A 54885-nucleotide genomic window follows, 5' to 3' on the forward strand; every position below is an offset into this window, starting at 1 on the left:
ATGGCCTCCGCCATGACGTTATCGGAATCCTTCACCGCTTCCTGGGCGCGCAAAGCCAACGGCTCAGATTCTGTAGCTGCGATGACCTCGGTGTTCTCGGGCGCTGAGCTCGTGTCCGCCTTGTCGGTTCCCAGGCGGGAGGCCAACGCGCGGGCGACGTCGAGGGCCGGCTCGTGGGAGCGCGGAACGTCGCCGGTCTTCTCCCCAATGCGCCCACCGTAGAGCATGGCCGGCTGGATGGGGGCGACGAAACCGCCGTCAATATTGTCATCATCCCAGCCCGGTGCCTGGTCGGGCCCGGCCCAGATGGACGTGTCGATGGAGACCCGCGTGACGGTATCCATCTTCTGCTGAATCTGTTCCGCCAGCTCATCGAGGCGCTCGTCCGTCAGCCAGACATCGCCGGCGGCCTTGATAACGATCTCGCCCTCGTGCTCACCTGCGACCACTTCGGTGGTCAGGCGCTCTTCTTCGTCGAGCTTGAGCGTAGCCGCGGCGAGGGTGAGGACCTTGGTGGCGGAGGCCGGGGTCAGCGGCTTTGCGGGCTCGCGCTCCCACAGCACGTCCTGGGTGGTGGTGTCGATGATCTGCCCGCCGAAAGTGGCTAGAGCCTTGTCCTTGCCTAGCTCATCCAACCTGGCTTTGAGCGCGGCGGCGTCGATATCACCGGGCTCGACGGGCTGGACCAGTGTTGTGGGTTCTTCCTGTTTATAGGGCTGGCCGTGGTCCAGGTGATCGTAGGTGCGCTGGATTTCTACGCCCAAGGCGGCCGTCGCCGCCACGGCTCCCGCCGTGACGAGGGCCGCAGTACTCCACCAGACATGCTTAGCTTTCATCGCCCTTTAGACTAGCGCGGTAGACTAAGCGGAGCACATGCCAACCTATTAGTTATGGAGGATTCAGCCGTGAGCGTTGAAGTAACCATCGAGATCCCAAAGGGCTCCCGCAACAAGTACGAGATCGATCACGAGACCGGCAAGGTCCACCTCGACCGCTACCTGTTCACCCCGATGGCCTACCCGGCTGACTACGGCTTCATCGACCACACCCTGGGTGAGGACGGTGACCCGTTGGACGCGCTGGTCATCCTCCCGGAGCCGGTCTTCCCGGGCGTTGTCGTTGAGGCTCGCGTCCTCGGCGTGTTCAAGATGACCGACGAGGCCGGTGGCGACGACAAGCTGCTCGCCGTCGTCGATGACCCGCGCTGGGAGCGCTACCAGGACATCAACGATGTAGAGCAGCACATCAAGGACGAGATCGAGCACTTCTTCACCCGCTACAAGGACCTGGAGCCGAACAAGGAAGTTACCGGCTCCGGCTGGGGAGACAAGGCTGAGGCAGAGAAGATCCTCGAAGAGGCTAAGGCTCGCTTCAAGTAAGCCGCCACGGTCCGCACGTTGAGGGACGTTTCGATCAAATAGGGGCCCAAAACCAAGGGTTTGAGAGGCCTTAGTTGATCGAAACGTCCTTTTTCTTTGTCACCGCGACAACTCCTCATTCGTGACGTACGATTCGATCAAATAGGGGGCCGAAAACAGCGGTTTCTGGGGGCTTAATTGTTAGAACCGTACTCATCGGGGGCACATGGAGATTTTCGAGGGACGCGCGGGGACTCGCCGCGCTGCTAACGGCCGAGCAATCAAGATTTGTCGCGGTCTGTACTTATCTGCGGTGCCAACGCCGCGCGAGCTCGCTGAAGTCGTCTCACGGCGTTGGCCGGACTCAGCCTTGGACGGCTATTCCGCAGCTCAGCAATATCTTGGCCAAGAGCTGACCTACCCACTTTATTTTCTGCGCGCAGGAACGATGGCATCGAGCACGTATTTTCGCAGCCGGCGGGCACGGCCTAAGGCGCTGGGCAGCATGAACGGGGTGAACGTCTGCAGCCCGCTGCAATGTATTGAGGCGATGGCGCAGGAGGATGCCGTGGCCTTCATCGAGGCCTTCTTCGCCGGGCCGCACGGGCGCTCGCGCATCGAGACCGAACAGCTGGACTTTCGCCGCCTGCCCAAGCACACGCGTGAGGTGTTGGAAAAGGCCATCGTCGGGGCGGATAGCAAGCCGGAGCGCGACCTCACCCGGGGCCTTGAGCCCCACGCCAAAGTCCGCAACAACGTGCGGATTGGGCCCTACCGCTGGGACTTGGTGCTCGAGGAGCACAAGGTGGCCATCGAGGTGGACGGCTACGCCTATCACAAAGGCGAGAACCGACAACGTTTCGAAATCGACCGCCAAAAGCTGAACGACGCCGTCCAGCGCGGCTATCGGCCCCTCCACTTCACCGCCGCCACGATTGAGCACCACCTTGACGTCGCTGTTCACCAGGTCCTCGCAGTTATCAAAGGGCGGGGCGAGTTCGTCGCCCCGCCCTGGAAGTGGCACCACTACTGGCGGTGGGAGCGCGAGCGTTGGGCAGGCTAGCGTTGCGGCTGAACAGCAGCAACGTGCCGACAACGAACCGGGCTGGCTAACGCTGCGGCTTACTAACACTGCAGCTAACTAACTGCAGCGGGAAGCAAGCCATCCGTCGAGCTCGGATTCGGGTGCATCGGGAGCGATGGGATCCTCGGCGAACTCCTCGCCCGTGCGCGCCTTGTCCTTGGCCGTGGTGAGCATGAGCGAGCGGCCGTCCGGATAGTCCAGGACCACGTTGGCGGAGGCGTAGCCGGCGGTCGGCTTGCCAAAGGTCCGTGTGTTGTCCAGCCCGCGGAAGGCCAGGAGGGTGGCTTCGGCGGAGGAGGCGGTCTCGTCGTCGGTGAGCACGGCGACGGGAATGTTCAGCTTGCCGCCCGACGTGGTGGTGGGCGTGCCACCGCCGGTAACGGAATTACCGTCGATGACCACGTCAGAAGTAGTCATTCGGCTGACGAAGGAGAGGGCGGTGCCATCCGGCAGAAGGGGGCTTAAGCCCGCGTACATCGGGCCCATGTCCCCGCCGTCATTGCCGCGCAGATCCACCACGGCAGCACAGGCCTCCGGGTGAGAGGTCAGACCGTGGGCCAAAGTGTCGGCGTAGGCTTGGCCGTCATCGTGGCGGCCGATGGAGGGCACGGTAGCGCGCAAGACGCCATCGTTGAAGTCAACCGAAGGCTCAGCGCTTTCGGCGGCCTTTTCCTTTTCGGTGCTAAAGACTTTGGAGTGCTTGCCACCGGCAGCGTTGATGGCGGCATCGAGGAGCTCAGCGTTCGTGGGGTCCGCTTTGAAGGCCTCGCGGGCGCGCTGGAATTCTTCGCTCTCGCCATAGATTCCGGAGATCGCGGCAGTATCCACCATCGCAGTGTTGATGCGCTTCTCGCTGGCATTGAAGAGGAAGTAGGGCTTGCCCAGCAGCGCCCCGCCATAGGAGGGGCCGAAGAAATACACGGCCGCGGCCACAGCAACAAGAGCAACGAGAAAGAGTCCGCCGAAGATTTTCAGTACCGTTTTCATTCTTTTCGACCTCCAGTCCGCAGCACGTAGCCGCGCAGGGGTTCAACAAGGACAATGGCAAGCAGCGTGACCAGCCAGCCTATGGCCAAGAAACCGAAGGCCATGAGCAGACGGCCAAGAACGTCGACATCGCTTTGCTCGACACTGGAGAAGAACATCAGTGAGGCGATCCCACCGCCGAAAAGGAAGCCGAAGAAGCTCAATCCCACCACAGGCCCCATGATGGTCAGGGCACCGGAGCGGAACTGGAAACCGCGCGGCACACCCATGAGATCCAGAGAGCGGATGAGTTCCTTGTCTTCGAAGATGCCGGAGACCTGCCCCAGAATGATGGACATGGTGGTCAGCGTGAAGCCGAAGATGAGGGTTAATAAGACGCCGGTGGAGATGTCCTTAAACACCACGTTCATCCCCGGGTCCTCTTTGAGAACCATGGCCAAGGCATCAGAGCCTAGGGGCGCCGCAACGAGGAAGCCCGCCAAGTAGCCGAAGAACGCGATGGCCGCACTCCGCTTCCACGCCGGGCGCGCATTGCCCGCCACTCGCTGGCAGGCCACGAAGTGCGCGGTGCCAGGAAAGAGAGACATGATGTGTGCGCCGAGCTGCAGGATGAAGGGAGCGATGAGGTTGATGCTCATCAGCATGCCGAACATAACCACGATGACCATAGCGGTGGGCGGGCCCGCCTTGCCGAAGAGGAAAGCCCCGCCGACCGCCACGATGACAAGGAAGACGATGGCGCGCCACCAGCGGTAAGCCGCGGGCATCTGACGCTTAGCCACGCCCAGCGGGCTCACCCGCACCCGACGCATGCCGACGAGTGCTGCGCCGATGGCCAGCAGGAAAAGTACGCCGGCCACGGCCAGATAACCCCACCAGGGCAGCAGAATCTCAGGCAAAGAAATGGAGCGCATCTGGAAGTCCAGCTGGGTGAAGACCGGCGCGATGAGCTGGCTGATCAGCCCGCCGAGCACGATGCCAATGATGGCTTGCAGGCCCGTCTCCACGATGGCCATGCGCTCCACCTGGCGGGAGCTCAATCCCAACAGGCGCAGGGTGGCCAGGCGCTGCTCCCTGCCTGAGGCGCCGAGGACAGCGGCTTGGGCTGTGAGGTTAAACAACGCCGGAAGAATGAAGGCGCAGGCCAGCAGGGCCAGGGCGAACCAGGGATAGAGGAAGGCCTCCATCTCGTTGCCGAAGGCCTCCTGCAGAGCGGGCGCGGCATCCTCAACGTGCTGAGCGCGCTCCCAGAACATCCAGGTACCGCCCGCAACCAGGAAGGCGATGGCGGAACCAATGGTCAGGCTCACAATGGCCAGAAGCGAGACGATTCCTGTTCCGGAGCGCGCGCGAATCGATTCGCGCTGCAGGTCAAAGACTAAAGTCGCGGTGTTCATCGGATCACCTCGAGGCGGCGGTCGTCGTGGATGATGCCATCGCGAATCTCCACGCGGCGCTGCATCCAGTCGGCCACCTTCGGGTCGTGCGTGACCATGACCAGGCTGGCACCGGACTGGCGCACGATGGTGGTCAGCATCTGCATGACCTCGTGGCCCGTGGACTGGTCCAGTGCACCGGTGGGCTCGTCGGCGAAAACCACGCCCGGAGAAGCCACCAGCGCACGCGCGATAGTCACGCGCTGCGCCTGTCCACCGGAGACCTGCGCCGGGCGACGCTCCGCCAAACCGCCCAATCCCAGCTGGTCCAGCAGCTGCATCGCGCGCTTGCGCGCAGCACCGCGCGAGACCCCGTTGAGCATCGCGGGAAGCGCTACGTTGTCCACGTTGCTCAGCTCCGGCAGCAACTGGCCGTCCTGGAAGACGAAGCCGAAGTTGCGCAGGCGGAGGCGGGAGCGGGGGCCGTCGCCAAGCGCGGAGAGCTCGTCATCCCCGTAGCGCACGCTGCCGTGCGTGGGGGTCAGCACGCCGGACATGCAGTGCAACAGCGTGGACTTGCCGGAACCAGACGGCCCCATGACCGCCACGAGCTCACCCGGTTCAATGTCGAGGGAGATTCCGGCGAGCACCGGGCCGCCGCCGAAATCCTTGGTGATGTCTGTCAGGGAAAGTGTCTGTGCCATGTCTCTCATTTCACCGTCTCGGGCCCTCATAAAGAACAGTCCTAGCGTTGCTCTTTAAGGTAGTGCCAGCACTACCCCTGCCGCAGGGGCGGGCCACTATGCTGGGCCTGTGTTCCGAAGAAAACCCCAGCCCACCAACCATGAGCAACAGCAGGCGCAGAAAATTGCGCAACTCACGGCCTCGCGCCGCGCCATCGCGGATGCCTATGAGGTGGAGCGCGCCCGCATCGAGCGCGACTTGCACGACGGCGCGCAGCAATACCTCGTGGCCGCGAGCATGAAGTTGGGGGAGGCTCTTCTCGACGCCCCCTCTGACCTCGCCGAGCTTCTCACCGCTGCCAAGCAGGACGTGGACCGCGGCCTGCACTCCCTGCGCGCCACGGTGCACGGCATCCACCCGCAAGTCCTGCAGGATCACGGTTTGGTCGCCGCGCTTGCCGACGTCTCCTCCTCCCACGGCCCCCACGTCAGCGTCTTCGCCCCGCATCCTTTGCCCAAGCTTTCCGCCTCCGTGCTGGCCTGCGGCTACTTCTTCGGCACGGAGGCTTTGACCAACGCGGCCAAGCACGCGCCCGGCGCGCCGGTGTCTGTTTTAGTGATCGCGGATGATTCGCTGCGCATCACCGTGGTGGATGAGGGCCCGGGTGGCGCGCAGGTTGTACAAGGTCACGGCTTGGCGGGGATGGCCGAGCGCCTCGCCGCCTTTGGCGGGGAGATGACGCTGAGCTCTCCCCCGGGCGGGCCCACGAGGCTGGCATGCTCGATTCCACTTCTTCTCGATCGCGGACAGTCAGGAGTTTAAGAAATGAGTTTGAGAATCGTGGTGGCGGATGACTCCGCCATTCTGCGCGAGGGCCTCGCCGGCCTTCTGGAGCGCCGCGGGCATTCAATTGTGGGCCAGGCGGATTCTGCTCCAGCTTTGGAGGCCGTGGTGGATAAGCTGCGCGATGAGCTTCCGGACATCGTCATCACGGACGTGCGCATGCCGCCAGGTATGGGCGATGACGGCTTGAAAGCCGCCGTAAACTTGAGAAATGCATACCCGGGTCTGCCCGTCATGGTGCTCTCCCAGTATGTGGCCCCCGCATATGCGGTGGAACTCTTCGACTCCCCCGATGCCGGCACCGGCTACCTGTTGAAGGACCGCGTCTCCGAGGTACGGGACTTCCTCTCGAGCCTGGACGTGGTGGCCCAGGGCGGCACCGTCATCGACCCCACCGTGGCGCAGGCTCTCATGAGCTCTGGGCGCAGCGGCCTGGGCGAGCTCACCCCGCGCGAGCGCGAGGTCCTCGAGTTGATGTCCCGCGGAAAGTCCAACAAGGACATCGCCGCCGAGCTCGTTTTGTCTTCCGCCGCGGTGGCCAAGCACGTTTCCAACATCTTCACCAAGCTGCGCTTGGACCCCAGCGAAGACAACCGCCGCGTGAAAGCCATTCTGGAGTACCTCTCAGCGCACCGCTAAAGCCCAAGGCAAGCATCAAATGCTGTTGTGAGGCAGCGAAACAGAGCAGACTGCTGTTCATTTGACGCGCGCAATCGTAGCGCGCATGCCGTCTAGCACGCTTCGCCAGTGCTCGAGGCGTGAGTCTTCGGGTGCCGGCCGTGGCTTTCCGTCGAGTTCCACCACCGGGGTAATCCCGTGCAAGGCGTTGAGGGTCCACAACTCCAGCCCCGCAAGATCGGACAGTCCGAGCGTTCTCTTTTCGACGCTCACTTCCTTTCTCACCGCGGCAACCAGCAGAGACTCAGTGACTGACCGCAACCGAGGTGCGTCCATCGTGAGCATCGTGTCTCCATCCCAAGCGATGAGCGCGGCCGTGGTGGTTTCGCAGACGACGCCCTCGTCGGAGATGAGCAAGGTATCGTCCGGCTCACGAAGCTCTGAGAACAGCGCCAGATTCGGCCCCTTGACATGCGGATTTTCCACTGTTGCCGTAGCGCTGTGCAAACGGGTGGTTTTCCGCTGAGTAGGAAGAGGGCGCAACCGAAGTGCGAAACCGCTGGGGCCAGCCTCCAGGCGCGGGAACCACCGGCCTCGGTTGGGCAGGTGTTCCTGGACTGCGTGGAGGAAGGATCGAGGGGAGTCCATCCCCAAGGCCTCTGCACCCGCGGTAAAGCGCTCGCAGTGTAGCTCAAAGCCGCGCACCTGGCCCTCTTCAAGGCGGAAGGAGTCGATGAGCAAGGGCTCGGGAATCGATGGGACGGGAAGAAGGCCACCGGCTTCGAAGCGGTAGCAGTGCTCCCCGGGGAAGGCCTGCCCGCAAAGTTTGAGGAGCGGGGCGGACTTATCCACGATCTCCTGCCACTCGGCATCCGGGTCCGAAAGAGCCAGCACCGCTCCACCAACGCCATAATGCAGTCTCCCGGAATGCAGGACGATGCTGCGGATAGTCATAGCGAAATCAGCGCTGCCATCGCAACCGAGATAGCCGATCGCACCGGAGTACACCCCACGCGGCGCGGCCTCGAGCTCACGGATGATCTCCATGGTGCGGACTTTCGGCGCACCGGTCATAGAGCCACCGGGAAAGGTGGAGCGGAGGACGTCGATAAGCGAGGCATCCGGGCACAACCGAGCAGAAACGGTGGAGACCAACTGGTGCACGGTGGCAAAGCTGCGAACCGCGAAGAGTTCTTCGGCATGCACGGTGCCTGGAATCCCCACACGGGTGAGATCGTTGCGCACTAGGTCAACGATCATGAGGTTTTCCGCGTGATCCTTCGGGTTACTGGCCAGGTCCGCCCGCAGCTGTTCATCGGCGGTGGGGTTGTGGCCACGTGGGCGGGTGCCTTTGATCGGCTCCGAGCAGACGACGCCGCCAGACACTTTAAGGAAGCGTTCCGGGGAGGCGCTAGCCACTGCGAGCTCAGGGAGCACCAACAACGAACGCATCGGCGCGGGCACCTGCTGCCGAAGGCGCTGGTAGAGGGCCAGCGGATCGAGATCGGCTGCCGCCTCGAGACTGGTAGTGAGGCAGACTTCGTAGGTCTCACCCGCACTGATGAGCTCTTGGGCGCGGCGGATCTTCTCCTTATAGCTGGCGGCGGTATCGCGGCAGATCAGCGGGCCAATCGCACTGGTGTCGAAACGCCTTTGCTGAACAGGGTTGCCGGCGAGTCCTTCGAGGAGCCGCCAGGTCTGTGCCAGCCAGGAGGCCGCGGATTCCTGGCAAATCAGCTGCACTCTCTGCCCACGGATGGCCACCACGCCTGGCGCGCGGAAGAGACCATGAGGGTGGTGTGTGGGCAAGCCGCCGAGGGCCTCGTAACCCAGATAGCCGAACACACCTGGAACGCCGAGGCACCCCGCGGGGCGGGAAAAGCGAGGGGGCTCCGCTAGTGCTTCCATTCCCACCATTTCTCCCAACGGTGCAATGATCGAAGTGCCCTCGAACTCTAGCAGCGCCCCTTTGCCGCCTAGGACATCGAAGACGTCGAGGGGATCGATGGCGAGTAGGCGCTCCTCCACGTGCAGTGGTGGCAGGGGCGCAACTGAGGGGGTGTCGATTTTGACGTCAGGAGATGCCACCTCGTTTGCTTTGGGACAAGCGATAGCCAGGAAGTTCTCGAAGAGCCGGAGACCGTGTTCGCTACAAATCGACTCCGGGTGGTACTGCACGCCCCACCAGCGGCGTTCTTCGCTGCGGCCAGCCATGATGAGGCCATCTGTCGTATGCGCGAGTTCCTTCATACCGGAAGGCAGCTTATCTACCGCCAATGAGTGATAGCGCACCACATCGTGACAAGTGGGAATCCCGGCATAGAGCGGATCCTCGGAGCAATGTATGGTGCTCACCCGCCCGTGCACAGGCTCTGGGGCCGGAGCGATCCGTGCGCCGAGGTGCTGGGCCATCGCCTGGAAGCCCAGGCACACCCCCAGCACCGGCACCGTGGCACGCTCTAGAACCTCGGCGCAAAAGCCGATGTCCGCCGCAAACTCTGGAGTTCCCGGCCCCGGTGAGAGAACCACCGCGTTGTAGCCGGTCAGCGGCACGGGCTGGGTATTGGGGGTGACCCCAACCTCAGCGCCTAACCGCACCAGGTAGTCCACGATGTTGAAGGTGAAGGAGTCAAAGTTTTCCACCACCAGCACTCGAGAGCCAAAGAAGCGACCCGAGGGGTCTCCGGGGATAAGCGCGACAGTGCTGGAGTTCATCACCTGAATAAGTGTGGCATAAGGGAGCGCCGGGGCCGAAAGTGCTACTCACGCTACAGTGCCCCACCAGCCTCACAACCGCACCCGCGTAAGCTGGTGCGCATGCAGAACGTACAACCCACCGAAGTACCCGAGAACGCCCAGCTTATCGACGTCCGCGAGGACCACGAGTGGAACACCGAGCACGCCCAAGGCGCCACGCACATCCCGATGGGAGACCTAGTCGAGCGTCTCGACGAGATTGACCCGGACCGCGATATCTACGTCATCTGCCATGCAGGCGGGCGCAGCATGCAGGTCTGCCAGTACTTGGAGCACACCAAGGGCTGGGACGTCATCAACGTCGAGGGCGGCACGGATGGTTGGAAAGCACAAGGCTGCCCTATGGTTTACCCAAGCCACTAGTGGTACCATTTGCGGTACCATACGGGTGTGGTTTCCAAGATAGAAAAGATCCTCACAAAGATGCGGACCTCACGGACAAACGTCCGCTTCTCAGAGCTGCAACTTGTGTGTGACTTCCATTTCTAGGAGCAGATCATGAATCTCGCAGACAAATACACCTACCAAACCGCTTGGTCAGAAGAAGATGGCGAGTTCGTTGCCACAGTCCTAGAGTTCCCTTCCCTGTCATGGCTGGACACAACCGCGGCCACCGCAGAAGCCGAGTTGCGCAGCGTCGTCGAAGAAACTCTAGAAGATATGCAACGCAACAATGAACGCATCCCGGAACCATTCGGGCAGCGAAGCTTTTCGGGGAAGTTCAACCTCCGCATACCTCAGTCACTTCACCGAGACCTAACCATCGAAGCAGAACGGGAAGGCGTTTCTCTCAACACACTCATCGTGCAGAAGCTAGCCTCAGCCTGAAACTAATGGGCCACAACCCATGATTTAAGTTTGCCACCTTAGGCGCGTAATATCGTCGGCATGCCTTCATTGAATTCTGTATCCATTCCGACCGCGCTCTTGGAGTCCCCCTCCTTCCAGCTGGAGCGCCTCCGCCGCCGCACCCGCGAAGGCGTCGAGGCCGCGCTGCAAACGCAGCAAACCACCCTGCGCGAGTACTGGGTGCTCACCTGCCTCGTTGCGGAGACCGCGTCCTCCCAGTCCGCACTGTCGGAGACCTTGGCCATCGACGCCTCCGACATGGTGCGCCTGCTCGATTCCCTGGAGTCCCGCAGCTGGGTCAAGCGCGAGCGCGATGCCAAAGATCGCCGCCGCCAAATCATTGCCTCCACCAAGAAGGGCGTGAAAGCCCACAAGGAGCTGGCCGTCCTGGTGTCGAAGGCCGAAGACGAAGCCCTCGACGAATCCACCAACAAGCAGCTCAAGCATCTGCGCAAGCTGGCCGCCGCCATCATCGCGGCGGACGCACCCGCTGATACCGAAAGCGGTGATGCTTAAATGACAGAGCCCGAAAACCTTCCTAGTACCGGGGGCCGGCACGCCCTCCGCACCGATGAGCCCGAGACCCCGGCGATTCCCGAGGTCCCCGAGCACTACCTCCTCGGCGACGAGGCCGCCCCCGCGCGCACCCTGTGGGACATCGTTAAGACCACCGCTGAGCACTTCCCCGAGGCCGCGGCCCTCGACGACGGTGAGATCCTCACCTACGCCGAGCTGCTTGCCGACGTCTCCGCATGGGCCACCGAGCTCCACGCCAGCGGCGTGCGTCGCGGAGACCGCATCGGCATCCGCATGACCTCCGGCAAGCGCGAGCTCTATCTGGCCATCCTGGCCACACTCGCCGCCGGCGCGGCCTACGTGCCGGTCGACGCCGACGACCCCGATGAGCGCGCCGAGATGGTCTTCGGCGAAGCCGACATCGACGGTGTCTTCACCGATGAGGGCTTCCGCATGCTGCGCGAGGCGCGCCCCACGTCCGACGAAAAGGACGATCGAGACGGCGCGCTTTTCGACGAGCCGCGCCCCGAAGACACCGCGTGGATCATCTTCACCTCCGGATCGACGGGCAAGCCCAAAGGCGTGGCCGTGAGCCACCGTTCCGCGGCCGCCTTCGTGGACGCGGAGGCTGCCCTCTTTTTGGCGGATAGCCCGCACGGCCCCCTCGGCCCGGACGACCGCGTCCTAGCCGGCCTGTCCGTGGCCTTCGACGCCTCCTGCGAGGAAATGTGGCTGGCCTGGGGCCACGGTGCCTGCCTGGTCCCGGCCCCGCGCTCCCTGGTGCGCTCCGGCATGGACTTGGGCCCCTGGCTCATCCGCCGCGACATCACGGTGGTCTCTACCGTGCCGACCTTGGCCGGCCTCTGGCCCGCCGAGGCCCTGGACAACATCCGCCTTCTCATCGTCGGCGGCGAGGCCTGCTCCCAGGAGCTCACGGACCGCCTGGCCACCGAGGACCGCGAGATGTGGAATACCTACGGTCCCACCGAGGCCACCGTCGTGGCCTGCGCGCAGCGCATGCTGCCGGGCAGGCCCGTATCGATTGGGTTGCCGCTGAAGGGTTGGGATCTGGTGGTCGTCGATAAGCACGGCGTCCCCGTGAACATCGGTGAGGTGGGCGAGCTCGTCATCGGTGGCGTGGGCCTGGCTGCCTACCTGGACCCGGTGAAGGACGCGGAGAAGTACGCGCCGCTGGAGTCCCTGGGTTGGGAGCGCGCCTACCGCACCGGCGACCACGTGCGCCTGGAAGAGGACGGCCTGTATTTTGTGGGCCGCGTCGATGACCAGGTCAAGATTGGTGGCCGCCGCATCGAGCTCGGTGAGGTAGAGGCCAACGTCGCCGCGCTCCCGAACGTGTACAACTCCGCCGTGGCCGTGCAGAAGACGCCGGGCGGCGAGTCCGTGCTCGTCGGCTACGTCTCCCTGGATGACCCGGATGCCGGGTTCGACCACGAAGCGGCACACGCCCGCCTAGCGGAGACCATGCCGGCAGCGCTCGTCCCGCGCATCTGCGTCATGGATGAGCTGCCGATTCGAACCTCCGGCAAGGTGGATAAGAAAGCCCTGCCGTGGCCGCTGCCGGGAGTGGGCGTGGAGGCAGACGGCCTCAACCCCACCGAGCAGTGGCTGGCGGAGCTGTGGGTGGACACCCTGGGTGTTTCCGTGGAGGACGTCAACGCAGACTTCTTCTCCCTCGGCGGCACCTCGCTGGCCGCAGCGACCTTGGTCGGCCGCATCCGCGAGCGCTTCCCCACCGTGGCCGTGCGCGATCTGTACGACCACCCGCGCCTGGGATCCCTGGCGGAGCAGCTCGCTGGTGCCGAGTCCGTCGAGGACGCCGGGCCCGCACGCGAGGTAAAACCCGTCGGCGCTGGTACACGCGTGGCCCAGACGCTCATCCAAATCCCCGTTATGACGCTGGCTGCCACGACGTGGCTGGCCTGGCTGCTACTGGGCTCCAACCTGGCGAACCTGCTGGGCGTGGAGTGGGCCATGACCACCCCGTGGTGGCTGGTCATCCTTCTCCTCGTCATCTTTGTCACCCCCATCGGCCGCATCCCCATCGGTGGCTTTGGCGCGCGGCTGATCACCGCCGGCATTAAGCCCGGCGAGTACCCGCGCGGCGGCTCCACGCACCTGCGCATTTGGGCAGCGGAGCGCTGGGCGGATGCTTCTGGTTCGCGCTCGATCGCGGGCGCTACGTGGGTCAACAACTATGCCCGCGCGCTGGGAGTGAAGATGGGCCGCGGAGTGGACCTGCACTCGCTGCCGCCTGTGACGGGTCTGCTGACCTTGGGCAAGCACGCCGCGATTGAGCCCGAGGTCGATCTCTCCGGCTACTGGCTCGACGGCGATATCCTGCACGTCGGCGCCATTGAGGTCAAGGAAGGCGCTCGCGTGGGCGCGCGCTCGACGCTGCTCCCAGGCACCGTCGTGGGCAAGGATGCCCACGTCGAGGCTGGCTCCACCGTCACTGGGCGCAAGAAGATCAAGGACGGCCAGCGTTGGTCCGGCTCTCCTGCCAAGAAGGTGGGCCGCTCCAAGCACCGCTTCCCGTCGCATGCCCCGAAGCGCCGCCCGTGGTGGGTAGCCATCTACGGCGCTACCTCTATCTTGCTGGCCTTCCAGCCCATCGTGGCGCTGGCCGTGGGCGCTGCCGTGGTCGTTGCCCTCATCGCGGTGACCGACGGTTCCCCTTACGTCGGCTCTATCTTCTTCGCTCCGCTCGGTGCCCTGGCGGCGTTTGCCACCTTCATGCTGCAAACCTGGCTGGGCGTGCGCATCCTCTCGCTGGGTATCAAGCCCGGTGTGGCACCGGTGCGCTCCGCCAAGGGCTGGCGCCTGTGGGCCATCGAGCGCCTTATGGACGAGGCCCGCACGCAGCTCTTCCCCATCTACGCCTCGCAGCTCACCCCGGCGTGGCTGCGTTCGCTGGGTGCAACGATTGGCAAGGACGTGGAGATTTCCACGGCCGTCATGGTGCCCAAGCTCACCGAGGTCAAGGACGGCGCCTTCTTGGCGGATGACACCATGATCGGCGGCTATGAGCTCGGCGGCGGTTGGATGCTCACGGGTGAGACCAAGGTGGGCAAGCGTTCCTTCGTGGGCAACTCCGGAATCACTGGCCCGGGCCGTAAGCTGTCGAAGAACTCGCTGGTGGCGGTGCTGTCCTCGACGCCGAAGAAGACCAAGTCCGGCGCCAACTGGTGGGGTTCCCCGCCGGAGCGCATGCGCCGCGTGGAGGCCCACGTGGACGGTGTGGAGGGCGAGTCCCTCACCTACAACCCGGGCTTTGGGGTCAAGGCCGCGCGTGGTGCGATTGAGACCATGCGCCTGCTGGCGCCGATGACCTCGGCCATGCTGCTGGCGGGCACGTTGGCATCACTCTACGCGCTGGCCGACGCCCTCGGCATCGCCGCCGCCTGGGCCCTCGGCGGTGTCGTCCTCATGGTGGCCGGCGCTATCGCGATGGTGATCACCGTGGCGGTCAAGTGGATCTGCGTGGGCACGCAGACAGCTGGCGACCACCCACTGTGGTCCGCCTTCGTGTGGCTCAACGAGCTGCAGGACACCTTTGTGGAGGCGGTTGCCGCCCCGTGGTTCTTCACCCACGCCTATGGCATGGGTGAAATCAACCAGGGCCTGCGCGCGCTGGGCGTGACGATTGGCCGCGGCGCGTGGATCGACTCCTACTGGTTCCCGGAAACGGACCTGTGTTTTGTGGGCGAAGGCGCTTCCGTCGGCCCCGGCACCGTGGTGCAAACGCACCTCTTCCAGGACCGCGTCATGAGCCTAGATACCGTCACCATCAAGGCCGGCGCTACCCTGGGCTCGCATTCGGTGGCGCTGCCGGCCTCGGTCATCGGCAGCGTGGCAACCGTTGGCCCCGGCTCGCTGGTCATGCGCGGCGACCAGGTTCCGAGCAACTCCGAGTGGCAGGGCAACCCGATTGAGCCCTGGAAGCACTAGATAGGCAAAGAAAGGAGGCGGCAGGATTTCCTGCCGCCTCCTTTCTTTATGCGTCGAGACTAGTCACCGATCTGGTCGCGACCACGCTTGACGATCTTGTCGTCCACCTGGTCAACGAGCTCGTGGTCCTTGTTGGTGTACTCAAACTTGGAGAGCACGTAGCGCATCGCGTTAATGCGGGCGCGCTTCTTGTCGTTGGACTTGATGGTGATCCACGGAGACTCTTCAGTATCGGTGTAACGGAACTGCTCCTCCTTGGCGCGGGTGTAATCATCCCACTTATCCAGAGAGGCCAAGTCCATGGGCGAAAGCTTCCACTGACGGACCGGGTCGATCTGGCGGATGGCGAAGCGGGTGCGCTGCTCCTTGCGGGTCACGGAGAACCACAACTTAGTCAGCGAAATGCCGGAGCCGAGAATCATGTTCTCCAGCATCGGAACCTCGCGCAGGAACTCTGCGTGCTGGGATTCCGTACAGAAGCCCATGACGCGCTCCACGCCGGAGCGGTTGTACCAGGAGCGGTCAAAGAAGACGATTTCACCACCGCACGGGAAGTGCTGAATATAGCGCTGGAAGTACCACGACGTGGATTCGCGCGGGGACGGCTTCTCCAGCGCTACGGTGCGGGCACCACGCGGGTTGAGGTGCTCGTTGAAACGCTTGATAGTGCCGCCCTTACCTGCAGCATCGCGGCCCTCAAAGAGGATAATGTGGCGCTGGCCGGTTTCCTTGGTCCAGTTCTGCCACTTCAACAGCTCGATCTGCAGGGAGCGCTTGATGGACTCGTACTCATCGCGCGTCATGCGCTCTTCGTATGGGTAGTTCTCGCGCCAAGTCTCAACCGGCGAGCCATCCGGCATGATGAGCGAGGGATCGTCTTCATCGGAGTCATCGACGACGTAGCCGTCGGTCTGCGCAAGGTCGATCTCGGGGAGTTCGTCGTCTTTAATGTCAGCCATGCCAATAATTCTATCTATGAAACAGGCATCCGGCGCGATAAAACTGGTTGCCGCCGCCCAATTTACCCCCGTAGTGGCAAACGGGCGGCAGCAGCCGCCCAGAATGTACGTTTCTCACAAATAGTGCCCCAAGAATCGAAGTTCTGGGGCCTTAAATGATCGATCCGTACCTGCCCCGCTTACGCGATGGTACGTTTTCGCGTGCAAGGTCCGGAAACCGCATGATCCCAAGGGCATGTTTGCGAAAACGTACCGCGCCACTGCGCTAGCCGGCCCAGGGTTCTGGAAATGAGAAACCCCGCTGCCCAAAGTGGGTCAGCGGGGTTAACGCTTAGTTCTGCGTGAGCAGCGTGCTGCTTAGAGCAGGCCGATCAGCTTCTTGGCGCCGGAAGCAGCGTCGCCCAGAGCGTAGAGAAGCGGCAGGATGAGGCCGAAGATGCCGGTGGAAGACAGGGTTTCCATTTTAAAATCTCCTTGGGATTGAAAGTGTGTGTATTAAGTGCGCCCTTCAGAAGGGCACAAGATTACTTCGTGGAGGACAGGGCGTCCAGCTTGGAGGTGTCCGGGGTTACCTCAACGGAGTCAGCGGTAGCAGCACCAGCGATGATGTCGAAAGCCTTAGCGAAGCCCTGGAAGAGGTTCTTGATGCCGGAAGCGAAGTCAGCGAAGTTGCCCAGCTGATCAGCAACGAAAGAAAGATCCATTATGGTCTCCTTTTGTGAAGTCCGGACTCAGAAGTGCCCGGAGGGGGTTTGCGGTTTTGCAGACACCCTCAACGGGCGTCACAGGAAACTATTTTGGCACACCTCCCCGACTTTGCAAGCGTTTAGGCTAGTTAATTTTTCGGGTGAAGATTATTGCGGATCAAGCATGCAACGAGCGTTATTTATTCACCCGACCTTAACCTAACCAGTAACAACGCCTCTAACTGCGGAAATAAACAGCATCAGGCGCGAGGCTCCAAGAAATTTTCTGCAGAACGTAACGCTAGCCGCTTCACTAGCGATTCATAGGCCTGACAAACAAAGTAAAAGCGCGAGATATTTTCCGCAAGAACACGCTCGTCTACCCCCATCCGGGGTGACATAAGGACACAAAAAGGTCTCAGAACAGAGAACGCTCCCCACGGTTGACCGTGGGGAGCGTTCGTTTTGCTACGGGCTGCGGCGACGAGACGCTTCAGCCCAGGGAGCTAGGCACTAGAAGCCCATGCCGCCCATTGCGTCAGGATCCGGCATGCCCGCGCCTGCACCGGCCGGCTCCGGCTTATCAGCCACAACTGCCTCGGTGGTCAGGAACAGGGCCGCGATGGACGCAGCGTTCTGCAGTGCGGAACGGGTGACCTTGACCGGGTCATTGATGCCAGCGGCCATGAGGTCCACGTACTCGCCAGTAGCCGCATTGAGGCCCTGGCCAGCCGGCAGGGACGCAACCTTGTCGGCAACAACGCCCGGCTCCAGGCCTGCGTTCTGAGCAATCTGCTTCAGCGGAGCAGACAGGGCTTCGCGGACGATCTTGACGCCGGTTGCCTCGTCACCGGTGAGGTCAGAGAGGGAATCCAGGACATCGGCTGCCTGCAGCAGAGCCACGCCACCACCGGCGACGATGCCCTCTTCGACAGCTGCCTTAGCGTTGCGCACGGCGTCCTCGATGCGGTGCTTGCGCTCCTTGAGCTCAACCTCGGTCGCGGCACCAACCTTGAGGACTGCCACGCCGCCGGCCAGCTTGGCTAGGCGCTCCTGCAGCTTCTCGCGGTCGTAGTCAGAATCGGAGTTCTCGATCTCGGCGCGGATCTGCTTGATGCGACCGTCGATCTGCTCCTGGGAGCCAGCGCCCTGAACGATGGTGGTCTCGTCCTTGGTCACGACAACCTTGCGTGCCTGGCCGAGGTACTCGATCTCAGCGGTCTCCAGGGACAGGCCGACCTCCTCGGAGATGACCTGGCCGCCGGTGAGGATAGCCATGTCCTGCAGGGTGGCCTTGCGGCGGTCGCCGAAGCCCGGAGCCTTCACGGCAACGGACTTGAAGGTGCCGCGGATCTTGTTGACTACGAGGGTGGACAGGGCCTCGCCCTCAACATCCTCAGCGATAATCAGCAGCGGCTTGCCGGTCTGCATGACCTTCTCCAGCAGCGGAACGAGGTCCTTGATGTTGGAGACCTTGGAGGAAACCAGCAGGATGTACGGATCCTCGAGGACAGCCTCCTGGCGCTCCATGTCGGTAGCGAAGTAGCCAGAGATGTAGCCCTTGTCGAAGCGCATGCCTTCGGTGACCTCAAGGTCAACGCCGAAGGTGTTGGACTCCTCAACGGTAATAACGGAGTCCTTGTTTACGGAGCCGTTGCCCACGGTGTACATAGCCTCGGCGATCTTCTCGCCGATTGCCGGGTCAGCGGCGGAGATGCCAGCGGTGGTGGCGATCTCTTCCTGGGTCTCTACTTCCTTCGCGGAGGAGAGCAGGGAGTCAACAACCTTCTTGGTGGCGGCCTCAATGCCACGCTTAATGCCCATCGGGTTGGAACCAGCAGCTACGTTGCGCAGGCCCTCACGCACGAGAGCCTGGGCCAGAACGGTAGCGGTGGTGGTGCCGTCACCGGCAACGTCATCAGTCTTCTTGGCTACTTCCTTGACCAGCTCTGCGCCGATCTTCTCGTACGGGTCCTCGAGCTCGATCTCGCGCGCGATGGAGACACCGTCGTTAGTAATGGTCGGGGCGCCCCAGGACTTCTCCAGGACGACGTTGCGGCCCTTGGGGCCGAGGGTGACCTTGACGGCGTCGGCAAGCGTGTTGAGACCACGCTCGAGGCCGCGACGTGCCTCTTCATCGAAGGCAATGATCTTTGCCATGTGTTTGTGCTCCTTAAGCTTTGTTGAGGACGACACTCACGTCTGGATCTATGACGGACGCCCGCGACGGCACGGCTGGCGAGTGTTCTCCAGCCCCAACCACATAGATGATTTTGATTCATTTCTGGCACTTGCCATGTGGAAGTGCTAGCGACCATTCTGGCACTCAGACCTACCGACTGCAAGATTCAACACGAACGGGCGGTGCGAAAGCACCGCCCACGAAAACGAACCGCCCGCTAGATCGAACCGCCCGTCACAACGAAGTCCCTGTCGCTCTTAAGCCGCAGCCTTCTTCGCTGTCCACTTATACGCCGCGGCAATGCCGGCAACGAAGAGGATGACGCCCACGAACTTGGCTGCCGTGCCGCCCTCGAAGATCTCCAGCGGGGAATCACCTCCCGACGCCGCGATGATGCCCGCATTGACCACGCCGAAGAGCGACTCACCCACGATGAGGCCGGTGGCCAGCAGCGTGCCCATGCGCTTAGCAAAGTCCGGCTTGGACTGGCGGGCCGCCCACCGGTTGTAGAAGTAGCCCAAGAAAGCGCCGATCGGCACCACAATGGTGATGGCTGCCGGCAGGTACATGCCCATGCCCACGGCCAGCGGGGACAGGGAGTACTTGTCGGTGAAGTGGCGCAGGCACTCGTCCACGATGATGATGACGGCACCAATAGCCGCGCCCAGACCGATGAGATCCCACGGCAGGGAGTTATCGAAAATACCGGAGGCTACCGAAGACATCAGCGCGGCCTGCGGTGCAGCCAGTGCGTCCTCACCAGCGCCTTCCATGCCCTGGAAGCCGAAGCCGGTGAGCATGACCTGCAGAATCGGCGGAATCACCAGGGAGCCGAAGAGGACACCGATAATGAGCGCTACCTGCTGCTTCCACGGCGTCGCGCCGACCAGCTGACCGGTCTTGAGGTCCTGCAGGTTGTCATTGGAAATAGTCGCGATACCGAAAACAATGGCCGCAGTAAACAGCGTGTAGGCCACCAGCGACAGCGGCTCCGCGTCCGTCCCGCGGGTCACGGCGGCAATGATCAGCGCGGCGGCGATGACCGCGATGATGCCGATGGAGGAAATCGGCGAGTTGGAGGCACCGATGAGGCCAGCCATGTAGCCACACACCGACGCGATGATCAGGCCCACGAGCAAGGTGAAGAGTACGGAGACCGTGATGAGGACGGCCATGTGGTCGTGGATATCGGTGCCGCGCACGAAGTTCCACAGCAGCAGACCAATCGGAATCATCAGGACCAGGATGGTGCCAATGACATAGGGCGCCGGAATATCGCGCTCCTCCACCGCTACCTGCTGGCCGCCCTTGCGGTCACGGGAGGAGGCGAAGGACTCAGCCATGCCCTTGGCAATCGGACCGGTGATCTTGATCAGCGTCCAGATCGCGGCGATAGCCATGGTGCCCACGCCGATGAAGCGAATCCGGCCGGAGAAGACGGAATCAACAGTGTCCATGAGCGTGGCCGGATCACCCAGCCCCTCACCACCGGTGAGGATGGGCAGCAGGATGAGGTAGGAGATGACCACGCCGACGAGCATGGCAATACCCACGGCCAAGCCCACGAGGTGGCCCACGCCGACCAGCGCCAGCGAGAGGGAGCTACCCAGCGTCGTCGCGCCAGGGCCCAGCTTGAAGTAGGTGGCCACCTCGGAGGCGGCTGCCTTCATAGCCGCCAGCAGTGCCATGACGGCAGAAAGGATGCCGCCAAAGAGGATGACGTGCAGGCCCTTCGTGTTCTCTTCGTGGGCGGCCTCGCCCTCCTCACCGGTGCTATCGCCCACCTTGAGGACCTCCGCCGCGGCCACGCCTTCCGGATAGGGCAGGTCCGAGCCCGTCACCAGCGCACGGCGCAGCGGAATGGAGTACATCACGCCGAGCACACCGCCGATGGCGCACACCGCGGCGGTATCGATGAAGGAAAAGCCCTGCCAGTAGCCCACCATGACCAAGCCCGGGAGCACGAAGATGATCGCGGACAACGTGCCGGCCGCAGAGGCGATGGTCTGCACGATGTTGTTTTCTTTGATGTTGTGCCCGGCAAAACGGCGCAGCACCGCCATGGAAATCACGGCGGCAGGAATGGACGTGGCAAACGTCAGGCCCACCTTGAGGCCCAGATACACGTTGGCGGCGGTAAAGATAAGAGTGATGAGCCCACCAATGATGATGCCGCGCAGCGTGAGCTCGCGGAGCGTGGACTGGGAACCTTCGGCGGTGGTAGACGCCATGTCAGGTCCTTTCTAAAAAGAACTTATAAACAATATGGACTAGAACCGTGCATATGTTACTACCTAGCGGCCGGTAGGCCGAGTTGAGGATCCGAGTAGGTTGGAGTGCATGACCAAGATTTCTGAGTTTGTGAACAATGACCGCGACACTATTTTCAACCAGCTCAAGGAGCTCGTCTCCTTCAATTCCGTCCACAACGAGCCGGGTCTAGAGGACCAGACCGCGAAGGCGGCGGAGTGGGTCCACGCCGCGCTTGTCGACGCCAACTTCACCCCCGAGGCCATCCCTACCGCTGATGGTTCCACGGCGATCGTCGCCAAGCGCCCCGGCAAGGAGGGCGCGAAGACGGTGCTGCTGTACTCGCACTACGACGTGGTTCCTGCCGGGAACCCCGACGCGTGGGAGTCTGATCCCTTCACCCTGACTGAGCGCGATGGCCGCTGGTACGGCCGCGGCGCCGCTGACTGCAAGGGCAACGTCGCCATGCACCTGGCGGCCCTGCGCGCGCTCGACGCCAACGGTGGAACCGACCTCAACCTCACCGTGCTTATTGAGGGCTCCGAGGAACGCGGCGGCGAGGGCCTGTCCGCACTCATCGAGGAGCGCCCTGAGCTCTTCGCGGCCGACGCCATCCTCATCGCCGATGCCGGCAACGCCAAGGTAGGTGTCCCGACGCTGACGACCTCCCTGCGCGGCGGCTCGCAGATCAACGTCAAGGTCTCCACCCTCCACTCGGCCGTGCACTCCGGCCAGTTCGGCGGCGCGGCTCCCGACGCCGTCAAGGCGCTCATGCGCACGCTAGATTCCCTGACGGATGAGTATGGCCGCACGACTATCGACGGCGTCGATTGCGAGGGCACCTGGCCGCTGGCTGAGGGGCAGGACACCGCCTACAGCGAGGAGAACTTCCGCGCTGATGCCCAGATGCTCGAGGGCACCGAGGTCATGGGCGCGCAGGACCCGGCCGGTGCCACCGCTATCGCGGATATGATTTGGGCCCGCCCGGCAGTGCCCATCACCGGCTTTACTTCCACCCCGGTGGCCGAGGCCGTCAACGCTGTGCCCGCCACCGCAGAAGCCAACATCAACCTGCGCACGCCCGCCACCATGGATCCCCGCGCCACCGCGGAGGCCGTGGCCGAGCACCTGAAGAAGCACGTCCCGTGGGGCGCACACATCGAGGTCACCATCTTGGAGGCCAACCTGGGATTCGAGACCGACCCGGCAAAGCCCGCGGTGGCTCTGCTCGGCGAGTGCCTCGGCGAGGCATTCGGTGGGGAGACCATCACCCAGGGCATGGGCGGATCCATCCCGCTGACCGTGGAGTTGCAGGAGAAGCACCCGAACGCGGAGATCGCACTCTTCGGCGTCGAGGAGCCGCAGTGCACCATCCACTCCGCTAACGAGTCGGTCGACCCGACCGAGATTGAAAAGATCGCCATCGCCGAGGCGCTCTTCCTGCAGCGCTTCGCCTAAGCGCACCGCAGCGCTGCCCACCGTGGCCCGGGCATCCCGGGCGGGCGGCGCAGTACCCCTCCAACCTGGGCCGCTGACGACGTGGAAGAACGCCAACAGGAGACGCATATATAACTGTATGAAATGAAAATGTGAAAATTGGGATTTCAGACTGTATCGTGAGCACTAGTAGACGCCCGCCAGTGCGGTGGGTTTAGCCCAGTCCCCCGACAAGGAAAGGACGCCACCGCAACCTCGTGCTCACTCTCTTTTGTGCCTTGGTTCTAACCACCATCGCCGCTCCCTTCCTGATTTTCTATCTCGGCCGCCGTGCCTTCGGCCTCTTGGCAATAGTGCCCGCGGTTGGGTTCTTCTGGGTGCTCCAACGGCTGACCGATGGCACGCTGCGCGACGGCAACCAGCTGGCCTATGACCTCAACTGGATGCCAGCAGCGCACCTCGATGTCAGCTTCCGCATGGATGCGCTTTCCGCGTTATTCAGCCTCATCATCTTGGGCGTAGGCGCGCTGGTCCTGCTCTATTGCTGGGGCTATTTCGACCACTCCCGGCGGCGCCTCGCCCTCTTCAGTAGCCAGATGGTGGGCTTTGCCACGGCCATGTATGGCTTGGTAATTTCCGATAATTTCCTGCTGCTCTACGTCTTTTGGGAAATCACTTCCCTGCTGTCTTTCCTCTTGGTGAGCTATTACGGCGAGCGAGCCTCGTCACGTCGATCAGCGCAGCAGGCGCTCATGGTCACTGTGTTGGGTGGCCTCGCCATGCTCGTAGGGATTACTCTCCTAGGCCGCCAGACCGGCGCGTGGTCTTTCAGCAGCATCGCCGCCACCGAGGACCTCGCCAACACGCCCTACCTCACCGTGGCTATCGTGCTGATTCTCTGTGGTGCGCTCTCCAAGTCCGCCATCGCCCCAGCCCACTTCTGGCTGCCCGGCGCCATGGCTGCACCGACCCCGGTCTCGGCCTACCTGCACTCCGCGGCCATGGTGAAGGCCGGCATCTACCTCGTCGCACGCCTTGCCCCTTCGGTGCATGACATCCCCACCTGGCACCTCGTGGTTCTCCCCTTGGGTGCCTTCACCATGCTGCTCGGCGGCTGGATGGCGCTCAAGCAACGTGACCTCAAACTAATCCTGGCCTACGGCACCGTTTCGCAGCTGGGTTTTATCACCACCATCATTGCCATCGGCTCCCGTGAAGCCATGCAGGCGGGACTGGCGCTGACCTTCGCGCACTCCCTCTTCAAGGCCGCGCTCTTCATGATCGTCGGCGCGATTGACCACTCGGCGGGCACCAGAGACATCGACAAGCTCGCGGGTCTGGGCAAGAAGAATCCCGCGCTGTACGTCCTGGCCATCCTCCCCGCGATGTCCATGGCCGGTATCCCGCCCCTGCTGGGTTTCGTGTCCAAGGAAGCCACGCTCGAGACCATCATGGGCGAGGAGCTGCTGGTCGGCATGCCGCGCAACATGCTGCTTGTCACCGTCGTCGTCGGCTCCGCGCTGACGATGGCCTACGCGCTGCGCTTTTTGTGGGGCGCGTTCTCCTCCAAGGGCCAGGACGAGCCCTCTGAGGCGGTAGCACACATGCACCACATCGGCCCCTTCCTGTGGATCCCACCGGCAGTGCTGACCCTGCTCACCATCTTCTTCGGACTGCTGCCGCTGCCGCTTTCCCACGGCATCACGCAGCACTTGGACAACACCTTTGGGGCGCAGGACGCCTCCGAGCTCGCTCTGTGGCATGGCTGGACCATCCCGCTGCTGCTCTCCGTGATCATTATCGCTGCGGGTTCCCTCCTCCACTGGCAGCGCCAGGCGCTCACCAAGGCCCAATTCACCTACCCAGCATTGGGCTCTGCCGACGATGCTTACGACGCCATCATCAACGCCCTGCGCCAGCTCTCCCTGCGCATTACCGCCTCCACGCAGCGCGGTTCGCTGCAATACAACCTCACGGTCATCTTCGCCACGCTCATGGTGCTGCCCATCGTCATGCTCATCAACGGTGATATCACCAACGTGCGCATGATCGTGGCCGAGAACCCTTGGCAGGCCATCGCCGCGGTGATCATCATCATCGCCGCCATTGCCTCGACGGTGTTGGATAACCGCCTCTCCGGGGTCATCCTGGTGGGTGTGACCGGCTACGCCTTGTCCTTCATCTTTGCGCTGCAGGGCGCTCCGGACCTGGCGTTGACGCAGCTCCTCGTGGAAACCATCATCATGGTGCTCTTCATGCTGGTGCTGCGCCGTATGCCGGCTAATACCGAGTGGAAGCAGGACCCCAAGACCGGGCGCCTGCGCGCCTGGCTCGCGGTAGGCGTTGGCCTCGCCGTCACCGTGGTGGGCATGTTTGCCATCAACGCTCGGCGCGAGGAGCCCATCTCGCAGTACATGCCGGATCTGGCCAAGGAGATTGGCCACGGCGCCAACACGGTCAACGTCCTGCTCGTGGACCTGCGCGCGTGGGATACCTTCGGCGAGATCACGGTGCTCGTCATTGCCGCAACGGGTATTGCCTCGCTGATTTTCCGCACGCAGAGCTTTACCCGCGCCTCCCGCCGCCCGACCTTGAAGGTCACCGGCCGCCGCTGGCTGGCCGCGGGCGTGGAATCCGAAAAGGCGCTCAACCGCTCGCTCATGGTGGACGTGAGCACCCGCATCCTCTTCCCCTCGATGATGGTGCTGTCCCTGTACTTCTTCTTCGGTGGCCACAACGCCCCTGGCGGCGGTTTTGCCGGTGGCCTCGTCGCCGCTCTCGCGCTGATTCTGCGCTACCTGGCTGGCGGCCGCGATGAGCTCGAAGAGGCGCTGCCTCTCGACGGCGGCCGCACCATGGCGGTAGGCCTGCTGCTCTCCCTCAGCGCCGTTATTACCCCGATGCTCTTGGGCTACCCGCCGCTGACCTCTGGGTACACGAAGGTAGGTATACCGCTCATCGGTGATGTGTCGCTGCCGTCCGCGCTGATTTTCGACGCCGGCGTCTACCTCATCGTCATTGGCCTGACGCTCTACGTGCTGTCCTCCTTGGGCGCGAAGCTCGATGAGGAAGAAGAGATGCGTAAGCAACGCGCCCGCGATCGCGCACGCTCCCTGGCGCGCCGCACACAAGCAAAAGAAACCGCTGCCACGGCAGAGAAAGGACACGCCTAATGGATGCCAATCTCATGCTCCTGCTCGCTGCGGGCGTGCTCTGCGGCACCGGAGTCTACCTGTTGCTCGACCGCGCGATGACCAAAATGCTGCTCGGCATCCTGCTGCTGGGCAACGGCGCGAACCTCTTCATGCTCATGGCTGGCGGCCAGGCAGGCTCGCCGCCTATCGACGGCCGGAACTCCCTCCCCTACGGCGATCAGATCGCCGATCCGCTGGCCCAGGCGATGATCCTCACGGCCATCGTCATTTCGATGGCGCTGACCGGCTTCATCCTCACCTTGGCTTACCGCCAATACCGCTACCGCTCCGCGGACGTGATTGAGGACGACACCGAGGACGCCGCTATCGCGGCGATTGCCTCGCGCCCGGGCAATGCTTCAGCCGCCCCTGACCACGACGCGTCTAATGACCCGACCACCGGCCGCACCACCAAGGAAGGCGATAAGTTTGGCCCCGAGTTCTTCGAGGCTCCCGTGAAGGAGGCGACCGATGAGTGAGACCATCTCGCCCCTAGTGGATCTGTTGCTGCCGTATATCAGCTACCTGATCCCCCTGCCGATCATCATCCCGGCCTTGGCTGCTGCGCTGGCGATGCTCTTTGCGCGCAATACCAATGCGCAGCGCCGCATCGCTTTCTTCTCGCTGCTCACGCTCGCCGTGGTGAATGCCGCTCTGATTGCCATCGCGGATACCACCGGCATTCAAACCCTTCAGGTGGGTGGCTGGGACGCGCCGGTGGGCATCACGTTGGTGGCGGACCGTTTGTCCACGGTCATGCTCTTTACCTCCTCCATCGTCCTCTTCTCCGTCATGTGGTACGCGATCGCACAGGGCGTGCGCGACGGTACGAAGGACGAGCCAGTGGCGGCTTTCCTGCCCACCTACATGCTGCTGACCATGGGCGTGAACGTGTCCTTCCTGGCCGGTGACTTGTTCAACCTCTACGTGGGCTTCGAAATCTTCCTCGTGGCCTCCTATGTGCTACTGACCCTCGGCGCCTCACCCGCGCGCGTGCGGGCCGGCGTGGGCTACGTCATGGTCTCCATGGCCTCCTCGCTCATCTTCGTGCTGGCTTTGGCCTATGTCTACGCCACGGTGGGCACGATGAACATGGCCCAGATTGGCATCCGGATGGAGGATATCCCGGCGGGCACCCGCTCCGCAGTGTTCGCCGTGCTGCTCATCGCCTTCGGAATTAAGGCGGCCGTCTTCCCGCTGGATGCCTGGCTGCCGGACTCCTACCCCACCGCCCCCTCGCTGGTCACCGCCGTCTTCGCGGGCCTGCTCACCAAGGTTGGTGTCTACGCCATCATCCGCGCGCGCACCTCGATCTTTACTGATGGCGGGCTGGACGTCCTTCTCATGTGGGTCGCACTGGCCACGATGCTCGTGGGCATTTTGGGCGCTATCGCCCAATCGGATATCAAGCGATTGCTGTCCTTCACGCTCGTCAGCCACATCGGCTATATGATCTTCGGCGTTGCCCTCGGAACCGCCCAGGGCTTGTCGGGCGCCATCTTCTACGCGGTTCACCACATTTTGGTGCAGACCGCGCTGTTCTTGGTGGTGGGCCTCATCGAGCGCCAAGCCGGCACTTCCTCGCTGCGGCGCTTGGGCTCCCTGATCTACACCGCGCCGCTCATCGCGATCTTGTACTTCATCCCGGCCATGAACCTGGGGGGTATCCCGCCCTTCTCCGGATTCCTGGGCAAGATCATGCTGCTCCAAGCCGGCGCGAATGAGGGTTCCTGGCTGTCCTGGGTCCTCATCGGCGGCGCGGTGATCACCTCCCTGCTGACCCTCTACGTCATGATCCTCGTGTGGGCCAAGGGCTTCCTGCGCGACCGCGGCGATGCGCCCGAGGGCAACCTCGCCATGGTTCGCCCTTCTCCACTGGGAGAAGTCACCGAGTACGTCGAGTTGGAGGAGCGCGATGACGTCGGCCGCGTGCCCTTCGGCATGCTGGCGTCTACCTCGCTGCTCGTCATCGCATCGGTATCGATGTCCTTCCTGGCGGGCCCCATTTCCGGTGTCACCACCCGCGCGGCCACCTCGGCGCAGGATGATTCCATCTACCGTTATGCCGTCCTGGGTGATTCCGCCGAGGACCCGACGCGCCACTTAGACCCCGCTGAGCGCTACGAGGAGGGCGCGGATTCGCGAAAGAACCGGAGCCAGCCCCTCCCGGATCCGGAACCGGTGGCACCGACCACGAGGACGTCGCCAAGCACTACGGCTACACTCCCCACGACCGTGGACGACGATGAAAAGGAGGTGTCGCGATGAGGTTCTCCGGTATTAAGCACCGCTTCCGGCCGTGGTTCATGGTGTGGATCGTCGTCATGTGGTGCATGCTCATGGGCGAAGTCACCGTAGCGAACTTGGTGGGCGGCCTGCTCGTCAGCCTGTTCATCGTCTTTGCGCTGCCCCTGCCGGCCATGCCCGTGGCGGGGATTTCGGTGAGCTGGGGCAAACTGATCGTCTTCATGGCGCAGTGGTTTGTGGAGCTGCTGGAGGCCTCCATCATGGTCGGCTGGCTGGCGGTGCGCCCACAGCCGGTGCCAAAGACGGCAATTGTGAAGCTGCCGATGCGCGTGGAGAACGAGTTCATTCTCTCGCTGGCGGTCAGCCTCTACAACCTGCAGCCCGGCGGCACGGTCTCCGACATCGACATTGCCAACCGCATGTTGACCATCCACCTGCTGAACGCCGATTCCGAGAAGGATCTGGAGCGCGAAATCGCGGCCGTACGCAAGCTCGAGGCCGATATGATTGCCATCTTTGAAAGGAGCCACCCCTGATGGATACGGACCTGTATAACATCCTGCTCACCGTGGCCGCCGGCTTCCTCGTGGTGGCATTCCTCATCACCACGTGGCGCATCGTCATCGGCCCCAACTCGCTCGACCGCCTCATCGCCATGGACGGACTCGTGGCCATGTTCCAATGCGCCCTGGCCACCTATATCTGCTGGACACTGGACACGACGGTCTCCAACGCGATGATCGTCGTGGCGCTCCTCGGGTTCATTTCGACGGTCTCTGTCACCCGCTTTAGGAAGAGGGATTCATGAGTTACGCACTGATTGCCGATGTCCTCTCCATCATCCTCATCCTCGTCGGCTCCATCCTCATCTTGGCTGCCGCAATTGGCGTGGCGCGCTTTAAGGACACGATGGCGCGCGTGCATGCCATCGCCAAACCACAGACCACAGGGCTCATCTTCACCATCGTGGGCGCGATCATCAAGGTGACGGGTTCGGAGAGCTTCAGCGTGGCTGAGCGCGGCGACTTGGGCATCTTGGTGCTGCTTGTCCTTTTCGCCATGATCACCAGCCCGGTGACCGCACAAAGAACCACGCGTATCGCTCGCCGCGAGGGCCTGTACGGTCCCCCGGAATCGATGACACGCAACGAGAGCCCGGCCGCGCGTTCGATGCGCCGAAAGTAAGGACACGGTACCTTTCTGCCGGGAAATGCTGGGACAATAATATAGGCTGCAAAAGGCACTAATAGGTGGTCAGGCGAGGAGAGTCGACGTGAAGAAGCTGCAAGGCGTACCAACGATGTGTGTTGTCCTCGCACTGGGCATCGCGGTGATGGTGTACAAGATCATCCAGTTCGATGGCCACAAGGCCTTCACCTTCATCCTCCCCTTTGACCTCGCCATCTACCGCATGGCTGGCGAGGATCTCAACGCCGGTGGCCTGCTGTACGACGCCCCCTATATCTTTGAATTCCCTTTCACTTACCCACCCTTTGCGGGCCTGCTGTTCAAGGTCCTGCCGTTCTTCAGCAAGGACGCGCTGACCATTATCTGGCCTTCGCTCATGTTCTTGGCTGTGCTGACCATCACCGTCATGGTCTTCCGCGAGCGGGGCGTGAAGATGACCCCGGCGGCCGTCCTCATCGCGGTGCTGCTGACCGCGCTGACCCCGGCGAATGAGACGATGCACGGGTCGCTGTACTACGGGCAGGTCAACGTCTTCCTCATGCTGCTCGTGGCCTTTGACTTCCTGCCCATCAAGCGCCGCCTGCCGGGCGTGGGCATCGGCCTGGCAGCCGGAATCAAGCTGACCCCGGCGTACATGGGCCTAGCACTGCTCTTTGAGAAGCGCTGGTGGGCCGCCGCGGGTGCGGTGATCACTTTCCTGGTCACGGTGGTGCTCGGATTCCTCTTCGTGCCTGATGCGATGGTGTTCTGGACCGATGCCATGTTCAACTCATCGCGTGTGGGCGAGCATGCCAACCCCGGGGCGAAGTCGCTGCGCTCACTCATGTTCCGCGAGCTCGGCATCGACGGTGGCATCTGGTGGATCCTGGCGGTCATCGTGGTCTTCGCGCTGACCTGCCTGGCGCTGCGCACTGCCTACCTGCGCGGCAATCGCTCGGCAGCCTTCGCGCTGACGGGCCTGAGCACCTGCTTGGTCTCCCCCTTCTCGTGGTACCACCACTTCGTGTGGACCATCCCCTTCATCGTCATGGTCTTCGTCTCGGTTAACCAGGCGGTGAGCTCACGTGTGTCCGGCAAGGGCGGCGAGCAGCTCGCGGGCCTCGCCTCCGTGGCGGCCTTGTTCGTGCTCTCGCTGCCCTTCATGTCGGTGCCCGTGTGGTTCACTATGTCCTCAGCCAACCTCGATGCGATCGAATCCTTCCAGCCGTGGGCAACCTCGCTGTGGACACTGTCCTGCCTAGCTTTCATCGTGGTCTACGCCGTGTGGGGCTTCATTGCGCCGCGCAAGCGCGCGGTGGCGGAGAGCTAGGGGGACGTTTCGATCAATTAAGGGCTAAAACCAAGGCGGTTTTGCGGGGCTATTTGATCGAAACGTCGCCTTTGAGCTGAGGCAGCTTCCCAGTTGGGACGTTTCGATCAATTAAGCCCCTGAAACCTCCCAATTTTCGGGCCTTAATTGATCGTTCGGTACTTACGCCAGCCGCTCCATCTCATCCGCAGTGGCCTCAACCACCTTCTGCCAGCTACCGGTCTCCTGGTACAAGCGGCGCTGGCGCTCATAGCCCGCCCCGCCATCGATGATCTCCTGCACTAGCTGCAGCTCTCGGGCGCAGCCCAGCTCTTCCGAGAGCGGAGCCAGCTCCACCAAGAGATCCGCCAGCTCATCCTTGATCCAGCGCTCATCGGTCTCGCGCGAGGTGATGACCAGCGCGTCCATGCCATAGCGCGCGCCGCGCCACTTGTTCTCCGCCACGTGCCACGGCTGCAGCGTGGGCAGCGTTTCGCCGGCGTCGATCATGCGGTCATAGTGCACCACGAGGCAGTGTGTCAGCGCCACGATGGCGGAGAGCTCGCGGAGGTTGGAGGCGGCGTCGGAAATGCGCACCTCCACCGTGCCCCACTTGGAGGCCGGTCGGACGTCGAAGTGCATCGAGCCCGTGTGGTTGATAACTCCCGAAATGGCCTGGTCCCGCATGTAGGACTGCCACTGCTCCCAGTTTTCAAACTGGTAGGGCATGCCGGCGGTGGGCAGCTGTTGGTAGAGCATCGTGCGGTTGGAGGCATAGCCGGTATCAAGCCCCTCCCACCCCGGCGAGCAGGCGGAAATAGCCAGCAGGTGGGGGTACTTGGTCATCAGCGCATTAATGATGGGCCACACGCGGTCCTCGTGGCTAATGCCGACGTGCACGTGCGTGCCCCACAGCAGCATCTGCTGCCCCCAGTACTGGGTGCGGTTGATGATTTCGGAGTAGCTCTCCTTGGCGGAGACGGGGTTCTTCCGAAAGTCCGTGAAGGGGTGCCCGCCCGAGGCCCACAGGCGCATGCCCAAGGAATCGGCCGCCTCACGCACTGCGCTGAGCGACGCTCGCAGGTCCCCCATCGCCTCCGGCACCGTCCGGCACACCCCGGTCACCAGCTCCACCGTGTTTTGGAGGAATTCCTTTTCCAGGTGGATGTCGGGATGAGCGGCGTGCACGCGGTCAATGAGTTCAGCGCCGCGCGGCACGAGATCCCAGGTCGCTGGATCAACGAGGGCAACTTCCCACTCAACACCCAGCGTGGGCTCGGGCGAGCGGGCGAAGTTCTCTTCCGGAATATTCACCCATTCATCCTATCTGTCGGGCGGATGAATTTAATAAGATTTTATTCCCTAGGCTTGAGGAACCGCGAGGACAACCACGACGGCATCGCCCTTGGTGTAGTCCCCGGTCAGCTCGGCCGGGTACGGGGCAATCGCTTCCGCCGGCACGTTGGCACCGTAGTACTGGGCAGCAACTTCCTTGGCGAGGCTCTCGGCGGCCGCATCGCCCTCTGGGAAGTAGACGGTGGTCTTCGGAGCGACGAGGACGTCGCCGCTGATATTGCCCACCTCGGCGATGTGGAAGTGTTGGGACTTCAGGCGCTCGGCCTCATCGGCTGCGAAGTTGGCGCGACCTGAGTTGTTGTACACGTTGACGGGGATCTCCGCCTGGGCACGGTCGGGGCTACCTGCGACAGCGCCCTGCTCAGCGTTGTCGTCCGGGGCAGCGTCACGCTCGGCTTCTGCATCGCCGTCTGCGCCGGCCTCGGCTTCAGCACCGGTAGCATCCGACTCCTCGCGGTTCTTGTCCGCCTCCCCTTCCGCGCCACCGGCGGCAGCACCGTCGCCCTCGGCGCCGCCAGTCGCGGGGCCGGATACGACAGCATCGTTGCCGGCCGGTGCGTTTTGCGCGGTGTCCTCCGACTTATCAGAGGTCATGGCGTAAAGCGCCCACATGCCGAGCATAACGGCAACGGCGATAAGCACCATGGCGAGGCCGCGCAAGGGGAGCTTGCTCGCAGGAGCGGCAGCGGCGGCCGGGGCGGCGACCGCGTCGGAATCGGCGGCGTGGCGCGCGTGGTCAGCGGACGAGACAGAGTTTTCCGGATTCACATTAGTCACATTGGCAACTTTAGTATCTGATTCGCTCAGTCTGGGGCATTATCGCGTGCGGCGCGCCGGACGTCGTCGCGGACGTCGCGAAGCCTGCGTAGACGGGTGACCAACAGCGGGTAGGAGGCGTGCGCCGCGGGGTTGTCCAGGAGCACGTTGAGGCGCTGGTGATAGCGCACCGGAGTGATGTCCAGCTGCGTGCGGATGGCCTCCTCCTTGGCGCCGATATCGCGCGGGGCGTGGGACTCGAACTCCAAAATCGCGGCGTCTAGGTCTGACAGGGAGTGCATGCTTAGACTGTATGCCATGACTATTCGTCCCATCGTTATCCACGGCGACCCGGTCCTCCACAATCCCACCGAGCCGGTCACCGAAGCCATCGACTCCCCCGAGCTCCAGGAGCTCATCGCGGACATGCACGAAACCATGGATGCCGCGCACGGAGTCGGCCTAGCCGCCAACCAGATCGGCGTCAACAAGCGCCTCTTTGTCTACCACTGCCCCGACACCGACGGGCCCAATGGCACCGAGCTTGCCGACGGCGGCATGCGCCGCGGCTGCGTCATCAACCCGGTGCTAGAAACCTCCGAGATCCCGGAGACCATGCCGGCTGACGACGGCTCCGAGGACGAAGGCTGCCTCTCCGTTCCGGGCGAGGGCTTCCCCACCGGCCGCGCCGACTGGGCCCGCGTGACCGGTAAAAACGAAAAGGGCGAGGACATCTCCATCGAAGGCTACGGCTTCTTCGCGCGCATGCTGCAGCACGAAACCGGCCACCTCGATGGCTTCGTCTACACCGACGTGCTCACCGGCCGCTACAAGCGTCAGGCCAAGAAGGTCATCAAGCGCAATGGTTGGACCGAGGCCGGGCTTACCTGGCTGCCGGGCGAGGACGAGGACCCCTTCGGGCACGACGACTAATGTCCCGCATCTTCCGCTCCGATGACGTCTCCGTGGGCGAGCGCGTCGTGGCCCGGCGCGATTTCGACGGCGTGTACAGCGATGTCATCGGCCACGTGCTCAGTCTGGATCCGCTGCTCATCCGGCCGCAAGAGGTCGGCGGCTACCCGTCTTCGCTCGACGCGGTGGAGATTCCGCCGGAGCAACTCAAGATTATTAAGCGCCTCTCCCCGCGCACGGTGCGCAACTCCGATATCCGGGCCGTCGAGGTGGCCACTGCGGCGGCCTTCCCCGGCAAGGAACACACGTGGACCTCGGATGGCCAGTGGCTCATGCGCGCTGGCGACGGGGTGACCGGCCGCTCTAATTCGGCGATCCCGCTCGGCCCTTCCGCGGGTTTCCTCCCGGTGCCGATGGAGGAGATCGAAGCGTTTTATGCCCGCCACGATCTGCCCGTGTGCCTGGCCATTCCGGAGCGCATCGGTGCCTCCGCGGAGAAGCTGCTGGCGGCCGAACCCGAAGCCTGGCAGCTCGAACCGGAGATCCTCGTGATGGTGCGCGATTTGGCAGATCTCCCTGCCCCGGGGGACGTCAGCTTCCGTATCGACAAGCAGCCCGATTCCGAGTGGCTCGACCTCTACCACTTCCGCGGTCAGGCCCTGCCGCCGTTGGCCCTGGAGTACCTGCGCAGCCGCATCGACGGGACGATGGGCTTTGGGCGCCTGCTCGCCCCGACGGGTGAGACCATCGCGATTACGCGGGGCACGCTGACCGAATCCGGTGACGGCACCGTGTGGCTGGGCTATTCCGCCGTGGAGGTCGCCGAAGGTTGGCGCCGCAAGGGACTGGGAACCGCGCTGGGCGCGCACATGCTGGCCTGGGGCAAAGCCCAGGGTGCTGAGAAGGCCTACCTGCAGGTCGTGGCAGGAAACACGGCTGGGATCCGGCTCTATGAGAAGCTCGGGTTCCTCGAGCAGCACCGCCACCGTTACGCCCGTCGCCTGCCTCAAGTACCCTAAACCACATGCGCATCGCTACCTGGAACATCAACTCCGTCCGCACCCGCGCCCAGCGCGCGGTGGACTTGCTGGCCAAACACGACATCGACGTGCTCTGCCTGCAAGAAACCAAGGTGGCGGATGCGAAGTTCCCCCGCGAGCCTTTCGAGGAGGCCGGCTACCACGTCACCTGCCACGGCCTGAACCAGTGGAATGGCGTGGCCATCCTCTCCAAGGAAGAACCGGAGGAGGTCCAGACCTTCTTCCCTGCTCAGCCGGGTTTCCACAAGGACCCCGCCAAGGAACAAAAGCGCGAGGCCCGGGCGGTCTCAGCCCGCATTCGCGGGGTTGAGATCTGGTCCCTCTATGTTCCCAATGGCCGTGAGATTACGGACCGGCACTTCGATTACAAGCTGGATTTTCTCTACTCCTTGGCTCGCTATGTGGAAACCCGCGCGCAATCGAAACTACTGCTCACGGGCGATTTCAACATCGCTCCGCGGGATGAGGACGTCTGGGATATCTCTCTTTTCCGCGGCAAGACGCACGTCACTGAGCCCGAGCGCGCGGCTTTCCAAATGCTTCAGGAAGCCGGGCTGCAGGAGGTCACGCGCCGTTTCACCGAAGAGGAGCGCTGGACTTATTTTGATTACAAGTCCCTGCGTTTCCAGAAGAACGAGGGCATGCGCATCGACTTCCAACTGGCCAGCGAGCCACTAGCGCGCCTCGTCCAAGGCGCCCAGGTGGACATGGTGGAGCGCGCCGGTGACAAGACCTCCGACCACGTCCCGCTGATCGCAGATTTCGATGTCCCCGATTTCGCGTCGGTGCGCTAGCCTGCCATGAACGTGAACGTCGATCTCTCTGTCTGGCAGCTCGTGCTGCTGGTTATTGACTACGGCATCAAGATCATCGCCATCGGCGTGGTGCCTGAGGGCCGCCGCCCCTCCAGTTCTACCGCCTGGCTGCTGGCCATTCTTGTGCTTCCTATCGTGGGACTGCCGCTGTTCCTGCTCATGGGTTCGCCCTACATCAACCGCCGCCGCCACCGCATCCAGCAAGAAGCCAATGCGCTGCTAAACGACGTCACCGCCTCCACCCCCAACCATCCCTCCGGCCGGCTTTCCTCTGAGGTGGAATCCCTTATCCAGCTCAACCGCAACCTCACCGGGCACCCGGCCCTCATCGGGCACAACAAGGGCCTCCACGCCTCCTATGAGGAGGCCATCTTGGCCATGGCGCGGGCCGTGGACCGCGCCGAGAAATACGTGCTCATTGAGATCTACATCCAGTCTTGGGATGAGGTGACCGATGTTTTCTTCCAGTCCTTGGCGCGCGCCCGCGAACGCGGCGTGGAGGTCAAACTGCTGCTGGACCAGATCGGTAGCCTGAAGTACAAGGGCTACTTCACGCTGGGCAAGCGCCTCACCGAGATTGACGTCGACTGGCGGCTCATGCTTCCGCTGCAGCTGCATAAGGGACGTTTCCGCCGCCCGGATCTGCGTAATCACCGCAAGATCGTGGTCATCGATGGCCACACGGGCTTCTTGGGCTCGATGAACATGATCAAGCGCGAGTACAAGACCAAGGACCGCGCATGGATCGACTACATGGTCGAGATGACCGGTCCTGTGGTGACGTCTTTGGCCTCGGTGTTCGCGGTGGATTGGTACCTGGAATCGGAGGAGCAGCTGTCCTTGGACATGCAGCCCTATGACGACGCCATGACGGCGGACTCCAACCACCTCCAGCTGGTCCCCTCCGGCCCCGGCTACACCACGGAACCCAACCTGCGCATGTTCAACTCCGTGGTGCACCACGCGAAGGAAAAGCTCATCCTCTGCTCGCCCTACTTCATTCCAGATGATTCCCTCTTGGAGGCGGTGACCACCGCCTGCTACCGCGACGTCGAGGTGGAGCTCCTAGTGTCCGCGAAGGCGGACCAGTTCATGGTGCACCACGCGCAATCCTCTTACTACCAGGCACTCTTGGAGGCGGGAGTACGGATCTTCCAATTCCCCAAGCCCTTCGTGCTGCACTCCAAGTTCATCCTGGCGGACCCGGGCCTGCCGGAGCGCGAACCGCTGTGTATGTTCGGGTCTTCCAACATGGATATGCGCTCCTTCGGCCTCAACTATGAATCGACCATGCTGGTGGCCAAGGGCGACCTCATCGAGGATTTCACCCAGCTGGCCACCAATTACAAGAAGGTCTGCCACGAGCTCACCCTCGAAGAGTGGAACGCGCGCGGCGTGCTGCGCCGCTACGTGGACAACGTCATGCGCCTGACTTCAGCGCTGCAGTAGGAGCACGCCCGCGAGCTCGATGTGCCTCGCCCTTGATTGGGCATGACCTATCCAGAATATGCACCCAGCGCCGCATCGTATGTCCACACTTCTGCGGTAATTCCGGTGGCGCGCTTATACAGCTCGCGCTCAGTCAGAATACAAAGGTCGCCGCCACCAACCTGCCGAGTCATCATATCCACCATTGATAGACCCGCACGGTGCCTTGAGACGAGCTCGGTGATGAACTCCTTGTTCCACTGAAAGTCATGCAGGATCCATGGGGCTTGTTGATGGGCGGTCAGCTCTAGCATCTGGGAAAATTTTTCCGCAATATTGCGCCTCACGTCGCCCTGCGGAAGGTGCGCAATGTGATTTCCGGTTTCAATCACCGCGGTAATCGGCAGGATGAACTTCGCGTTCTCACTTTGGCGTTCCGCAAAATCGATTTTGGCTTGTTCTTTAGCTTGGCATTTGTGAGGAATCGCAAGCAGGTTATCCAGCACAGAGGTATCGATGAAGTAAACGCGCATCAGCCGATCCCAAAAAGCCGATTCATGTTCTCGAAACTAATCTGTGTTTCGGTGTCATCGACTAATTCACCAGCGGTGACCGCAGCACCCAAGCTGTGCCTGGAAATGGATTCCACGAAATCCGGTAACTCCACCAAAGGCGAGAGCTCGCTTTGCCCGGTTCCGCTATCCCGGTAGCACACTGCTACCTGACTGTTTTTCTCCCCAGAAATCTGGTCCAAGATGGCAGGACTGTGGGTCGTGACAAGAACCTGCGAGTCATGTTTGCGTGCGGATTCGCTAAGCATCTGCATAACTCTTTGCGCCTGCGAAGGGTGGAGCCCGTTTTCCATTTCTTCGACGACAATTTGAGCTACTGGGTTCTCTACGTCATCACCAAGTTCAAGTGGCTGTTCGATATCCAAGTCCTTGGGCGCAGTTTTAAGCGCCGTTGCAATTGCGAGGAATCGGAGGAGGCCATCGCTCATTTCACGAGCAGGCGTTCTTTCTTGCTTTCCATCTTCGAAGTGTTCCACGAGGGTCAGCATGACTTCGTCCAACGGCGAGTCAATAAAGTCCAGTGTGGAATCCACTCCAGTCACATAAGCGGCCAGCTGCCCTAGCTCTTGGAACGTCTTGGGGGAATCCTTTTGCAACTGCCACAGTACCGCCGAGAGGTTCTCACCGCTACGCTTCAGCTGCGTGCTCTTCCTTGGGACGTAATCCCGCATGAGGCTGGGGACTGGATCGAGGTGAAACACTGATCGAAGCGCCATGGACACAATCGACGCCCCTTTCAACACCGAATTCTCTGCACGGTTCTTTCCCGCAAGCACCGCTTTAATCTGTCCCAAAATAAGGCGAGAGTCACGCAAGAGTGTGGTGGGGTTTGCCCCACGCTTTCCGCTAAAAATTAACGTGTAAATCCCAGCTCGGTTGTCTGCTGCCGGCTGGGTCTTAAACAACTCTGCATCGCTAGTGCGGGTGCCGCTCTTTACGGAATATCCGGTACCCACGAGGCTTTCTTTGACAACACGCAACTCCGGATACACCTGAACCTCGACGTCATAGCGGTACGTATCTGTCCCAGATTCAACGGTACAGCCCAGTTCAAAACTCTCGGTGCCATGCGGGGCGCAACCACGAGAACCACCTCGGATCGGGCCGGTTTGGGTCATGCGCCCATCAAGTGCGTCTCCTAGTTCTGCCCCCGATGCCAAGCGGGACAAAACCTCCAGCCCATCCAAAGCATTCGACTTTCCAGAACTGTTTAGGCCAGTCAGAAAAGTGACTGGATGCAGAGTCAATACAGCATCATGGAAGGACTTGAACTTGCTCAGGCGAAGCTCGGCGAGACGTGGGGTAGCCATGCGGCCAATAATACGCATTAACGCTCTCTGCGTTGTGCACATCTGTTGAACTTCACGCGGCGCCGCGGGCCAGCCGCGTGGACGCCACAAGGCCGCACAACGAGATGAAGCTGCAGCACACCATGCCGATGGCCATGGTCAACGCGGCGTTCGAGCCCCAGCCCATGAGAGGGCTGATGGCGCTGGCCAACATGGACTGGCCAAAGCCCATGATGGCGGACACGCTTCCTGCGCGCGGGCGCATCAAACCCGTGGCCAATGCCGTGGCATTGCCCATGATGAAGCCGGTCGGTGCCACGCAAGCAAAAAGCACAATGAGGCAGACCCACACAGGGGCGCCGAGCATCACCGATAGCAACAAGAGCACCCCGCATGCGAAGACGCCGGTCACGCCGGTGCGCAGCATGACCGCCGGGGAGACCGAATCCATCGCGCGCGAGTTAATCAACGTGGCCGCGAAGAGGCCCACGGAGTTGACGCCGAAGACCATCGAATAGCCCAACGGCGAGAATCCCCACTGGTCCTGCACCACAAACGCCGAGGCGGAGATGTAGCAAAACATCGAACAGAAGCCGAAGGCCATGGTCACCAGGTAAACCCAGACCTGGGCGTTAGTCAGCACCGCCCAGTAATTGCCCGCCACCGTGCGCAGCAGACCATCGCGGGAGCGACCGCCCGCGGTTTCCGGGACGATAGCGATGGCCAGCACCAACTGCACCGCATGCAGCCCCGCCAGCACCCAGAAGATGCCGCGCCAGCCCAGCGGCTCCGCCAGGATGCCGCCCAGTACTGGGGCTACCGCCGGAGCGATACCTTGGAGCGCCATGAGCAGCGAATAGGCTTTCGCCGCCGCGGCACCATGCACGAGGTCCGGGACCACCGCGCGGGAGAGCACCACGCACGCGCCGCCGCCGAGGCCCTGCAGCACGCGGGCCACGACGAGCACCGAGGCGGTCGGGGCCATCGCCGCCAATACGGAAGCCAGCAGAGCGAGAAAAGCGCCGGCGACAAGGAGGCGCTTGCGCCCGATGGCATCAGACAGCGGGCCCATCACAAGTTGGCCCACGCCCATGCCGACGAAGAAGCCCGAGATGGTCAGCTGCACCATGGCCCGGGTGGTGCCCAGATCGGAGACGATCTCCGGCATCACCGGCAAGTACATATCAGTAGCGAAAGGCGCTGTTGCGGACAACAGCGCCAACGTCGCCAGAAGCGGAAAAGGGATCACGCGTCGCGCTGCTCCAGCACGATAACGCCCAGGATCCACAGCACACCGGCCCAGCCGAAGAAGACGAGGGCCTCAAAGCCAATCGAGCTCCACGGGGCGTTCTCATCCACGTAGTCCAACGCCCAGTTCTGGAAGGCGGTAAACGGCATGAAGTGGATGACCTTGTCTCCCACCACCGGGAGCAGGCGCACCAGGTTTTCCAGACCCATGTACAAGATGAGGGAAATCGCCACCGTGCCGGCGGTCTGCCGCAGCAGCAGACCCAGACCCTGCACGAAGAGCACCGCGCCAAAGGCCGCGATGGGGAAGGCCCACAGCATGTGCTTGCCGTCGTCGCTGGAGAAAGGCTGGAAGGCCTCCGCCGCGGATTCGTTTGCCGTGAGATCCGCCAACACGAAGATGTACACCAAGCCTAAGAAAGCAATGACAGCCGCAATCACGCCATACACCACAAGCTTGGCGCAGGCTACGCTCCAGCGATTCGGGTTGGCCAAGAACGTGAGGGATTGCGTCTTGTAGCGGTACTCCGTGGTCACCATCATCGCGCCCTGGATCATCATGATCGGCACGCCCATGAGCAGGAGAATGGAGGCCAAGCTCCGCGGCTGCAGCGGGCTAATGCCCAGTACCGCCTCCCCCGCGTTGAGCGAGTTCAGCAGCGTCCAGCCGGTCACGATGAGGAAGATGAGCACCGTGGTCCACCAGAAGGACTTCGTCGTGCGCAGCTTCGTCCACTCCGCGTGAACAGTGTTGAAAAACATTAGAGCTGGGCCCCTTTCTGCGGTGCCTCCGCTTGGTACTGCACCGCGCGTTCCGTCATGGCCACATAAGCCTCCTCCAGTGAGGCGCGGTGGAGGGTCAATTCCGTCAGCGGCACTCCCGTGGAATAGGCCAGCTTGCCCACGTAGTCTGTGGTCTGGTGAGGGATCACCAGCGTCGGGCGCTGTTCTTCATCGACCGACTCGCGGAAGGTCACTCCAGCCTCCTTGAGCGCCGAGCCGAACTCGCGCAGGTGCTCCGAACGCACCACAACCGAAGCACTGGAGTTTTCCTTCACAAAGTCATAGGTGCGCTGATTGGCCAAGAGCCTGCCGCGGCCAATGACGACTAGGTGGTCCGCCGTCTGCGCCATCTCCGCCAGCAGGTGGGAGGAGATGAGCACCGTGCGGCCTTCTGCCGCCAGCGCCCGCACGAGCGAGCGCACCCAGCGAATACCTTCCGGATCCAAGCCGTTGACCGGCTCGTCCAGGATCAGCACGCCCGGATCCCCCAGCAGGGCGGCGGCCAGGCCGAGGCGCTGGCCCATACCGAGGGAGAAGCCGCCGGCCTTCTTGCCGGCAACGTCGGCCAGCCCCACCAGTCCCAGAACCTCATCGACGCGGGAGGTAGGGATACCGTTGGCCTGCGCCATCCACAACAGGTGGTTGGCAGCGGTGCGGTTGGCGTGGACCGCTTTGGCGTCGAGAAGCGCGCCAACCTCACGCAGCGGGTTCTTCAGCTCGCGGTAGCGCTTGCCGTGCACCAGAGCGGTGCCAGCGGTGGGCTTGTCCAAGCCCAGGATCATGCGCATCGTCGTTGATTTTCCAGCGCCGTTGGGCCCCAGAAAGCCGGTCACTTGGCCCGGCTCCACCTGGAAGGTGAGGTCATCGACGGCGCGGACAGACTTGTACTGTTTGGTCAGTCCGGCTACTTCAATCATGTCCTACAGCGTGCCACAGGTTCCTGCCGCGCGCCTGTATCACCTGGTGATGTCTTCCCAGTACTTCAACAACCGCGGCAGCGCTTCCCGGAAGGGCGCTAAGAGTTCTAGCTCTTCTACCTGGTTAAATGGGACCCAGCGCAGCTCGGCGGATTCTTCGTTAGCGGTCGTGGCCAAGCGCTGCCCCGAGACCGTCCGCGCCAACACCGTGGTATAGGTCCAGCCTTCCTCGAAGGGCCCGGCAGTGACGATGGCATCCAGCACCTCGACGTCTGCCGGCGAGATTCCGGTTTCCTCCTCCGTCTCCCGCAGCGCGGCCTGCTCCGGCGACTCCGGCTTATCCCGCGCCCCGCCCGGGATTCCCCAGGTCCCGCCGTTATTCGTCCACGTCGCGCGATGCTGGAGCAGTACCTCATCCCCCGCCACGAGGAAGAGACCAGCTGCTCCAAACTTGCCCCACACCGGCACCCCGCCCGGGCCCTTCGACCAGCCATCACCGGAAAGTTCTGGGTTAACGCGTGCACACATGCCTTACACGATACGCGACAAACTCCCCGCGCCAACGCCCCCGAAATCATCGCGCGAGGCGCACGAGAGCGCTATCCTAAGGGAATGACCGGCCCGGCCACCGAACTGCGCGAGCACTCCCCCGAATCATGGGGCGATCATTGGCTCGATGACGTCACCGAGCCCTCCGCGCCGGTTTTTAGCCGCCCCACGCAGCTGGCGATGAGCTCCTTCGCCGGCCCCGCGCGCGTCATCCGGCGCCTCTATAGCTTCGCCATCACCACTCCCGGCAAGTTGTTTACGGTTACCTTAATTCTCACCGTAGCGCTCGCAGCAGCCGGCTTTTCCATGTCCTCTTCCTCGGCCGCGCGCCACGATGATCTGGACACACTACTGGCCTCCACCGAGCCGATGTCCAACGCGGCGCACCACCTCTACACCAACCTGTCTTTGGCCGATACCGTCGCCACCACCGGCTTCGTCCAGGCAGGCGTGGAGCCGGAGGATAACCGCGACCGCTATAACGAGGCCATCGACGCCGCCTCCGTCGCCGCCACGCAGGCCATCGTCGGCACCTCCGCCGAGGATGAACGCGTGCGCGAGCTCGTCACGTTTATCCAGCGCAAGCTGCCGGTCTACACCGCCCTGGTAGAAAAGGCCCGCGTCAATCACCGTGCGGGCCACGCCGTGGCGAACTCCTACATGTCCAACGCCTCGGCGCTCATGCGCACCCAGATTCTCCCCGCCGCCGCGGAGCTGTTCACCCTGACCTCGGAAAAGGTGACCCAGCAACAGCAGCGCCTAACCCGCCCGCAGTGGGTGCCGCTTTCGGGCCTGGTCGCGGCGATCGTTTTCCTCGGCTTGGCGCAGTGGTGGCTGTGGCGGCTGACCCGCCGCCGCTTCAACCGCGGTTTCGTGGTGGCCACGGGGCTGTTGTTCCTGGCGCTGGTGTGGGCCGCTGGCTCCAACTTCGCCACGTGGGCGTCCGGCCACCAAGGCTTCGAGACGGTCTCGCGCCCCTGGGACTCGCTGACCGCCTCGCGCATTGAGGCCCAGCAGATGCGCACCTCGGAGACCCTGGCGCTGGTCCTGCGCTCCTCCCAACAGGACATGTCCGTGCACTTTAACTCCACGGTGTACTCGGTGGACCGGGCCCTGCGGGACTATGAGCAGGCGCTTGACGACGATGACTTCCCCTCCTCCGATCCTTCCTTGATTCCTCGTGCCAAGGAGGCCTTGGAGGATTGGGAAACCACGCACGATGCTTTCATGGAGGATCTCTCCATGGGCCACTACGATGCCGCGCTCTACCAAGCCACCGCCATCGATCCGGATGGTGACCCGACCGCCGCTAGCGCCTTCAATGCCGTGGATAACTCCCTGGCCGCGCTCATCGACCAAGCCCGCGACGCCATGCGCACCTACCTGGTTCAGGGACTCAACGCCATGACCATGGTGTCCACCGGCGTCCTCCTAGCCACGTTCGGCGCGATTATCGCCGTGTGGCTGGGTATTCGCCCCCGCCTGCAGGAGTACCTGTGATGCGCCGCCGAACCGACCACCGCCAGCACGCCACTGCGGCCGTGCTGCTGCTCAGCGCCGCCGTGGCACTCAGCGCCTGCGAGCCAGAGCCGCCCAGCACGCCGGATCCGATCCTGCCCTCCAGCGCGGATCTCAACTCCACCCCGGGGCCGCCGCTGCCGGAGGACGCCATCATCGAACCCGCCGGCACGGGAGAGGTGTCCAAGCAAAGCACCGCGGACGTTTACGGCTCCTACCGCCCGGACGATAAGAAGCCGGAGGAGCGCGTGCCCAACATCCTGGCGCGCGGCCGGCTCATCGTGGGTGTGGACCGCTCTAATAACCTGCTCAGCTACCGCGATACCGCCAGCGGCGAGGTCCGCGGATTCGAGGTCGATATCGCCCGCGAAATCGCCCGCGATATCTTCGGGGATCCCGACAAGGTGGACTTCCGCTTCGTGGAGGCCTCCGACCGCGCTCGTGCACTGAATGACCGCACGGTGGACATGGTCATCCGCACCATGACGATTAGCCCCGAGCGCCAACGCGAAGTGGCCTTCTCCATTCCGTATATGCAGACGGATGCGCGGTTGCTGGTGCTGAAGAATTCGGGCATCCATTCCATCGCGGAGGCCGCCGGGCTAACGTTGTGCGCGGCGAAAGGATCCACCATGGTGGACGCGATACGCAAACACTCGCCGTCTTCCGATATTTTGGAGACCCGCGCCTGGGGCGATTGCCTCATGGCGCTGCAGCTGGGCCAGACGGATGGCATCGTCGTGGATGACGCCCTGCTATCCGGCATGCTGGCGCAGGATAAATACACCGAGATCGTCGGCGAACCCTTGGAAAGCCAGAGCTACGGCGTGGCCGTGCGCAAACCCGATGCCTCCTATGACTCGCGCCCGCTCATCCGCCAGATCAACTCCACGCTGGAGCGCATCCGCCGCGACGGCACCTGGCAGGAGCTCTTTAATACCTGGCTGGGGAATTACATGGAGCAGCCCGTACTCCCGGAACCGAAGTACCTCAACGAGACTCCGCCTGCCGAGGAATCACAGCCGAGCTCCGCAGCCAAGGACCAGCCCGGCGAGAAGAAGGAGGGACAATAATGTCGCACCGCTTCACCGAGGATGAGCTCGATCACCTCACGCCCGAAGAGCACGAGAACACTCAGCCCGACGCCGCCACCGACGCCACTAACGACGCCACCCAAGCCGTGCGCTTCGATCCCTTCGCGGATGACGATGACGACTATTCGGAGGACCACCACCTCAGCGTCTCCCCAACAGATTCGCACAGCGCGGGAACAACAGCTGCCGGCGCCGCCGACGCCGAAGCCTCCGACCGCACCGCCGCCGTGCCCTTTGATCCCTTCGCGGACGACGATGACGATGACTACGAGGCCGCCACCGGTGCCCGCCTCTCCCCCGCGAATCGCATGGGCACGAGCGGCACGGCGACGGGCCAACCCGACGATGGCGAGTACGTCGACTCGGACAATATCGCCGCGCTCATCGAGGAGCTGGGGCAGCTGCGTGATCGCCGCAAAGCAGAGGACCCCTCGCAAGCCTCACGGCGCCGCGCACTCGATACCTTCCGCCAGCGCCGCAGCACCAAGCGCACCGACCGCGAAGTGGCCGATGGCATGGCCACCTTGCCCTTCGTTGTCCCGGGCAACCCGCGCGACGCGCTCATCGATCCCAAGGACGCGCCCCGTGCCGCCCCACCGCAGCTCAAGCCGGGTGACATGGTGGCCGGCCAGTACGAGATCTTGGGCGTGCTCGCGCATGGCGGGCTGGGCTGGATTTACCTGGCCAACGACCACTTCGTCTCCGGGCGCATCGTGGTGCTCAAGGGCATGCAATCCACCAACTCAGCCGAGGAGACAGCCACCGCGGAGGCGGAGCGCGAATTCCTCGCGGATATCACGCACCCGAATATCGTGAAGATTTTCAACTTCATCGATGATCCCCGCGTGCCCGGTGGCTTCATCGTCATGGAGTACGTCGGCGGCCCCTCGCTGAAGCAGCGCCGCAACGACCAAGCCACTGACCGCTTCCCCGTCGACACGGCAATTGCCTATATCCTCGAAATCCTGCCCGCCTTGGATTACCTCCATGCCCGCGGCGTGGTCTACAACGACTTGAAGCCCTCCAACATCATCGTTACCGAGGACCAGGTCAAGCTCATTGATCTGGGCGCGGTCTCCGGCATCGGCGCCTTCGGCCACATCTACGGCACGCAGGGTTTCCAGGCCCCGGAGATCGCCACGCAGGGCCCCTCGGTCGCCAGCGATATTTACACCATCGGCCGCACCCTGGCCTGCCTGACGCTGAAGCTGCCGGTGGAGGATGGCGTCTACAAGCCCGGACTGCCCTCCCCCACGGAGGAGCCGCTGCTGCGCCGCTACCTCTCCTTCTACCGCTTGCTCTTGCGCGCCACAGATCCGGACCCACAGCAGCGCTTTGCGTCGGTCTCCGAGCTACGCGACCAGCTCTTCGGCGTCCTGCGCGAGGTCATCGCACTCCGCGATGGCATCCAGCACCCGGCCCAGCACTCGGTGTTCTCCCCGCAGCGTACGACCTTCGGCACGAAGCACCTGGTTTTCCGCACGGACCAGCTCATCGACGGCATCGACCGCACCGTCCGCATCACCGCCCCCGAGGTGGTCTCCGCGCTGCCCATCCCGCTCATTGTCCGCTCCGACATCGGCGCCCCGCTGCTGCAAGGTTCCTCCTACACGGAGCCGCAGGAAGCGCTGGAAACACTTCGCCAGGCCATGGAGGCGCCGGAATATGAGGAGTCCGCGGAGATTCCGCTCGGCGTGGTGCGCTCCATGATTGACTTGGGCTACATCGGCCAGGCCCGCGAGTGGCTGAACTCCATCGAGGACCGCCTGGGGAGGGACTGGCGTTTCCACTGGTACTCCGGCGTGACCGAGCTGCTTTTGGATAAGTACCGCGAGGCCCAGGCCCACTTCGCCCACGTCCTCGACGTGCTGCCTGGTGAAGCCGCCCCCAAGCTGGCCATCGGCGCGGTCAATGAGCTCATCTTGCAGCAGCTAGGTTTTTCGGAGGCCGCGCTGATCGACGCCTCCGTTGCCCGCGCCTGCGCCAACCTCACCACCTCGCTCGCGGATCTGCCCAATGACGCTTTTGAGGATCAGCCCGGCATCTGGGACCACGTCACCGATGACCCCGCCCACCTGCGTTTCAACTCGCTGCGCCTCTACGGCATCGTGTGGGCGACGAACCCGACGACTGTCTCCTCCGCCTTCGGCTTGGCCCGCCAGCTGCGCGCCGAGCACCAAGTTGAGCTCGCCGTGGCCACCTTGGATAAGGTCCCCAACGCCTCGCGCCACCACCGCATGGCCCGCTTGACCACGGTTTTGCAGCTCATCGTGCACGATCTCTCCGAGTCCCGTATCCGCCGGGCCGCCCGCCGCTTGGAGGAGATTCCGCAGAACGAGCCGCGCTTCTTGCAGATCAAGATCGCGGTCATCTCCGCCGGGCTGACCTTCCTGCGCGAATCAGACCTCGACGCGGCGGCCTCCCCCAACGATCTCTTCGAGTTCCCCTTCACCCAGCGCGGCCTGCGCTACGGCCTGGCGGATACCCTGCGGGCACTGGCCCGCCAGGCCCCCTTCGCCCGCCACCGCTACGCGCTGGTGGACCTGGCCAACAAGGTCCGCCCAGTCACGATGTTCTAACCGCCAGCGCTACCGGCCGGCGGCATAGCCGACGCCCGGCTTAGTACAGCCCCGCCTCCCGTGCCATGGCGGCCACCTCCGCGGACTTCTGCGCGATGGCCAGCTCCTCATTCGTCGGCACCACGAAGACCTTGACCTGGGAATCCGCGGTCGAAATCATGCGCGGCTCCTTGGAGCGCACCAGGTTGGCTTCCTTGTCGAAGTCAATGCCGTACATGTCCAGGTTGTACAGCGAATCCTGGCGGACCTCGGTATCGTTCTCACCCACGCCGGCGGTAAACGTAATCGCATCCACACGGCCCAGCGCAATCATGTACGCACCAATGAAGCGGCGCAGCTGGTGAATGTAGATGTTGTAGGCCAGCCAGGCGTCCTGGTCCTCGTTGTTAATGCGCTCGCGCAGCACGCGGAAATCGTTCACACCCGCAATGCCCTTCACACCGGAGCGCTTGTTCAGCAAGTCATCAATCTCATCGATGGACATCCCTGCCTCACGCGAGAGGTGGAAGATGATACCCGGGTCAATATCGCCCGAGCGCGTGCCCATGGCCAAACCTGCCAACGGGGTCAGGCCCATCGAGGTATCAATCGGGCGGCCGTTGCGAATCGCCGCCGCCGAAGCACCGTTGCCCAGGTGCAGCGTGATCTGGTGGACGTGGCCCGGGTCGCGGTCCAAGAGCTTCGGCACCTGCTGCGAGACGAACTCGTGGGAGGTGCCGTGGAAACCGTAACGGCGGATGTCATACTGCGAGGCCACATCGTTATTGATCGCGTACAGTGCGGCCGCCGGCGGCATGTGGTTGAAGAAGGCCGTATCGAAGACCGCCACGTGCGGGATCTCCGGCAAGAGCTTGCGCGCCACGCGGATGCCGTCCAGGTTCGCCGGGTTGTGCAGCGGCGCGAGCGGGATGAGGTCCTCGATCATGGACTCGATCTGGTCCACGATGAGCTGCGGCTCGCTGAACAGGCGTCCACCGTGCACCACGCGGTGGCCCACGGCGATGACCTCCACATCCGTCGGGCCCACGCCGTGCTCATGCATGATGCTAAACGCGCGGTCCAGGCCGAAGGAGTGGGTGGGAATCTCCAGCTCTTCCTTGAACTCCTCACCGCCCGTCTTCACGGTCACAGCGCCCTGCGGCTCACCGACCTGCTCCACCAAACCGGAGACCAGCGGGGTATCGGTGGCCGAGCTTTCCGGGTCCACCAGCTGGAATTTAACCGAGGAGGAACCCGAGTTGAGGACGAGTACATACGCCATCTATTTCACCCCTGCCTGGATCGCGGTGATAGCCACCGTGTTGATGATGTCCGGAACGGTCGCGCCACGCGAGAGGTCATTGACCGGCTTGTTCAGGCCCTGCAGAATCGGGCCCACCGCCAGTGCACCACCGGTGCGCTGCGCCGTCTTGTAGCCAATGTTGCCGGCCTCCAAGTCCGGGAAGACGAAGACCGTAGCCTTACCCGCAACATCAGAGTCAGGCGCCTTCTTGGCGGCCACGCCTGGGTCACAGGCAGCGTCGAACTGCAGCGGACCATCCACCGCCACGGAAGAATCGATACCGCGGGCCGCCTCAACGGCCTGCGCCACCTTCTCCACGTCCGGGCCAGCGCCCGAAGTACCCGTGGAATAGGACAGCAACGCCACGCGCGGGTCCAGGCCAAACTGCTTGGCGGTCTGCGCGGAGACAATAGCGATCTCGCCGAGCTGCTCCGGTGTCGGGTTCGGGTTCACCGCGCAGTCGCCGAAGGCCCACAAGCGGCCCGGCATCACCATGAGGAAGATGGAGGAAACCACGGAAGCCTCCGGCTTGGTCTTAATGATCTGGAAGGAAGGCTTAATGGTGTGCGCCGTGGTGTGCGCCGCGCCGGAGACCATGCCATCAGCCAAGCCCTTGTGCACCATCATCGTGGCGAAGTAGGACACGTCCTGCATGGTCTCGCGCGCCTGCTCCAGCGTCACGCCCTTCTTCTTGCGCAGCTCCGCGAAGTCCGCGGCGAACTCCTCCACCAGTGGGGATTCCAGGTGGTTGATGATTTCCACACCGGACAGGTCGATCCCGAGCTCCTGGGCGCGCTTCTCGACGTTCCCGTCACCCAGAATCGTCAGCTTCGCCACCTTGCCCTTGATGAGCTCACCCGCGGCCTGAAGGATGCGGTCATCCTCGCCCTCCGGCAAAACAATGTGCGCTCCGACCTCGCGGGCCTGGTCCAGCAGCTGCTTCTGGAAGAGCTCGGCAGACATATAGGGCTCGATCTCCTCCAGGGAAGAAATCGCACCGGGAACCGAGGAAACATCGGTCAACGCGCCGACCACCGTAGCGCCCACAGAGCGCGCGTGGCCCAGCGCCAACTCCGCCGCGCGGGCGGGCGCGTTAGAAATCAGGACAAAGGGCAGGCCCAGGGCGGCCGCGGCCTTGGCATCAAAATCCATAACGCCTGTGCCCTGAAGGACCAGGTTGCCCGCGGGGGCATTTTCCAGGACCTCGCTGAGCGTGGTACCCAGGTCATCGACCTGGGCGAAGGTGGCCCCCAGTTCCTGAGCCACAGCAGCAACGTCCAAACCGTCGAAGCCGCGCCCGATGACGCTAATAAAGGCGGAATTCCGTGAGGACTTGGCGGTCATGAGAAACCTTTCTCTGCTTAGAAAGCGTGTACCCGGGCTCACAAACTGGGCACACAGTGACACTACGACACTTTCACAGTACGGGAACGCATCCCTTCGCGCCGCCAAAGTGAGGCTTCATATCCCCAACGTTGCAGGCCACCAGCACCCCACACCGTCACAGAGTGCGGTATCCCACAGAAACTTGCCCTACGTGATCACTTCGGAGTAGGGTCCTAACCAGGATTGTTACTTCGGGCAAGACCTAGGCTCCCCACTCTTAGCCGTGTGGGGATGGTTCGCTATGAACCATTGTGGCCTAGGTCTTTTGTGGTTTTTAGCCACAGTGCCTGCCTACTCTCGAAAGGATTCTCATGTCGACAGAGACTCGCTCGGCAGCCGAAGCCATCTTGGATGGCATCGGCGGAGCGGAGAACATCACCTCTTTCACGCACTGTGCCACGCGCTTGCGCTTCGAGCTGGCTGATGCCTCCAAAGCCGATAAGGAAGCACTCGAATCTATCCCCAAGGTCATGGGCGCTGTGCCCCAAGGCGGGCGCAACTACCAGGTCGTCATCGGCGGCGACGTGGCCACGGTCTATGACGAGATCAACGCTCTCCCGCAGATGAAGAATGCCGGCGCGTCTACCGGCCGCTCCAACGACGATGTCAAGGCTGCTGCCCGTTCCAAGGCCAAGGGCAAGCTGCCGTGGATGGATACCTTCTTCGAGTACCTCTCGGATTCCTTCCGCCCCATCCTGGGCGTGCTGCTGGGCGCCTCCCTAGTTATTGCCTTCGCCGCAGTGCTGGATGCGCTAGGCATCGTCGACTTCCGCGCTGAGGATAAGCCCGCCTCCTGGCTTTTCGTCGACGCCATGTGGCGTTCCGTCTTCTTCTTCCTGCCCGTCATGGTGGCCTATAACGCCGGCAAGAAGCTGCGCATCGACCCCTGGGTCCCCGCTGCGGTCATGCTCGCGATGTTCACCCCGGAGTTCACCGGCCTCGCCGACAACCCAGCCGTCCAATGCGTGACCAACGAGACGCTGTCTGCAGAGCAGTGCTCCATCGATATCTTCGGCCTGCCAATGCAGCTGCAGGACTACGGCGGAAATGTCTTCGTCCCGCTCATCATGGCTGCCGTCGCGGCACTCTTCTACAAGGGTTTCCAGAAGCTCATCCCGTCCGCGGTCCACATGGTCTTCGTCCCCTTCCTGACCCTGATTTTCCTCATCCCGCTAACGGCCTTCATCATTGGCCCCTTCGGCGTATGGGCCGGTAACGGCATTGGCGCTGGCCTGTCCTGGCTCAATGACAACGCTCCGTTCGTCTTCGCTCTGGCCATCCCGATGCTCTACCCGTTCCTGGTCCCGCTGGGTCTGCACTGGCCGCTCAACGCCCTCATGCTGGTCAACATCCAGACCTTGGGCTACGACTTCATCCAGGGCCCGATGGGCGCATGGAACTTTGCCTGCTTCGGCGCTACCGCCGGTGTGCTGGCCCTGTCCATCCGTGACCGCGACACCGTAATGCGCCAGACCTCCGGCTCTGCACTTCTGGCTGGCCTGCTGGGCGGTATTTCCGAGCCTTCCCTTTACGGTATCCACCTGCGCTACAAGCGCATCTACCCGCGCATGCTGGTGGGCTGCTTCGCCGGTGGCCTGACCGTCGCCCTGCTGACCCTGGGCTCCAACGGTATTACGACGAATGCCTTCGTCTTCACCTCACTGCTGACCATCCCGGTCTTCACCCCGATGGCCAAGTACGCCATTTCCATCGCAGTGGCTTTCTTCGTGGCATTCCTGCTCATCCTTTTCACCGACTACCGCACCCCGGAGGAGCGCGCTGAGGCCAAGGCCGCCCGCGAGGCCGCCGAGAAGGCCGAGCTCGACAACGCCAACAACGCCACGCTTGCCGACGCCCCCGCATCCGCAGGCACCGCTGCTGCCGGCGCCGGCGCTGGCGCTGCCACCGCAACCGCCACCAAGGCAGACGCACCGGCCCAGGCCGCTGAGCCTGCTGCTGGCACCACCACCGACATCGCCTCGCCGGCCGCCGGCAAGGTCGTCCCGATGGCAGAAATCGATGACCCGGTCTTCTCCGCTGGAACGCTCGGCGGTGGCGTCGGCATCGTCCCTGAGGGCAACGACGTCTACTCCCCGGTAAGCGGCACGATCGTCAGCGCCATGAAGTCCGGCCACGCCTACGGCATCAAGACCGAAGACGGCGTGGAGGTCCTCGTCCACATCGGCATCAACACCGTGAAGATGAAGGGCGAAGGTTTCGCTCCGGCCGTCAAGAAGGGCGACACCGTCAAGCAGGGTGAGCTGCTGGCCACCGTTGACTTCGACAAGGTCAAGGAAGCTGGCTACGACACCACCATCGTCCTGGCCGTAACCAACACCAAGGCGCTGTCCGCCGTCACCCCGGCTGGCCTCAACCACGCCTCCGCCGGCGATACGGTCATCACCACGACCCGCTAAAGCACCCGCTAGGGAACCTTTAGCCCCCGTTTAACACACCCTGACTAAGCTGGCTCGATGTATCCACCATCGTGGCCGGCTTTAGTCGTTTTAACCTCAACCAGAAAGGTGCCTTGTGCAACTGTTGCGAGTGTTCAATAACAACGTCGTGCTCGCACGGCGCGGCGCGGAGGACGTCATTGTCACCGGCCGTGGCATCGGCTTCCAGGCAAAGCCTGGCACTGAGGTTGACCCGACCAAGGTAGTGAAGGTCTTCGTTCCTGACTCTGGCCGCGACCCGGATCACCTCGCCGCCATGATCGCCGGCATCCCCGGCGAGTACGTGCAACTGATCATCGACGCCATGCACTCCGTGGACATGTCTGAGGCTCTACGCAGCAAGCTCACGCTGGTCGTGGCGATTGCGGACCACATCCACGGCGCTGTCAGCCGTGGCAACACGGTGTCTTATCCCCTCGAGGCTGAGGTCCGCCACCTCTACGCCGAGGACTTTAGCCTCGCGCAGAAGTTACTCACCGCCATCAACAGTGGCCTACACACACCACTGGCTGCCGACGAAGCCGTGGCCATTACCCTGCACCTGGTCAACGCCGGCTTCGCGGTAGGAGACCTTTCCGGCACCTACCGCATGACGGGGTTGATTCAACAGATCCTGGCCGTCATCGGCTCCCACAACGGCACGGAACTCAACAGCGAGGACATCTCCGTCGCCCGCTTCATCACGCACCTGCGCTACCTGTTTGTACGCATGGCGGAGCACCAGCAGCTCGACTCTGACGACCGCCAAGTGGCCACCGCTATCTCCGCGCGCTACCCCGATGCCGTCGAGACCGCCCAGATGGTGGCCAACCTTATTGAGCTGCGCCTCGACAGCGCCCTAACCCCCGATGAGGTCTCCTACCTGACGCTACATATTGCCCGCCTGCAGGAGGCCTCCGCCTAAACAGTCTGCGGCGTAAGCAGTACACCTGCTTAGGCCGCTGCGACAGCTTAAGCCGCCGGTGCCTCAGCACCCTCCACCGGTGCCACCGGCTCCGCCACGGTGATGATGTTGTCTTCGTAGCCAAGCTGACCACCCACAAACTTGCCGCCACAGGTAATCAGGACCAAGCGGTTGTCTCCCTGCGTGTCATTGACCACGTCCGGGAAACCCGCCCCCTTCTGCAGGCGGTACGGCGCCTCGGTCACGCGGAATCGGCGCTCCTCACCATCGATGAAGACGGTGAATTCCTGGCCCAACTCCATGGTGGTGAACTTCTCTGCGAAGCCCGTGCCCTGACCTTGGTAGTTGATGTGGCCGGTAATAACACTGGAGCCCACCGGACCAGCCTCGCCCGGCACTGCCGACGCGGAGTACCAGCCCAAGCGCTGTACATCGTGCGGGGGAATCAGCATGCCGGTATCAGTGACCTGAATCGGGTCCACGGCCGCGAACTCATCATTAATTCCCAAGGACATCGCGCCAAAGCCCCGGAACTCACCCGGCGCCGGCTCTACCTCGTGTTCCTGCTCGCCAGAGTCATCCACGAAGGGATCATTGTTCGTTGTCGGCGCTTCAGCTTCAACGCTCTGCGAGGTTGACGTCTGTTCCTCAGCCGCATTCGTCTCCGCGGAATCGTCCTCAGTGCGGCCCGCATAGAGCACTAGCTGTACGACAACCAAGATAATCGCGATGAGCGCTGCAATACCGATGAGCAGCTTCTTGTTGCTCTTCTTCTCATCGCCTACCGGCTGCGCTTCGCTGGCGCGGTGTTCGGGTGCAGAGGACTCACCGGGATACTCCGGGATACCGTTCTTTTCACCATCATCAGTCATTTTCTATTCCTCGCTCCTAACTTCTACGTTCTAGCTTCTGAGATTTAGCTTATAAAAATATTGGCTCTAGTTATTCGTTCTAAACAATAGACTAAAAATCAGACGACGAATCCCCTCCAGCGTTTTACACCCTGGAGGGGATTGTCCTCATTGTTCTCTGCCCCTACCAATCCCAACCCGTGAGGGCTGGGATGGTGTTGCGGTCTGGACTACTTGATGAAGTCCTTCATGCCTGGGTCAAGCTTCGTCGCACCAGAAGGTACATGCTTGATCTCCACGCGCTCTGCGTTGGACGGCAGCGGCTGACCGGAGTCCTCCGGCGGAGTTGCGTCCAGGACAGTGACCTCGCGGTCATCGCGGCCGGTGTTGTCACCGGTCTCCTCGGTCGGCTCACCGTGGTTGTTGCCACGGCCGCCATCCTCGGTGACCTCAGTGCTGTGGTCGCCATCGTGGCCACCATCGTGTCCACCGTCACCGCCGTTGCCACCATCGATGATGAGCTTGATGAGGCCCAGACCCGGGATGAGCAGCAGCCACCACGGGAGGTCAGACTTCTTCGAGCTGCCGTCGTTGTCGTCCTTATCCTTACCGTCACCGTCATCCGGAGTCTCAGTCGGCTTGGTCGGCTCAGTCGGTTTCGTCGGCTCAGTCGGCTTG

The 54885-nt window shown here is 62.9% G+C and carries 47 protein-coding genes (1 of these 47 only partly in view); 25 read left to right on the top strand and 22 right to left on the bottom strand.

What is annotated here, in order from left to right; all coding sequences use genetic code 11:
- Nucleotides 1–836 carry the 5' portion of a D-alanyl-D-alanine carboxypeptidase/D-alanyl-D-alanine endopeptidase gene (gene dacB / locus HMPREF2932_RS02260; protein WP_071409497.1) on the bottom strand. 451 nt of this gene lie to the left of the window's left edge, so the window shows 836 of its 1287 coding nt (coding positions 1–836); the start codon lies at nt 834–836; the stop codon falls past the left edge of the window.
- Nucleotides 837–905: 69 nt separating this feature from the next.
- Between dacB and HMPREF2932_RS02265 the strand changes: the two genes are divergently transcribed.
- Together HMPREF2932_RS02265 and HMPREF2932_RS02270 are read left to right on the top strand one after the other, a co-directional pair.
- On the top strand, nt 906–1379 hold the full coding sequence (locus HMPREF2932_RS02265; RefSeq protein WP_010188812.1) for an inorganic diphosphatase: 474 nt from the start codon (nt 906–908) through the stop codon (nt 1377–1379).
- Between the two features lie 205 nt (nt 1380–1584).
- Complete coding sequence (locus HMPREF2932_RS02270) at nt 1585–2421, top strand: endonuclease domain-containing protein (RefSeq protein ID WP_070516207.1); 837 nt, start codon at nt 1585–1587, stop codon at nt 2419–2421.
- 78 nt (nt 2422–2499) lie between these two features.
- Here HMPREF2932_RS02270 and HMPREF2932_RS02275 read toward each other — a convergent pair whose 3' ends face one another.
- From HMPREF2932_RS02275 to HMPREF2932_RS02285, 3 genes are read right to left on the bottom strand one after another with little or no spacing between them, the layout of a single operon-like run.
- Nucleotides 2500–3429 (bottom strand): S41 family peptidase, encoded by a 930-nt coding sequence (locus tag HMPREF2932_RS02275; RefSeq protein ID WP_070546261.1) that lies wholly within the window; start codon nt 3427–3429, stop codon nt 2500–2502.
- Complete coding sequence (locus HMPREF2932_RS02280; RefSeq protein WP_071409498.1) at nt 3426–4826, bottom strand: FtsX-like permease family protein; 1401 nt, start codon at nt 4824–4826, stop codon at nt 3426–3428. The genes HMPREF2932_RS02275 and HMPREF2932_RS02280 overlap by 4 nt, the downstream gene beginning before the upstream one ends.
- Nucleotides 4823–5509 carry an ABC transporter ATP-binding protein gene (locus tag HMPREF2932_RS02285; RefSeq protein WP_049154705.1) on the bottom strand — a complete coding sequence of 229 codons (687 nt, stop codon included), beginning with the start codon at nt 5507–5509 and terminating at the stop codon, nt 4823–4825. The genes HMPREF2932_RS02280 and HMPREF2932_RS02285 overlap by 4 nt, the downstream gene beginning before the upstream one ends.
- Before the next feature lie 109 nt (nt 5510–5618).
- Between HMPREF2932_RS02285 and HMPREF2932_RS02290 the strand changes: the two genes are divergently transcribed.
- Together HMPREF2932_RS02290 and HMPREF2932_RS02295 are read left to right on the top strand one after the other, a co-directional pair.
- Nucleotides 5619–6311, top strand: a complete 693-nt coding sequence (locus HMPREF2932_RS02290; RefSeq protein ID WP_049154704.1) for a sensor histidine kinase — start codon at nt 5619–5621, stop codon at nt 6309–6311.
- Nucleotides 6312–6314: 3 nt separating this feature from the next.
- Entirely contained in the window at nt 6315–6971 is a 657-nt protein-coding gene (locus tag HMPREF2932_RS02295) for a LuxR C-terminal-related transcriptional regulator (RefSeq protein ID WP_012715319.1), read from the top strand.
- A 57-nt stretch (nt 6972–7028) separates the two neighbouring features.
- On the opposite strand, the gene pabB is transcribed toward HMPREF2932_RS02295, so the two are convergent.
- On the bottom strand, nt 7029–9665 hold the full coding sequence (gene pabB / locus HMPREF2932_RS02300; RefSeq protein WP_071409499.1) for an aminodeoxychorismate synthase component I: 2637 nt from the start codon (nt 9663–9665) through the stop codon (nt 7029–7031).
- A 102-nt stretch (nt 9666–9767) separates the two neighbouring features.
- Between pabB and HMPREF2932_RS02305 the strand changes: the two genes are divergently transcribed.
- The 4 genes from HMPREF2932_RS02305 to HMPREF2932_RS02320 all read left to right on the top strand — a co-directional run bounded on the left by HMPREF2932_RS02305 (nt 9768) and on the right by HMPREF2932_RS02320 (nt 15041).
- Nucleotides 9768–10070 (top strand): rhodanese-like domain-containing protein, encoded by a 303-nt coding sequence (locus HMPREF2932_RS02305; RefSeq protein ID WP_071409500.1) that lies wholly within the window; start codon nt 9768–9770, stop codon nt 10068–10070.
- Nucleotides 10071–10205: 135 nt separating this feature from the next.
- Complete coding sequence (locus tag HMPREF2932_RS02310) at nt 10206–10535, top strand: type II toxin-antitoxin system HicB family antitoxin (protein ID WP_010188794.1); 330 nt, start codon at nt 10206–10208, stop codon at nt 10533–10535.
- A gap of 60 nt (nt 10536–10595) precedes the next feature.
- Entirely contained in the window at nt 10596–11072 is a 477-nt protein-coding gene (locus HMPREF2932_RS02315) for a MarR family winged helix-turn-helix transcriptional regulator (RefSeq protein WP_049154701.1), read from the top strand.
- A complete protein-coding gene (locus HMPREF2932_RS02320) occupies nt 11073–15041 on the top strand; it encodes a Pls/PosA family non-ribosomal peptide synthetase (protein WP_071409501.1) in 3969 nt (1322 codons plus the stop codon).
- A 59-nt stretch (nt 15042–15100) separates the two neighbouring features.
- Here HMPREF2932_RS02320 and ppk2 read toward each other — a convergent pair whose 3' ends face one another.
- From ppk2 to HMPREF2932_RS02340, 4 genes are all read right to left on the bottom strand, one after another.
- A complete protein-coding gene (ppk2, locus tag HMPREF2932_RS02325; RefSeq protein WP_049154699.1) occupies nt 15101–16000 on the bottom strand; it encodes a polyphosphate kinase 2 in 900 nt (299 codons plus the stop codon).
- Between the two features lie 524 nt (nt 16001–16524).
- Complete coding sequence (locus tag HMPREF2932_RS02330; protein ID WP_046647186.1) at nt 16525–16704, bottom strand: PorH family porin; 180 nt, start codon at nt 16702–16704, stop codon at nt 16525–16527.
- Between the two features lie 495 nt (nt 16705–17199).
- The gene (groL, locus tag HMPREF2932_RS02335; protein WP_046647185.1) at nt 17200–18846 is read right to left on the bottom strand and encodes a chaperonin GroEL; all 1647 of its coding nucleotides are present in this window, start codon (nt 18844–18846) and stop codon (nt 17200–17202) included.
- A 279-nt stretch (nt 18847–19125) separates the two neighbouring features.
- Complete coding sequence (locus HMPREF2932_RS02340) at nt 19126–21099, bottom strand: OPT family oligopeptide transporter (protein WP_070516188.1); 1974 nt, start codon at nt 21097–21099, stop codon at nt 19126–19128.
- A 109-nt stretch (nt 21100–21208) separates the two neighbouring features.
- Between HMPREF2932_RS02340 and HMPREF2932_RS02345 the strand changes: the two genes are divergently transcribed.
- The 8 genes from HMPREF2932_RS02345 (at nt 21209) to HMPREF2932_RS02380 (ending at nt 30493) form a co-directional block, all read left to right on the top strand.
- The gene (locus tag HMPREF2932_RS02345) at nt 21209–22576 is read left to right on the top strand and encodes a dipeptidase (protein WP_071409502.1); all 1368 of its coding nucleotides are present in this window, start codon (nt 21209–21211) and stop codon (nt 22574–22576) included.
- A 236-nt stretch (nt 22577–22812) separates the two neighbouring features.
- Nucleotides 22813–25728: a Na+/H+ antiporter subunit A gene (locus tag HMPREF2932_RS02350; protein ID WP_071409503.1), complete on the top strand. Its 2916-nt coding sequence runs from the start codon at nt 22813–22815 to the stop codon at nt 25726–25728.
- Entirely contained in the window at nt 25728–26228 is a 501-nt protein-coding gene (locus HMPREF2932_RS02355; RefSeq protein WP_046647182.1) for a Na(+)/H(+) antiporter subunit C, read from the top strand. The genes HMPREF2932_RS02350 and HMPREF2932_RS02355 overlap by 1 nt, the downstream gene beginning before the upstream one ends.
- Nucleotides 26221–28017 carry a Na+/H+ antiporter subunit D gene (locus tag HMPREF2932_RS02360; RefSeq protein WP_071409504.1) on the top strand — a complete coding sequence of 599 codons (1797 nt, stop codon included), beginning with the start codon at nt 26221–26223 and terminating at the stop codon, nt 28015–28017. Before HMPREF2932_RS02355 ends, HMPREF2932_RS02360 begins: the two co-directional genes overlap by 8 nt.
- On the top strand, nt 28014–28532 hold the full coding sequence (locus HMPREF2932_RS02365; protein WP_070821362.1) for a Na+/H+ antiporter subunit E: 519 nt from the start codon (nt 28014–28016) through the stop codon (nt 28530–28532). Before HMPREF2932_RS02360 ends, HMPREF2932_RS02365 begins: the two co-directional genes overlap by 4 nt.
- Nucleotides 28532–28804, top strand: a complete 273-nt coding sequence (locus HMPREF2932_RS02370; protein WP_046647179.1) for a monovalent cation/H+ antiporter complex subunit F — start codon at nt 28532–28534, stop codon at nt 28802–28804. Before HMPREF2932_RS02365 ends, HMPREF2932_RS02370 begins: the two co-directional genes overlap by 1 nt.
- A complete protein-coding gene (locus tag HMPREF2932_RS02375; protein ID WP_070821363.1) occupies nt 28801–29181 on the top strand; it encodes a monovalent cation/H(+) antiporter subunit G in 381 nt (126 codons plus the stop codon). Before HMPREF2932_RS02370 ends, HMPREF2932_RS02375 begins: the two co-directional genes overlap by 4 nt.
- Nucleotides 29182–29269: 88 nt before the next feature.
- Nucleotides 29270–30493: a glycosyltransferase 87 family protein gene (locus HMPREF2932_RS02380; protein ID WP_071409505.1), complete on the top strand. Its 1224-nt coding sequence runs from the start codon at nt 29270–29272 to the stop codon at nt 30491–30493.
- A gap of 162 nt (nt 30494–30655) precedes the next feature.
- Here HMPREF2932_RS02380 and HMPREF2932_RS02385 read toward each other — a convergent pair whose 3' ends face one another.
- The 3 genes from HMPREF2932_RS02385 to HMPREF2932_RS02395 are packed head-to-tail and all read right to left on the bottom strand — an operon-like array spanning nt 30656 to nt 32886.
- Nucleotides 30656–31786: a glutamate--cysteine ligase gene (locus HMPREF2932_RS02385; protein WP_071409506.1), complete on the bottom strand. Its 1131-nt coding sequence runs from the start codon at nt 31784–31786 to the stop codon at nt 30656–30658.
- A 48-nt stretch (nt 31787–31834) separates the two neighbouring features.
- On the bottom strand, nt 31835–32605 hold the full coding sequence (locus tag HMPREF2932_RS02390; protein ID WP_141756274.1) for a LytR C-terminal domain-containing protein: 771 nt from the start codon (nt 32603–32605) through the stop codon (nt 31835–31837).
- A gap of 26 nt (nt 32606–32631) precedes the next feature.
- The gene (locus tag HMPREF2932_RS02395; RefSeq protein WP_071409507.1) at nt 32632–32886 is read right to left on the bottom strand and encodes a DUF3263 domain-containing protein; all 255 of its coding nucleotides are present in this window, start codon (nt 32884–32886) and stop codon (nt 32632–32634) included.
- A 16-nt stretch (nt 32887–32902) separates the two neighbouring features.
- Here HMPREF2932_RS02395 and HMPREF2932_RS02400 point away from each other — a divergent pair, with 16 nt between their 5' ends.
- From HMPREF2932_RS02400 to HMPREF2932_RS02415, 4 genes are read left to right on the top strand one after another with little or no spacing between them, the layout of a single operon-like run.
- Entirely contained in the window at nt 32903–33517 is a 615-nt protein-coding gene (locus HMPREF2932_RS02400; RefSeq protein ID WP_071409508.1) for a peptide deformylase, read from the top strand.
- Entirely contained in the window at nt 33517–34515 is a 999-nt protein-coding gene (locus tag HMPREF2932_RS02405; protein WP_070546236.1) for an N-acetylglutamate synthase, CG3035 family, read from the top strand. The genes HMPREF2932_RS02400 and HMPREF2932_RS02405 overlap by 1 nt, the downstream gene beginning before the upstream one ends.
- 5 nt (nt 34516–34520) lie before the next feature.
- Nucleotides 34521–35330, top strand: a complete 810-nt coding sequence (locus HMPREF2932_RS02410; RefSeq protein ID WP_070821367.1) for an exodeoxyribonuclease III — start codon at nt 34521–34523, stop codon at nt 35328–35330.
- Nucleotides 35331–35336: 6 nt separating this feature from the next.
- On the top strand, nt 35337–36800 hold the full coding sequence (locus HMPREF2932_RS02415; protein WP_071409509.1) for a phospholipase D-like domain-containing protein: 1464 nt from the start codon (nt 35337–35339) through the stop codon (nt 36798–36800).
- Nucleotides 36801–36847: 47 nt separating this feature from the next.
- On the opposite strand, the gene HMPREF2932_RS02420 is transcribed toward HMPREF2932_RS02415, so the two are convergent.
- From HMPREF2932_RS02420 to HMPREF2932_RS02445, 6 genes are read right to left on the bottom strand one after another with little or no spacing between them, the layout of a single operon-like run.
- The gene (locus HMPREF2932_RS02420) at nt 36848–37312 is read right to left on the bottom strand and encodes a hypothetical protein (RefSeq protein WP_071409510.1); all 465 of its coding nucleotides are present in this window, start codon (nt 37310–37312) and stop codon (nt 36848–36850) included.
- A complete protein-coding gene (locus HMPREF2932_RS02425; protein ID WP_071409520.1) occupies nt 37312–38661 on the bottom strand; it encodes an AAA family ATPase in 1350 nt (449 codons plus the stop codon). Before HMPREF2932_RS02425 ends, HMPREF2932_RS02420 begins: the two co-directional genes overlap by 1 nt.
- Before the next feature lie 52 nt (nt 38662–38713).
- A complete protein-coding gene (locus tag HMPREF2932_RS02430) occupies nt 38714–39889 on the bottom strand; it encodes a multidrug effflux MFS transporter (protein WP_084738944.1) in 1176 nt (391 codons plus the stop codon).
- Nucleotides 39886–40650, bottom strand: coding sequence for an ABC transporter permease (locus HMPREF2932_RS02435; protein WP_049154683.1), 765 nt, complete (start codon nt 40648–40650; stop codon nt 39886–39888). Before HMPREF2932_RS02435 ends, HMPREF2932_RS02430 begins: the two co-directional genes overlap by 4 nt.
- Nucleotides 40650–41588 carry an ABC transporter ATP-binding protein gene (locus HMPREF2932_RS02440; protein WP_049154682.1) on the bottom strand — a complete coding sequence of 313 codons (939 nt, stop codon included), beginning with the start codon at nt 41586–41588 and terminating at the stop codon, nt 40650–40652. The genes HMPREF2932_RS02435 and HMPREF2932_RS02440 overlap by 1 nt, the downstream gene beginning before the upstream one ends.
- A gap of 39 nt (nt 41589–41627) precedes the next feature.
- A complete protein-coding gene (locus HMPREF2932_RS02445; protein ID WP_070511178.1) occupies nt 41628–42116 on the bottom strand; it encodes an NUDIX domain-containing protein in 489 nt (162 codons plus the stop codon).
- A gap of 84 nt (nt 42117–42200) precedes the next feature.
- Between HMPREF2932_RS02445 and HMPREF2932_RS02450 the strand changes: the two genes are divergently transcribed.
- Genes HMPREF2932_RS02450 through HMPREF2932_RS02460 form a run of 3 tightly spaced genes read left to right on the top strand, consistent with a single transcriptional unit; the run spans nt 42201 to nt 47328 of the window.
- Nucleotides 42201–43637 carry a hypothetical protein gene (locus HMPREF2932_RS02450; protein WP_071409512.1) on the top strand — a complete coding sequence of 479 codons (1437 nt, stop codon included), beginning with the start codon at nt 42201–42203 and terminating at the stop codon, nt 43635–43637.
- Nucleotides 43637–44728, top strand: a complete 1092-nt coding sequence (locus HMPREF2932_RS02455) for a glutamate ABC transporter substrate-binding protein (RefSeq protein WP_070546231.1) — start codon at nt 43637–43639, stop codon at nt 44726–44728. The genes HMPREF2932_RS02450 and HMPREF2932_RS02455 overlap by 1 nt, the downstream gene beginning before the upstream one ends.
- Entirely contained in the window at nt 44728–47328 is a 2601-nt protein-coding gene (locus tag HMPREF2932_RS02460) for a serine/threonine protein kinase (protein WP_071409513.1), read from the top strand. The genes HMPREF2932_RS02455 and HMPREF2932_RS02460 overlap by 1 nt, the downstream gene beginning before the upstream one ends.
- Before the next feature lie 40 nt (nt 47329–47368).
- Here the strand turns inward: HMPREF2932_RS02460 and HMPREF2932_RS02465 are convergent, their stop codons facing one another.
- Both HMPREF2932_RS02465 and pta read right to left on the bottom strand, forming a co-directional pair.
- Nucleotides 47369–48589 carry an acetate kinase gene (locus HMPREF2932_RS02465; RefSeq protein ID WP_070546227.1) on the bottom strand — a complete coding sequence of 407 codons (1221 nt, stop codon included), beginning with the start codon at nt 48587–48589 and terminating at the stop codon, nt 47369–47371.
- Nucleotides 48590–49954 (bottom strand): phosphate acetyltransferase, encoded by a 1365-nt coding sequence (pta, locus tag HMPREF2932_RS02470; protein WP_071409514.1) that lies wholly within the window; start codon nt 49952–49954, stop codon nt 48590–48592.
- A 353-nt stretch (nt 49955–50307) separates the two neighbouring features.
- Here pta and HMPREF2932_RS02475 point away from each other — a divergent pair, with 353 nt between their 5' ends.
- Together HMPREF2932_RS02475 and HMPREF2932_RS02480 are read left to right on the top strand one after the other, a co-directional pair.
- The gene (locus HMPREF2932_RS02475) at nt 50308–52413 is read left to right on the top strand and encodes a glucose PTS transporter subunit IIA (protein WP_071409515.1); all 2106 of its coding nucleotides are present in this window, start codon (nt 50308–50310) and stop codon (nt 52411–52413) included.
- A gap of 115 nt (nt 52414–52528) precedes the next feature.
- Nucleotides 52529–53356, top strand: a complete 828-nt coding sequence (locus HMPREF2932_RS02480) for a PRD domain-containing protein (protein ID WP_049154674.1) — start codon at nt 52529–52531, stop codon at nt 53354–53356.
- A 47-nt stretch (nt 53357–53403) separates the two neighbouring features.
- Here HMPREF2932_RS02480 and HMPREF2932_RS02485 read toward each other — a convergent pair whose 3' ends face one another.
- Together HMPREF2932_RS02485 and HMPREF2932_RS13540 are read right to left on the bottom strand one after the other, a co-directional pair.
- Nucleotides 53404–54228, bottom strand: coding sequence for a class F sortase (locus tag HMPREF2932_RS02485; RefSeq protein WP_071409516.1), 825 nt, complete (start codon nt 54226–54228; stop codon nt 53404–53406).
- A 209-nt stretch (nt 54229–54437) separates the two neighbouring features.
- A partial coding sequence (locus tag HMPREF2932_RS13540; RefSeq protein ID WP_210397740.1) for a hypothetical protein occupies nt 54438–54885 on the bottom strand: 448 nt, incomplete at its 5' end.

It is taken from the genome of Corynebacterium sp. HMSC074H12, assembly GCF_001813755.1.
Lineage (GTDB): Bacteria > Actinomycetota > Actinomycetes > Mycobacteriales > Mycobacteriaceae > Corynebacterium > Corynebacterium hiratae.

Coding starts and splice junctions, on each gene's coding strand:
- HMPREF2932_RS02440 (WP_049154682.1), bottom strand. CDS start 41,588: ATGATTGAAGTAGCCGGACTGACCAAACAGTACAAGTCTGTCCGCGCC.
- HMPREF2932_RS02435 (WP_049154683.1), bottom strand. CDS start 40,650: ATGTTTTTCAACACTGTTCACGCGGAGTGGACGAAGCTGCGCACGACG.
- HMPREF2932_RS02405 (WP_070546236.1), top strand. CDS start 33,517: ATGTCCCGCATCTTCCGCTCCGATGACGTCTCCGTGGGCGAGCGCGTC.
- HMPREF2932_RS02280 (WP_071409498.1), bottom strand. CDS start 4,826: ATGAACACCGCGACTTTAGTCTTTGACCTGCAGCGCGAATCGATTCGC.
- groL (WP_046647185.1), bottom strand. CDS start 18,846: ATGGCAAAGATCATTGCCTTCGATGAAGAGGCACGTCGCGGCCTCGAG.
- HMPREF2932_RS02285 (WP_049154705.1), bottom strand. CDS start 5,509: ATGGCACAGACACTTTCCCTGACAGACATCACCAAGGATTTCGGCGGC.
- HMPREF2932_RS02455 (WP_070546231.1), top strand. CDS start 43,637: ATGCGCCGCCGAACCGACCACCGCCAGCACGCCACTGCGGCCGTGCTG.
- HMPREF2932_RS02445 (WP_070511178.1), bottom strand. CDS start 42,116: ATGTGTGCACGCGTTAACCCAGAACTTTCCGGTGATGGCTGGTCGAAG.
- ppk2 (WP_049154699.1), bottom strand. CDS start 16,000: ATGGCTGACATTAAAGACGACGAACTCCCCGAGATCGACCTTGCGCAG.
- HMPREF2932_RS02450 (WP_071409512.1), top strand. CDS start 42,201: ATGACCGGCCCGGCCACCGAACTGCGCGAGCACTCCCCCGAATCATGG.
- HMPREF2932_RS02475 (WP_071409515.1), top strand. CDS start 50,308: ATGTCGACAGAGACTCGCTCGGCAGCCGAAGCCATCTTGGATGGCATC.
- HMPREF2932_RS02330 (WP_046647186.1), bottom strand. CDS start 16,704: ATGGATCTTTCTTTCGTTGCTGATCAGCTGGGCAACTTCGCTGACTTC.
- HMPREF2932_RS02295 (WP_012715319.1), top strand. CDS start 6,315: ATGAGTTTGAGAATCGTGGTGGCGGATGACTCCGCCATTCTGCGCGAG.
- HMPREF2932_RS02310 (WP_010188794.1), top strand. CDS start 10,206: ATGAATCTCGCAGACAAATACACCTACCAAACCGCTTGGTCAGAAGAA.
- HMPREF2932_RS02355 (WP_046647182.1), top strand. CDS start 25,728: ATGGATGCCAATCTCATGCTCCTGCTCGCTGCGGGCGTGCTCTGCGGC.
- HMPREF2932_RS02395 (WP_071409507.1), bottom strand. CDS start 32,886: ATGCACTCCCTGTCAGACCTAGACGCCGCGATTTTGGAGTTCGAGTCC.
- HMPREF2932_RS02485 (WP_071409516.1), bottom strand. CDS start 54,228: ATGACTGATGATGGTGAAAAGAACGGTATCCCGGAGTATCCCGGTGAG.
- HMPREF2932_RS02320 (WP_071409501.1), top strand. CDS start 11,073: ATGACAGAGCCCGAAAACCTTCCTAGTACCGGGGGCCGGCACGCCCTC.
- HMPREF2932_RS02460 (WP_071409513.1), top strand. CDS start 44,728: ATGTCGCACCGCTTCACCGAGGATGAGCTCGATCACCTCACGCCCGAA.
- HMPREF2932_RS02370 (WP_046647179.1), top strand. CDS start 28,532: ATGGATACGGACCTGTATAACATCCTGCTCACCGTGGCCGCCGGCTTC.
- HMPREF2932_RS02400 (WP_071409508.1), top strand. CDS start 32,903: ATGACTATTCGTCCCATCGTTATCCACGGCGACCCGGTCCTCCACAAT.
- HMPREF2932_RS02425 (WP_071409520.1), bottom strand. CDS start 38,661: ATGGCTACCCCACGTCTCGCCGAGCTTCGCCTGAGCAAGTTCAAGTCC.
- pta (WP_071409514.1), bottom strand. CDS start 49,954: ATGACCGCCAAGTCCTCACGGAATTCCGCCTTTATTAGCGTCATCGGG.
- HMPREF2932_RS02465 (WP_070546227.1), bottom strand. CDS start 48,589: ATGGCGTATGTACTCGTCCTCAACTCGGGTTCCTCCTCGGTTAAATTC.
- HMPREF2932_RS02315 (WP_049154701.1), top strand. CDS start 10,596: ATGCCTTCATTGAATTCTGTATCCATTCCGACCGCGCTCTTGGAGTCC.
- HMPREF2932_RS02305 (WP_071409500.1), top strand. CDS start 9,768: ATGCAGAACGTACAACCCACCGAAGTACCCGAGAACGCCCAGCTTATC.
- HMPREF2932_RS02410 (WP_070821367.1), top strand. CDS start 34,521: ATGCGCATCGCTACCTGGAACATCAACTCCGTCCGCACCCGCGCCCAG.
- pabB (WP_071409499.1), bottom strand. CDS start 9,665: ATGAACTCCAGCACTGTCGCGCTTATCCCCGGAGACCCCTCGGGTCGC.
- HMPREF2932_RS02375 (WP_070821363.1), top strand. CDS start 28,801: ATGAGTTACGCACTGATTGCCGATGTCCTCTCCATCATCCTCATCCTC.
- HMPREF2932_RS02415 (WP_071409509.1), top strand. CDS start 35,337: ATGAACGTGAACGTCGATCTCTCTGTCTGGCAGCTCGTGCTGCTGGTT.
- HMPREF2932_RS02360 (WP_071409504.1), top strand. CDS start 26,221: ATGAGTGAGACCATCTCGCCCCTAGTGGATCTGTTGCTGCCGTATATC.
- HMPREF2932_RS02270 (WP_070516207.1), top strand. CDS start 1,585: ATGGAGATTTTCGAGGGACGCGCGGGGACTCGCCGCGCTGCTAACGGC.
- HMPREF2932_RS02420 (WP_071409510.1), bottom strand. CDS start 37,312: ATGCGCGTTTACTTCATCGATACCTCTGTGCTGGATAACCTGCTTGCG.
- HMPREF2932_RS02345 (WP_071409502.1), top strand. CDS start 21,209: ATGACCAAGATTTCTGAGTTTGTGAACAATGACCGCGACACTATTTTC.
- HMPREF2932_RS02340 (WP_070516188.1), bottom strand. CDS start 21,099: ATGGCGTCTACCACCGCCGAAGGTTCCCAGTCCACGCTCCGCGAGCTC.
- HMPREF2932_RS02275 (WP_070546261.1), bottom strand. CDS start 3,429: ATGAAAACGGTACTGAAAATCTTCGGCGGACTCTTTCTCGTTGCTCTT.
- HMPREF2932_RS02365 (WP_070821362.1), top strand. CDS start 28,014: ATGAGGTTCTCCGGTATTAAGCACCGCTTCCGGCCGTGGTTCATGGTG.